Below are 57,671 nucleotides of genomic sequence, written 5' to 3' on the forward strand. Positions count from 1 at the left end.
ATCAGGAACGGGTGTTCGTGGAACTGGGCGCAGGCCAGAGCCTGGGTTCGTTCGTCAAGCAGCATTCGTCCTCGGGTCGCGATGCGGCAGTCGCGGCGACGATCCGTTCGCCGTTCCAGACGCAGCGCGACGACGCGTTCCTGCTGGGCGCGGTGGGCCAACTGTGGCGCTCGGGCATTGAGCCGGACTGGGCGGCGTTCTACCGTGAGGAACGCCGGCTGAAGGTCTCGCTGCCGACCTACGTCTTCGACCGGCAACGCTATTGGGTCGAGGCTGCGAAACAGGGCGCGGCTGCCGAGGGCGCCCACGACGGCAAGATTGCAGATATCGGGCGCTGGTTCTATGCGGAAAAATGGCGTGAAACCACGCTCGGCCAAGTCCGGGAGACGACGAATGCGACCTGGCTTGTGCTGTTCGATGAAAGCCCTGCGGGGCAGGCATTGACCGAGAAGCTGCGAGCAACAGCGAAGCGAGTCGTGACGGTCGCGATACATCCGGCTCGAACCTTTGCCCAGCCACATGCCGACCATTATCTGATCGATCCTGCCGATCCCGCGCACTTGAAACGGGTGATCCAGGAGATGCAGCAAGCCGGCATCATCCCGAATCGGATCGTGCATCTTGGACACCTAACGGAGGAGGATGATTTCGATGCTCTGCAGGCCATGGGATACCTCAGTCTGCTGACGTTGATGCAAGGCCTCGGGGCAAATCGGATTCTGACGCCGATTCAACTCGATATCGTCTCGAACGGTCTGTATGCCGCGCGATCGAACGATGTAGTCAGCGCAAACAAGAGCACACTGATTGGCGCAATTCGCACCATCCCGCAGGAGTACCAGAATGTCACCGTGCGTAGCATCGACATGGATGCTGTCGATGCGGGCACCACGGTCGAGTGTTTACTGAGGGAAATCACGACTTCTACGGAGGACGTGGCAGTGGCCTATCGTGCTGGCGCACGGTTGGTTCAGCGTTATGAGTCCGAACTGCTGGACGAAGTCGCCGAGGAACGGGACATATTGCGGCAGGGCGGTGTCTATGTGATCACGGGTGGACTCGGCAACGTGGGCCTGACGCTGGCCGACATGCTGACCCGTCGTTACGGAGCTCGCGTCGCGCTGATTTCGCGCCGAGCCTTCCCCGAGCGAGGGCAATGGGACACGTGGCTTGCCGAACACGATCCGGAAGACTCGGTCTGTCGGCAAATCGTCAAGATACTCGACATGGAAGCTGCAGGCGGTGAAGTCGCGGTGCACACCGCGAACGTTGCTGACGAAGCGCGGATGAGCGAAGTGTTCGCCTGGTTGGATGAACACTTCGGTCGGGTGCATGGCGTGTTTCATGCCGCGGGACTCATCACCGGCGAGTCGCACAGCATCATCGCAAGCGCGAACAAGGAGCAGGTCGACAAGCACTTCGCGCCGAAGGTATGCGGAACCCGGGTGCTTGCCCGGCTCCTGGACACACGCCAGGCAGACTTCTGCATGGTGTTCTCATCGCTCTCGGCCGTTCTGGGTGGCCTCACGCTGTCGGCCTATGCGGCCGCGAATGCATTCGAGGACAACTTCGCGTTGTCGCGACGCAATGTGGACGGCACGCGCTGGGTCTCGGTGAACTGGGACAGCTGGGCACGCGATCACGGTTCGCAGGATCACAAGGGAACAACCCTGGAAGCGTTCCTCATGTGGCCGGAGGAGGGCGCCGAAGCCGTTCGTCGGGTACTGGGGGCGAGCAGTTCTTCGCGTCTGGTCAACTCGACGGCGGATCTGCATGCTCGACTGGACCAGTGGGTCTATCGCAAGCAATCCCCGCTCGCCGAGACGAATGTCGAGCGCAAGCTTTCCTACTACGCACGCCCCGAGGTGAGCACCGCCTTCGTTGCGGCCAGCAACGACATCGAGAAGCGGGTCGCGCGAGTATTCCAGGATGTGCTCGGAATCGAAGCCGTAGGACTCGAAGACAATTTCTTTGAACTTGGCGGCAATTCACTGATATCTCTGAAAATTCTAGCCGAGCTTCAGCGCGAGTTCGACGTGCAGCTCTCGCCGATTCTGATGTTCGAAGCACCCAGCGTCAGTTCGATCAGCAAGCACTTGCTGCCCCTTTGCGGGAGCGGAGAATCGAAGGCCAAGACTTCGCCGGTTCCGGTGCCGGCCAAGCGCAAGCGACGCGCGAGGCGTAAGGTCGTGTCCTCGGATATCGCGATCATCGGCATGGCCGCTCGCGGTCCGGGAGCATCGGATTTCGCTGCACTGTGGGAGAACGCGCTGAACGGCGTCGAATCGATGACGCAGTTCTCCGATGACGAACTCTTTGCCTCGGGTATCGATCCCGCACTGGTCCGCAACCCGAACTACGTCAAATCGCGCGGCATCGTCACGGATATCGACTTGTTCGATCCGGGCGTGTTCGGCATCAGCCCGCGTGAAGCGGAATTGATGGATCCGCAGCACCGATTGATGCTGGAGACTGCTTGGCAGACTCTGGAACATGGCGGATATGATCCGTATCGCTACGACGGGCAGATCGGCATCTTCGCCGGGGCAAGGCCGAGCGATTATCAGATGATCCTGCACGCTGACCGTGAATTGTGGTCGGAGCTGGAAGCCGCGGATACGCACCTGGCCAATACCCAGGATTCTCTCGCGACGCGCATTTCCTACAAGCTTCATCTGAAGGGACCGAGTCTCTCCGTCGGCACCTACTGCTCGACTTCGGGCGTGGCGATTCATCTCGCAGGCCAGAGTCTGCGGGTCGGCGAGTCCGACATGGCTCTCGCCGGAGCCGTATCCTTCTTCGTTCCGGGACGGCGCGGTTATCTCTACGAGCCGGGCGATCAGGCGTCGCCAGACGGCCATACGCGAACTTTCGATGCCCGAGCACAGGGAACGGTGTTCTCCGACGGCGTCGGCATGGTTCTGCTCAAGCGGCTGGAAGATGCGATCGAAGACGGCGATACGATTCACGCCGTCATCCGCGGCACCGCGATCAACAATGACGGCTCCTTGAAGGCCGGCTACACCGCGCCGAGCGTCGAGCAGCAAGCTGAAGTGGTATCCCTGGCGCTCGAAAACGCCGGACTGAGCGCCGAGGACATCCACTACGTCGAAGCACACGGTACGGCCACGGAACTGGGTGATCCGATCGAAGTCACCGCACTGACCAAGGCCTATCGCGAGAGCACCGACCGGGTGGGGTACTGCGCCCTGGGTTCAATCAAGCCCAATATCGGGCACACCGACCGCGCCGCTGGCGTGATCGGTGTGATCAAGGCAACACATGTGCTGAAGTCGGGTCAGGTTCCGCCGACGCTGCACTTCGAGCGCCCGAATCCCAAGATCGATCTGGCCAACAGTCCTTTCATCGTAAGCAATCAGCGTCAGCAACTCCCAGTCACGAATACGCCGTGGCGGGCAGGTGTGACAGTGCTCGGCCTGGGTGGCACGAATGCTCACATCATCCTTGAGCAGAGTCCTTCACCAGCTCCGACATCCGACGGCAAGACCTGGAACTTCCTGACCTTGTCGGCGAAGACATCCGGATCACTCGACGTCATGCGCGAGAATCTGGCAGACGCTCTGGAAGCCAATGAGGATATCCATCTCTCGGATGCGGCTTTCACACTGCAGTGCGGACGCCGGGAATTCGGCGAGCGACTGGCTGTCGTCGGTCGCGACCGGAGCGAGATGATCCGAGCGCTTCGCGGTCAGAATGCGGATCGTTGCTTCCGCAACGCGAAGAACTCGGGCAAGCGACCTGTCGCATTCCTTTTCCCTGGCGTGGGCGAACAATATGTCTCCATGGCCGCGGGCCTGTATGCGGAAGAAGCCGTCTTCCGTCAGGAAATGGACGTCTGTTTCGAACTCCTGGAGGCAGAATTCGATATCGATCTGCGTGCGATTCTGTTTGCGGACGGTATCGATGCTTCCGAAAGGGCGAAACAATTCCTGCGCGGCACCGCTCCGCAGGATGACGCATCGAAACGTCTGAGCCAGACGCAGTACGCGCAACCTTGCATGTTCGTAATCGAATACTGCTTGGCCCGCTTGCTGATGAGCTGGGGACTCGTCCCTGAAGCGCTGTTGGGCTACAGCGTCGGTGAATTCGCCGCGGCGGCACTCGCCGGCATCCTGTCGCTTCCCGACGCGCTGCGACTGGTCGCGGGCCGTGCCCGCGTCATCGCCGAACTCCCGGACGGAGCCATGCTGGCGGTTCCCTTGCCGGCGAGCGAGATTGAGCCGCTACTGGGCCAAGAACTCGCGATCGGCATCAACAATGGACCGAATCTCACGATCGTGTCCGGACCAACGGCTGCGATTGAGACACTGGAAGCGGAACTGAATTCGCGCGATGTAGTAAGTCGCCGGTTGCAGACAAACCATGCGTTCCACTCCCCCATGATGAAGGGGGCGGCGGAAGCACTGCGGGATTTGTTGTCGAAGATCGATTTGCACGCACCGCAATTCCCCTGCCTGTCTAACGTCACCGGTGAATGGATCACCGATGAGGATGCTACCGATCGCGAGTATTGGGTCAGGCACATGTGCGGAACGGCTCATTTCTCTCAGTGCCTGGATACACTCTGGACCCGCAACGATTGGGCCATGGTCGAAGTCGGGCCGGGGCAGAGCCTCACCTCACTGGTCAAGCAGCAGGCTTTGGAACGGGGTCATACGACGCCAGCGGTTGCCGTGTCGACTATGCGTACAGCGTACGTGCAGGATGACGATCAGGCGTTACTCACAGCAGCGTTGGCAAAGCTCTGGGTTTCCGGCGTGGCGCCCGACTGGGAGGCCTACTATGCCGACGAGCAACGACGCCGCATTCCGCTGCCGACCTATGCCTTTGACCGCCAGCGCTACTGGATCGACACCGAAATGGAAGAGGTGTCCCTGGCGAGTCGCCTGATGACACAGGCTGAGAAGTCCCCGCTGTCGGACTCGTTTTACCTGCCGTCTTGGAAACCTGCCGGCACAGTCGACGGAGCGTTGGAAGCGGCCGCTCCCGCGGAGGGGGCGTGCTGGCTGATCTTCGCCGACGCGAACGGTATCGGCGACGCGCTCGCCGCAGCGGTGAAACCGCTCGGCATCAAGTCGGTGCTGGTTTACCAAGGCGATATGTTCTCGGTTTCCGAAGATGGATCCCTGACCGTCCGCGCTTCGGAGCGAGACGATTACATCGCGGTGCTGAAGGAACTCAAGCAGCGAAAACTCACGCCTGATCGCATCGTGCACCTGTGGGCGACGGAGCAATGGGAAATCGATCTGGACGATGCGCTGCAAGAGCAACTGGACAAGGGTTTCTACAGTCTGTTCCATCTGGCTCAAGCCATCGGCGAACGTCTGGGCGACACGCCGGTCGAGCTGTGCATGGTCGCCAGCGACCTGGAACCGGTACTGGGTACGGAGACGATCCATCCGGCCAAGGCCACACTGAAGGGGCCGTGCAAGGTGATCCGTCAGGAATTCGCGACGGTCACCTGCCGCAGCATCGACCTGTTCTCGTCCGAAGAAGTGGACCTGGGCGCGGAGCATTTTGGATCACGCCTAGCCGCGGAAATCCTGTCCGGCGGCGAGGATCAGTTCGCCGCGTTCCGTGAAGGCGAACGCTGGATTCCGTTCGCCGAACCGGTGCGAATCGACGCGCCGAAGGATGTCGTACCGCGCCTGAAAGAGGACGGGGTCTATCTCATCACGGGCGGCCTTGGCGGCATCGGCTTCGCCTTCGCCGAGTACCTGTACCGAACGCAGTCGGCCAAACTAGTACTGCTGGGCCGTTCTGGACTGCCGCCGCGCGAAGAGTGGGACGAGATCCTGGCCGCGAATGCGGAAGACCGGATCGCCGAGCGGGTACGTAAGGTTCATGACCTCACCGAGGCCGGCGCCGAAATACTGCTGATCACGGCGGATGTGGCCAATGCAGAGCAGATGGAAGCGGCTGTGAGCGAGGCTGTGGAGCGCTTCGGCACGATCGACGGCGTGTTCCACGCGGCAGGTCTGCCCGGTCAGGGACTGACGCAGCTCAAGACCGTCGAGGCGGTGGCGCAAGTCATGGCGCCGAAGATCCAGGGCACGCTGGCGCTCGATCGTGCCTTGAACAAGGCGGGCGTGGAACTGGACTTCCTGATTCTGGTGTCGTCGATCGCGGCGATCACCGGCGGTGGCCCCGGCCAGATCGACTACTGCGCGGCGAACGCATTCCTGGATGCGTTTGCGCAGCGCCATCGTCACAGACATGGCCTGACGGTAGCGATCAACTTCGGCGAATGGCAGTGGGATGCGTGGAGCGATGGTCTAAAGGGCTATCAGCCGGAAGTACAGGAAGCACTGCAGCAGCACCGCCGGCAGTTCGGCATCACCTTCGAAGAAGGTATGGAAGGCATTCGCCGCATTCTTGCGCTGGATGTACCGCAGATGATCCTGCTTCCCGAGGATGCGGTGGCGATGATCGAGGGCAGTAACAGTTGCGCAGTCAGCACGATTTCGAGCGCTGTGCAAACGTCCCGAGGACGCCGTATGGCGGCCTATCCGCGCCCGGCGCTATCGACCCCGTTCGTGACGGCGAGCAGTGAAATGGAGCAAAGAATCGCCTCGGTCTGGCAGGAAGTTCTCGGCATCGAGGAAATCGGTATCGACGACAACTTCTTCGACCTCGGCGGCAATTCATTGGTTGGACTCCAGTTGATCGGTCGGATCAATCGAGACCTGGACATGAGCATCCAGTTGAGCTGCATCTACGAATACTCAACAGCCAGGGACCAAGCCGAAATGATCGAGGAAATCCTGATGATCCAAGAGGTGGGTTTGGAACAGGAACAGGCCGATACGAGCCTGAGCGGCGACTACATCGAGGATGTTGTGTAATGTCTACGGCACAGTTTCTAGGGATGCTGAAAAAGCTGAACGTCAAGCTCTGGCTCGAGGACGGTACATTACGAGTCAGGGCATTGCCCGATGTACTGACCGCCGAACTGAAATCAGAACTGAGCGAACGCAAACCGGAAATCATCCGGCTTCTCCAGAACCTGTCCCACGGTTCTGGCGAGAAGCGAATCGAGGCTCGCTCCGGGAATGAAGAGTCGATTCCGCTCTCCTATGCCCAAAAAAGGCTGTGGTTCCTCGAGCAACTGCAGCCCGGGGTGCCGGCATACAACACGTTCGGTCTTGGCGAAGTCCGGCAGAAGATCGACTTAGCGGTACTCGAGCGCACCGTTGACGAGCTGGTTCGACGACATGAAATTCTGCGAACCAGTTTCCCCTCGGTCGATGGCGTGCCGGTTCAATGCATTGCACCCACGGCAGAGGTTCTTCAGCCCATGGTCGACCTTTCGACATGGACGGAAGAGGAACAGGCTGTCGAAATTCGTCGCCGGATTCTCGAGGAATCCAAGACGCCCTTTGATCTTGCCTGCGGTCCTCTGTTGCGCATTGGCTTGCTCAAGTTGGCAGAGGATAGCTATCTCTGGCTGCAGAGCATCCATCACATCATCAGTGACGACTGGTCGCTAAAGGTGATGGAGCAGGAACTGAACGCGCTTTACGCCGCATTTTCAGCAGACCTTCCTTCGCCATTGCCGGAACTGCCGATCCAGTGGGCGGATTTTTCGATCTGGCAGCACGAGTGGTTGAAAGGGAAGGTTATTCAATCGCACATCGATTACTGGACTAAGCACCTGGAAGGGGAACTGCCGGTCCTCAACCTGGCCAGGAACCGATCAAGGCAGTTGGAAACACGTGGCTGCTGCGGAAATTTCTTCTTTCCGCCCTCGCTATCCACCTCATTGCTGAAATTTTGCGAGACCGAGCGCGTCACCTTGTTCATGATGCTGGTCGCCGGGTACTCCGCGCTCCTGTCTCGATACACCCTCCAAGACGACGTCATCATCGGCTCGGCAGTTTCCGACCGCGGCCGTGTGGAAACTGAGAGCCTGATCGGCTGCTTCTTGAATACGCTGCCGTTGCGGGTACGCGTCAACGAAAAGGTTAGTTTCCGAGAACTTCTTCATGAAGTCCGGGACACTTGTCGGGCTGCATTCAATCACAGCGCGGTTCCCTACGAGGAACTGATGCCGAAGCTGAAGGTAACGCGTGACATCAGCGGTTCGCCATTGTTTCAAACGATGCTGGTCCTGTTGAATTCACCCAATGCTGAGCGCGATACCGACTCGTTCCTGATTCCGCTGGAATACGAGGACGAATCGGCAGAAATCAAGGATGTCGAGGACGCCTACGGGAGCTATACCCCTTACATCGGCAACGACACGACTAAATTCGATCTCTCTGTCACGCTGGAAGAGACCCCATCAGGACTCCGCGGCAGGACGGAATTCAATGGCGATCTTTTCGATCAGCAGGAAATCGGAAAGCTCATCGAACGACTCCAGGTGTTTCTGGGAAGCGTTATCACAAACCCGGATCGCCCCATCGAAGACGTCGCACTGCTGACCACAGCCGAACGCGAAACGATTCTGTCGGATTGGGCTAGGGGGCCGACGCAAGAAACGGACGTTGCGCAACTGCATGAATTCGTGGAACGCCAGGCTGCGCTCCGTCCATCGGCCATCGCCATTGGGGAAGGGGACTCAACACTGAGCTATGCCGAGTTGAACGCCCGCGCCAATCAATTGGCGCGGGCTCTGGAAAATCGCGGTTTCGCTCCCGAATCTCGCGCAGGTATTCTTTTCGAACGTTCCAGCCAGATGCTGATTGCGCTGTTGGCGGTTCTTAAAGCCGGCGGTGCGTGCGTTCCCCTTGATCCGGCCACACCGGTGCAGCGCCTCGAATTCATCGTCAAAGACGCAATCATCGACATGCTTCTGACGATGTCGGACAGTGACGTGGGGCTGGACACTGCAACCAAGGCCGTTTTCCATCTTGATCGCGAGCATGCGGAGATTCTGAAGGAGGACTCGTCAAACCTGCCGTCGATAGGCGATTCACAGTCGCTCGCCTGCGTACTCTACACATCAGGTTCAACGGGACGCCCCAAAGGAGTAATGCTCTCGCATGGCGCTCTGGTCAACTATGCCGTGGGGGCCAGCAGGGATTACGGCATCGAACCTTCCGATCGCGTGCTGCAATTTGCTTCGATCGCATTCGATGCGAGTTTCGAGGAGATCTTCTCCACCTTTGCCAACGGTGCGGCACTGATTCTGCGTACTGAGGACATGCTGGATTCCAGCGAGCATTTCATGGGCCGTTGTGAGCATATGGGGATCACAGTCCTCATGCTCCCGACGGCCTACTGGCATGAAGTGGCGAACGATCTCGATCGCGTCGTCTTACCAGCCATGCTGCGCTGCGTAGTGATCGGCGGTGAACGCGCTTCGCCGGAAGCCTTGGTGCAATGGCAAGCAAAAACAGCGGGGCGGATCGACCTGTTCAACACCTATGGTCCGACCGAGACTGCCATTGCTGTAACGCGGCATCTATGTCCAGCTCGACCGGATTCGGGTGGCCAGCTGAAGGAAGTCTCATTGGGCCGCCCCGTGGCCAATGTCGCGGTGTACATACTGGATCGGGCCATGCGACCGGTTCCCCCTTATATGGAGGGGGAAATCTACGTCGGCGGCGCCGGTGTCTCCTTGGGGTATCTGAACCGTCCAGATCTGACGTCAGAACGCTTTATCGACGACCCCTTCGGGTCGCCAGGAAGTCGACTCTACCGAACGGGTGATCTGGGTCGCTATAACGCCGACGGCGAAATCGAGTACCTGGGGCGAAATGATTTTCAGGTGAAGATCCGGGGATTCCGGATCGAATTGGGGGAGATCGAGGCCAAACTGGCATCGTGCGCCAGTGTCGCCGCGAGCGTGGTTGTCGCTCGAGAGGACCGGCCAGGAGACAAGCGTCTGGTCGCCTATGTTCGAGCACAACCCGGAAGCACGCTTTCGGCTTCGGAGCTGCGCGCAGCGCTCGCGGAACAGTTGCCTGACTACATGGTGCCCAGTGCATTTGTAGTGCTGGAAGACTTTCCTTTGACCGTCAACGGCAAGCTGGACCGCAAGGCACTTCCAACTCCTGAGGCTGGGGCGTTCGCCATACAGGAATACGAAGCGCCGATCGGGGCTGTCGAGAGAACCATCGCTGAAATCTGGCAGGACTTGCTGGGTGTCGAGCGCGTAGGCCGACATGACAACTTCTTCGAGTTGGGTGGGCATTCACTGCTGGGCGTACGGCTATTGGCCCGAATGCGGCAGGCAAACCTGTTGGCCGATGTACGCACGCTATTCGCAACCCCGACCTTGTCCGCATTGGCGGCAACAATCGGTGGTGACGAAACCGCCGTTGTCGTGCCAGAGAATCTCATTCCGGCGGATGCGACCGAAATCACGCCGGATATGCTGTCGCTCGTCGAATTGACGTCTGCAGAGCTTCAAAGCGTCATAGATAGCGTGCCGGGTGGGGCCGCGAACGTCCAGGACATCTATCCTCTGACGCCGCTGCAAGAGGGCATGCTGTTCCACTACATGATGGCGACGGACAGCGATCCCTATCAAGTCAGGGGGCAGGCCACCTTCGAGAGTCGTACTCATCTCGATGATTATCTGGCCGCATTGCAATTCGCGATCGACCGCCACGACATGCTGCGAACCGGAATTGTATGGGAGGGCGTGTCCGAGCCGGTTCAGGTCGTTTGGAGAAAGGCCGAATTGGCGGTGGAGGAACTCGCTCTATCCGCAAGCGATGGAGACGTCGCAGAACAGCTTTGGGCGCGTTTCGATTCGCGGCAATATCGCCTCAATCTACGGCAGGCTCCCTTGTTTCGAATGTTTGTGGTGTACGACGAAGGGAATGATCGATGGATTGCCCTTCAGGTTTTGCATCACCTGTGCATGGACAACATGGCGCAGGACCATCTGAAGACAGAGATCGCGGCGTACCTCGAGGGACGCCAGGCCGAGCTTCCGGCCGCGCAGCCGTTCCGCAACTTCGTGGCGCAAGCCCGTCTGGGCGTAAGTGCTTCGGAGCACGAGACGTTTTTCCGGGAAATGCTCAGTGACGTCGAGGAACCGACCATGCCATTCGGTCTTGCCGATGTGCGCGGCGACGGAAGCGGAATCGGCGAGGCCCGGCAAACAGTTGACACGGGACTGGCGCGACGACTTCGAACGCGGGCCAGAACGCTCGGCGTGAGCGCTGCGAGCCTGTGCTATCTGGCCTGGGCTCTGGTGCTCGCACGCGTGTCGGACCGAGACGATGTCGTGTTCGGCACCGTGCTTTTCGGTCGCACGCAGGGCGAGAATGCCCTGGGTCTGGGCATCAACACGCTGCCGATTCGGATACGCATCGATGAAAACAGCGTGGATGCGAGCGTGCGGACAGTGCATGGCTTGATCAGCCGGTTGCTGCGGCACGAGCATGCATCGCTGGCCCTGGCGCAAAACTGCAGCGGTGTGCAAATGCCTGCACCATTGTTCAGTGCCCTCCTGAATTATCGACACGGGAAAAACGAACAGGAGCGCGAGATATCGGCACAGCAGAGTGGTGCAACGAACCTGCGTGCGGAAGAGAGAACCAACTATCCACTGACACTGGCCGTCAGCGATCTCGGCGAAGGGTTTGAACTATTGGCGCAGGTGCATGCCTCGATCAGTCCCACAGGGGTATGCGCGATGATGCACCGTGCATTGGAGCAACTGGTCGACGCGCTGGAGCGTGCACCATCAAGCCCTTTGTGTCAGCTGGATGTGCTGGATCTGGAAGAGCGGAACCAGGTCATTGAAGCCTTCAATGACACGCACGCGGACTATCCGCAGAGCCACTGTCTGCATGAAATGTTCGAAGAGCAGGCCAGCAAGACTCCGACTGCAATAGCCCTGATATTCGAGGGGCGTGCGCTGACATACAGAGAGTTGAATACTCGCGCAAATCAGGTTGCGCATCACTTGCTCGAACAGGGCGTCCGGCCCGACGATCGCGTGGCGCTCTGCGCCGAGCGCAGTCCGGAAATGGTCATCGGCCTGATTGGCATCTTGAAGGCGGGCGGATGCTATGTACCTCTGGACCCGGATTATCCGAGCGACCGCATCGCATACATGTTGACGGACAGCGCACCCAAGGCCGTGCTGACACAGGCCACATTGCGTGATCGACTGCCTCTCGTCTCGGTGCCGGTGACCGTTCTGGATGAGGTGGGAGGCGATATCGATCGCCAGAGGGAGGACGATCCGGCGGTTCAGGAACTGTCCGACTCTCATCTGGCTTATGTCATCTATACGTCTGGTTCCACTGGCAAACCGAAGGGCGTGATGGTCGAACATCGCGGCATTGTGAACCGTCTTCAGTGGATGCAGGATGCCTACCAAATCGATGAAACGGATCGCGTCCTGCAAAAGACGCCGTTCAGTTTCGACGTCTCGGTCTGGGAATTCTTCTGGCCGCTTTCAAACGGAGCGAGGATCGTTCTCGCAGAACCGGGAGGGCACAAGGATCCCGGCTATCTGCGGGATCTGATCGTGAGTGAAAAGGTAACGGTGACTCACTTCGTGCCGTCCATGCTGAGACCGTTCCTGAGTGTCGAAGGCATCGACAGGTGCGTTAGCCTCCGATACGTGTTCTGCAGCGGCGAAGAATTGTCTTCGGATATCGCGCGAGACTTCCTTTCGTCATCGACGGCGGATCTCCACAACCTCTATGGGCCGACGGAAGCGTCCATCGATGTCACCTTCCATCATTGCGAAAAGCAAGCTATAGACTCAGCGATACCGATCGGGCGTCCGATAGCCAACACGAAGATTTATATTTTGGATGATCGGATGCGACCGGTTCCCATCGGAGTCGCAGGAGAGATCTACATTGCTGGAGTTGGCATCGCGCGAGGATATCTGAACCGTCCGAACCTGACAGCGGAGCGGTTCATTCATGACCCCTTCGGGCCACAGGGAGGTCGGCTCTACCGCACCGGCGACCTCGGCCGCTACAACACAGCGGGCGAGATCGAGTATCTGGGTCGTAACGATTTCCAGGTAAAAGTGCGGGGGTTCCGGATCGAGCTGGGGGAAATCGAGGCTCAGCTGGCCTCATGCGAGGGGGTTGCTGCAAGTGTAGTCATCGCTCGCGAAGATCGTCCCGGAGACAAACAGCTGGTTGGCTATTTCCGCACAGAGAGCGGAAGCGAAGTTTCCGCAGCGGATCTACGTGCAGCGCTTTCGGAGAAATTGCCCGACTACATGGTGCCGAGCGCATTCGTGGCGATGGAGGAGTTCCCGCTTACCGTCAGCGGAAAACTGGATCGCAAAGCGTTTCCGGCACCGGAAACAGATGCCTTTGCAACCCAGGAATACGAAGCACCGGTTGGCGAAGTCGAAAGTGCGATAGCGGGGATCTGGAAGGACCTTCTTGGTATAGATCGAGTCGGTCGGCATGACAATTTCTTCGAATTGGGCGGACACTCCCTGCTGGCCGTGCGACTCATAGCCCGAATGCGTCAGGAAGGTCTGCAAACGGACGTTCGTACGCTCTTTGCGGCACCGTCCGTCATGCAACTTGCTGAACAAGCCCTCGTTATAGCCGGTTCGAATTCGAACACGCCGAAAGAAGATGAATACCAGGAAGGATTCATCTGATATTGGAATTGAAGACTACTACGAGATTTCGTAGGAATGGAGTAAAGAAATGACCACCATCTCGGAAAAGTTCGTATTTGATTTGGCCGACAAGGACGAGTGCAACAGCACGGATTATATGGTGGCCATGGATGCAGCGAACGTCAAAGCGGATAAAATAGCCGGAATCCTTTCGGAAGATAGAGTCGCACTAATTCATGGCGTATCACAAATTGACGCAGACAAATTGATGGCCGGCATAGCATCGGAATTCGGCTTGAGTGAAGACCTTGAGATTCAAGCTGGATTTGCGGCTATTCACGGGCATCGAAAAAATGTAGGCAACTATTTCATGTCAGTAAATGAGCGCGGCGAGTACAGTTTCATCCCGCCGCACTCGGAAGGAAATAGCCGTATGAGCATGCAGCTATCATCCTTTTACTGCATGGAAAATACGACTGATGGAGGGGAGACCGTGCTCTGGGGTACTGGGCGCGATGAAGAAAAGTGGCGCGGCGCAAAGGAATTTAAGTACAAAATAAAAACAAGCCGCAGAACCCTTTCCAAGACAGAAATAGCAGAATTGAGGATGATGCACGGAATCGACTGGGAAAAGGATGTGGTCGAAGAAGATGATGAGGTTCTATGCCTGCATGACGCCCCCATCGAAGGCGTTCACAGATACAGCGTTCTGGAGCCCGCAAAAAAATCATTTTCAAAAATACTTGGCACCGATCGTTACGTATGTTGGGACACGATTGGAAGCGTTGATTGGGATATCGCTGAAGGTTTCGCGAAGGCGTTACAAAAGGCAGGTCTTTTCAAGACCCCTGCAAAATTCGATGATTGGAGGGAGTTGGATTCCAGCAGCCACCGCAAGGTTTGGTCATCTGGCATAAATTTACCTTCGATATTCACCCGCGCAATAGTCAGGAAGCTTCGAAAAGGAGAGCTCATCGTCATGAACAACATGTCTTGGGCCCACTCTGCATGCGGATGGACACCCGGGTCGGGCACAAGAGATCTCGTGGCGGCCTTTGCCTGAAGTATTAAAGAATCTTGTCTGTATATAGGGATGCATGTGGCATGGAGGTATCACGGTGAATCTTTCGGACTTGCTGCTTGCACTGGAATACCAGGGCATCGAACTATCCGTACACGAAGGCGCTTTGGGCTATAGAGCCCCGAAAGGGACGTTCACCGAGGCCTTGCGTGATGAGGTGAAACACCACAAGGAAGACCTGATCGCGCTCATCGGCAAGAGCGCCGCGCATATCCTGCATCAGCCATCTGTTGATGAGGCAGTGGATGAATTGCCGTTGACTCCTTGGCATGGATGGTACCTGGAGACTTTCGACCCCCGGCTGCATAAATGGGCGGTAACACACCATGTACATATTGGTGCAGATGTAGACTTTGACTTAATAAATGAAGCGGTTCGTTTGGTTATGCTCCGCTACGATACATTTCGACAGAGGATGTACAAAAACAAGAGTGGAAGGTGGGCGTTACGAATGCTGCCTGATCCCACCCCGCCAAAAATCAACCTTTACCATATCCAAGAGGGGATAAAAAACTTAGTAGAGCACCTTGATAAGGACATCCAGAACAGCCTTAATATTACCGATGGCCCGGTCCTTTATGTTGCGTTATGTAAAAATAACACCATGCGCGACGACTTGGTCATAAGCTTTCATCACAATATCGTAGACGCGCACTCCTCAAAAATACTCGTCAAAGAAATGCTCAATGCATATGAAAGACTGTTGACAAAACAAGACATCGAAAGCCGGCCGAACGACAAGAGCAGTTATGCCAGTTACATCAACAGGCTTCATAAATACATGAACCGGCCGATGTTTTTTGCAAAATCCATATCCTATTGGGGAGACTTTATCTCCACACCGACCCCTCGCATACCGATGGATTTCGTTGGCGGGCAGCACACCACCGACAACTCTAGAACTGTCAGCATATATATCGCTGCAAGTGACTTTCCTTCCAGCAATACTCACCTAATGAATGACTCGCTTGTCATCGCAGCCTGTGCAGCGGTTGCGGGCTGGTCGGGGGAGGATCATGTTGCCATTGATGTTGAACATCATGGCCGCGGCGGACATATACCCGGCGTCGATTTCTTAGACACCATTGGACCGACAACCTTTAAGTTTCCGGTCTGGCTCGATTTCGACCAAGACTATCTTTCATCCACTGAGTCATTCGAACTTCTTCGAGAGCGGATTAGGGATGTCACCCAATATGGCTTGGGTTACGGATTCCTACGCCATCTTCATCCAGACCACAGGATCAGATCCGAATTCAAAAAAATAGATCGTCCTCAGGTTTTTTTCAATAATCGAACAATTTTTCCGAAAGGCGGACAGAAGGAAAAAGAATGGGTTCCGTCACAGAGAAAAAGTGGCGAGCTTAACTTCGCCTCAAATAGCGATCCCAGGTCCAACGATCCTTATTCCCACGAAATCGTGATCGAATGCGACAGAGTTCCGGATGGCATTGAAATAGCGGTCAAGTACAGTGCAAAAATACACAAAGACAGCACCGCAGCGGATCTCGTGAACATGCTTTTCACGAAGCTAAAAAGAATTTCTGAAATATGTGACTAAGCACTCTGCATCCCTGCACGATTGCGCCTAACGAGTGTCTAACCACACCCCTTGCCTTGCATCCCTGCACACTCCAACTGACGTTGTGAAAGGGGGGCAGGGCCTTATCCACCCACGCGTGTACACTCAGGCATTCGCTCATGATCGGGCTACTTTGATATGTTCCGCTTTGGCCACAGGAGGGGGCTTTCGTCCATGGCCTGAGTCGCGATCTTGGCGGTCATTGCTGCAATATTCGTGACGGCGAGCGCTATATTCTCGGTTTCGTGCGACCACGCGTGCGACTTCTTTCTTTGGCGGCCAAGCCTCAGCAGGCTCTTCGACGTCAACGTTAGGCTGGCCGTGCTGTTCGTGATCGCGTCTTTGTGTCGACGTACATCCATATCAAAGCTTCTGTTCGACTGACGTCGGCCATAGCCAGAAGCGGCTGAGTGTCCGGTGGGTTCGGTCTCGTCCCGCCAGGTTTGAGTAGACCCCAAAGACCCTAAAAGCATTCTTTACCGAGAGCGTGTCTACACCACACGTCAGTTCGGCAACTATGCCGACTTGCCGCAAGCCGTGTCGCTTCCCAGCTAAATTTGAACACGCCCGTGCCGGCGCTGTGCCGCGAGCACGGCTGCCCAGCTCAGCGCCGATCTGCTCAAGGAAGCACTGACAAAAAAAGTTGAGGCCATCTCAACGTCGAGAGATGGCCAGAGATGCGGTCGCACATGGGCGCACGAGTATCCGCCATGTCTGTCAGACCTTTGCGGTGAGCGAGACCTGCTATCGCTACCAGGCCAAGCGGAGCGAGGAAAACGCAGTGATTGCCGACTGGCTGGTACGCCTGACGAGGGCCTACCGTGATTGGGGCTTCGGGCTGTGCTTTCTGTATCTGCGCAACCCCAAAGGCTTCGGTTGGAGCCACAAGCGGGTGTATCGGATTTACCGCGAGTTGGAGCTGAACCTGAGCATCAAGCCGAGGAAGAGCGGATTGTGTGCGCGCACGCCCGGAGCCGCTGGCCGTGCCCGAGGCAATCAACCAGGTCTGGTCGATGGATCATGCACGATCAGCTGCTCGGTGATGGGCGCAGTTTCCGGTTGCTGAACGTGCTCATAGCCACGTCCTGGCTATGGACTGACAACCACGAGCGCCCGAACATCGCGCTCGGCGGCATCACGCCAATGCAGAAACTGGCGATAGCCGCATAGCTCCACTTCTGGAGTTGTCGCTCCCCAGCTAATCGGGCCATCGCACGATGAATGAGAAATTTCATTGAAAATCATAAGTCTATGAATTTTTCTTGCCATGGGTAATCTTGGCCTCCTCCAAAAGGTGACCCGATTAGGCGGAAGTTGCTGAAAAAGTGACCTGATTAAGCGGGAGCGTGATGCCCCGTCTGAGACCACGACCGGCAGTCCGGAAGTCTCGACGCTGCGCCCGGCACCTGCGAGGATGCGCAAGAACCTCATCGCACAATGGAATCTGGCCCCGGATGGCCGAGCTGACTTCACTGTTCTCGATCCTCCCTGCAGACCTGTTCGGACCGTTGGCGTCCATGAACAGAGAGCGTTACTGGACGCTTCTCGGGCGTCTCTACGAGGACTTCTTTGGCCCGGAAGCCCCTATGCCTCCGAGCGATGGCTTCTTGCGTCGTGACATAACGGCAAGCATTGAACGTTATCTGCTGACGGACGACCCCTGGGAAGAGGAAGACGGAACCGCCCCTCACGCCCCGCTGAACGTGCGCGCCAACACCGTTTACGAGCGCTTTCGTGCGGCAGGGTGGTTGCGTCAGGAGCGGGTCGGGGCGCGCGAAATGGTGACCATGACTCCGGTGGTCTCCCAGTTCCTATCCACCCTGATCGAGTTCGTCGAGCAGGGGCCGACATTCGTATCGGCCAAGGTGCGTTCGATCGAGCTCCAGCTGGAGCAGGTGGTCGAGGGCAGGGCGTTCGGCGAGGCGCTGGATGAGGCCGCTGACCAGGCGCGGCGATTGCTGGTTTCGCTCTCGTCGATGAGCCTGCAGGTCCGCGATCTGATGCCGGAACTGAGCAAGTCGGAGACGACGGCGCAGTTCGTCCGCCAGTGGTTCGAGCGTTACGTCGGCCAATTCTTCATCGGCGACTATGCCCATCTGCATCGTGCCGACCATCCGCTGGCACGGCGCAGCTCGATCCTCACCATGGCGCAGCAGATCGAGACCGGACCGCTGCGCGAAACGCTATTGAACTGGTACGGCGAACACCTGGCCGGAGGTGATCCCGAACGTGCTGCCACGAGGCTGCAGCGCAGCGTTTCCCGGCTGCGCGAACTGGAACGCATCGACGAGTATCTGAAGCGTCTCGACGACGACGTCCGTCGAGCCAATCGCCGGGCTCTGGCGTTCCTGGACTATCGGCTGCGCGCACCGGACAAGCTGGACGTGCTGCTCAAGCGCGCCTGCCGCGGCGCCCTGTGCGCTACCGAGGACGACCTGCGTGCGCCGATGGCCCCCGCTGCGCTCATGGACGAGACGCGACTGCGGCCGCCGCGTCGCAAGCCTCTACCGATCCCGCGCAGCGCCAACATCGTGCAGCAGCCTACCCCGGAGCAACTCGCGCGGCTGAACCTGCTGCGGCTGATGAAACGCGCGCGCCTGGTGACCGCCGAGGACATGGCCCGGTACGTCGCCCGCCATTTACCGCCACAGGGGCGGATCGAATCGTCGCAGCTGACTATCGAGAGCATTCGCGATCTGCGCGCTTATCAGACCTTGGTCACCCTGGCGTTGCGAAGCCGTCGTGCCGGCGGATTGCGGCGGGATGACCCGCTGCGCCGGCTGATGCCGGGCTTACGCGTAGATCTACTGACCTCCCAGGCGGCCCCGGATGACAACCATTACCTGCGCGGACCACGTTTCGTGATCCAGTGCATCAGGAAGAGCGCATGAAATACAACTGGAAGAGCCTCAGCGAGCGATCCAATGGCGTTTATGAGGTACAGGATTTCGAGCGGGCCGCCTATCGCCTGGTCACCGAGCAGGTTCTCTACGCTCATGATCGTGCGTCGCGCATGGCCTACCGCATCGTCGAAGATCACTTCGAGGACTATGTGACCGTGCTTGCGCCGCTCGGTGTTCGCCTGGAACGTAACGCCCACCACCGCTATGTCGTGGCGCTGCCGGTGCACGGTGAAGGCACGCCGGTAACGCTGGCCGAAACCTTGCTGCTGCTGGTCTTGCGGCAACGCTACGACGTGGCGATGCGCGAAGGGCTGATCGAAGACCACGGCGAAGTGATCGTGGAGCTGCCGGAACTGCAGGAGGCCTATCAGGCTCTCGTCGGGCGGCCGATGCCCGAGGTTGGGGTACTTCGCGCCTTGGCGCGCACGCTGCGTCGCTGGGGCGTGTGCCAAGTCGTCGACACCGAGCCCGGGGATCCTCAACCGTTCCATTTCAGGGTGCGTCCGGCGCTCGTCGACATCGTCGGCGAGCAGTGGCTACAGCGCCTAGACCAGCACAATCGCAACGACGACATGGACAATTCCGAAGCCGACGTCACGGAGGACGACGATGCAGCTGCTTGAGCGCGTGCACTTGGTACAGTTCTTTCTGTTCGAGGCGCAGACGCTGTCGCTGGACACCACGAGCGCGATCATCGCACCGAACGGGGCCGGCAAGAGCGCGCTCCTGGACGCGCTACAGATCGTCCTGCTGGGGGCCGACCGCAACAGCATCCGGTTCAACGCGCAGGCTGGCGGCAGCACGCGTGCCCGCAGCATCCGCGACTATTGCCTCGGCGTTTTCCGCAGCGGCGATGACGGCCGCAAGCGGCGCACCGCCACCACTTACATCAGCCTAGTATTTCGCGACCAGACAACCGGTCGCCCGTTAACTGTCGGCATCGCGCTTGGCGCATCGGCCGATGAGCCGGATCACCGTGTCTACGGCATGTATCTGCTCTCCGAGGTAGCGCTGGAACTGGACGACCATCTCGAGCGCATCGACGGCAAAGAGCTTCCTCTGGAATGGGCAGGGTTTGCCGCCTTGGCCAAACAGCGCTGCACGGAGGCCGGAGGGGCGCTGGAGCTTCCGCCGACCAGTGAGCGTTTCGTCAAGGATCTGCTGTTTCGGTTGCGCGCTGCGCCCTCGGCGCACCCCGACGTACACGCGTACCGCAAGGCATTCCGGAACGCACTCAACCTGCAGAAGCAGGACGATATCGATCTTTGGGTGCGCACCCTGGTGGCCGAGAACCGGCCCACTGATATCGATCGCTTCCGTTCGCTGCTGGAGACGTTCCGCCAGATCAAGGAAAAAATTGAGAACGTCGCACAACGCATCGAAACGGCCGAGGCCGTGGAGCAGCAATACACGAAGATCGAAGCGCACGTGATCCGAGGTGCCTCGTACCGCGCACTGGCAGCCGAATACCGGCGGGATTTGCTGAGCGAGCAGGTCGAGCGCGCTGAACAAGCCTTCGAGACCGCTGAAGATGGATTGGCAGCCAAACGGCGTGAGTTCAGCAAGGCAAAACTGGAGAGCGAGGCCGCCGAGGAGGCTCATGCGCAAGCGGACAAGCGCCTCCAAAGTAGCGAAGGCTACGGCGATCAGGCACAGATCGATGCCTTAGCGGAGCGCGATCGCGAGCGACTGGCGGCTACGCAGAAGACGCTGTTGCGGCAGATCAGTTTCGTGCGCGAGAGTCTAGACGAGGTTGCGAAGCTCACGCTGCCGGGCCTCGATGAGACACTGGTGGCAAAGGCGCGTGCGCCATGGGATGCCTGGTATACCGCTCTGGCAAGCCTTACCGCCAAGGCCGCGCTACCTTGGAATGCCGAAGCGATACACGAGCAGTCGCGTCAGGCTTTGCTCATGGCGCAGCCGATCTTCGAAGCCGTGGCGGGCTACGCACGCGACTGGCATGCAGCGCTCGATGGCGCACAGGAACGACTCAAGCGGGCACAGCAGAACGTGCAACGGCTGGGCGCAGGTCAGGCCGAGCTCAGTGACGCCGCGGGCCGTTTGATGAACTACCTGCATGACGAAGGTATCGAGGCGCAACCGGTATGCGATCTGGTGAGGGTGAGCGATCCCGCCTGGCAAGGTGCCATCGAAGCCTATCTGCGCAGTAACGTCGAAGCGTTGCTCATCCCGCTTCAGGACGAAGAACGCGCCGTCAGGGTCTACCGCTCGCTGCGCGGCGCCCGCTCAGTATATGGCGTCAAGCTGGCGCTCAGCAGTCAGGCACGCCGACATGCTGCACGCAGCGAGAGGCTGTCGGTGAATAGCGCGGCGGCCCTGCTGGAGAGCGACAACAGCGACGCCCTGGCGTTCCTGCAACGCCAGTTAGGTGACCTGGTATGCGTCGAAACCGAAGCCGCGCTCATCAAGAGTCGACGTGGCCTGACCCGCGACGGCCTATTGGCCAAGGGCGGCGGGATCGAACGCCTGCGTTTACCAGCATCGGACGAAACCAAGCTTGGTGCCAAGGACAATCGTGCGCGACTTCGTGTCGTGCATCAGGACCTTGATGCAGCCGATCGCGATGTGCGCGAACTGACGCCAGTGGTACGGAAGATCGAACGTCTCCAGAACGCAGTGGCCCGACTCACCAATCCCGATGAAGTCGCGTATGTGCTGCATGAGCACGTTCTCGAGCACGACAATGTCGAGCGGCGTCTGAGTCAGACGTTAGAGAACCACGAAACGGCCATGGATCCGGACCTTCTGCGTCTGAGCGAGCGCGTCCGCGAGCTTCGTGAACACATGCAGGCTTCGCGCCACTTGATCGAACGACTGATCAAGGAGGAGGCGCTCGCCGAAAAGTCTGTCGAAGACAAACACAAGTTGCTCGAAGCCCTTCGCAGCGAAGAAGCGAAGGCGGCGCAGCGCGCCGTGGACGCGTTCGCGGATGTCGATGTCGACCCCCAGCGTGTGGAACATCAGCGCGATGAGCTCAATGCCAAGTTCGATATGCTGGAAGAGCGGGCTGACCGTTGCGAGGAACGCGCCCGCGATAACGATCAGCAGCGCTCGCGGTTGCTGCCAGAAGCCTGGAGCGCACTGGCGCAATACGCCAAGGACCACGGCGTCAAACTCGATTTTTCCAGCAACGAATGGCGCCCAGCCAAGGCGCTTATGCGCAGACAATTGGTCTGGTTGCGTGATACCGAACTGGCCAGCTATCAGGATCAGGCTCAGGAAGCCTATGCCACGGCCGTCGAGACCTTTCGCGCCAACGTCGCCTCCGCGCTGTACGACAACTTCACTAAGCTGAGGTATCAAATCAACACGCTCAACCGAACGCTTCGCAGCAGTCCAGCGTTTTCCAACAACGAGCGCTATCAGTTTCACTACGAGATCGTCCCTGATTATCGCGACTTGTATCGATTCATCCAAAATGTCGCAGAGCAGGGTGGGGAAGATGACCTATTGAGCAGCGCCGGCGAGGTTCCTGCTGCTTTCCGCGAACTGATCGAAGAGAGCACTGCCGCTCGCAGTACGATCGCATCGCCATTGGACGACTATCGTCGCTTCTTCCGATTCGAAGTGCAGATCAAGCAGGAGGACCGTATTGTCGGGACTCTAAGCGAACGCATGCGTTCGGGCTCCGGCGGTGAGCATCGCGCGCCCTTATACGTGATCGCCGGCGCGGCACTCGCCGCCGCCTACGGCAAGAGTGACGCCCACCGCGGAGGGCTGGGACTCATCCTACTCGATGAGTTCGGCGACAAGATCGACGCCCAAAACGCCAGGGCCACCGTCGACTACCTTCGCTCGCTAGGCCTACAGTTGCTGCTGGCCGCGCCCGATACGGCCCAGGGCACGCTGAGCGGCGTGCTTGAAAGCTACATCGAGTTGTTCCGCGATGGTGAGTTCCTTCAGGCCGAGCGCATCGATGTCAAGGAGGCGGCGCGGACGTTGCTGCTCAGCGACCAGTTTGACCTGCATCCGGAATTGCTCGAGGAAGAAACCGAGCGTATATCCAGGGAGCAGACCTCTGCATGAGCGCGGCAAGTCAGGTGCTGGAACGTCTGTTGCGCCGCGCCGAGAAAGCGCGACAACGCGGCGCAAGCGAACATGTGTCGCTGCGCATGACCAGCCCTTCCGCGGCCAGGGAATATGTCGGGCTCGACACGCTGCGTGAGCGGGATATCTTTCACGCGGAAATGTCCCACGCTGAACGCGATGGAGCCATCTCCATCGAGCGTGATCGTCGCGGTGGCGATGCAGCGCGCCTGGTAAGGATCACCGTTGCCGACGTGGCAAAGCTGGCCCATTATCTGGGCATCCCACTAGTCGCGGACAGCGTGGCGAATGCGTCCAAGCATCTTGAGCACTGGACATCACGTTTTCCTGTGATCGAGCAGGTTTTGGCACGTTGGCGCGAAGGCAAGAAGGTACGCAGCCACGGCCCTGAGGGCGCACAGGATTTGCGCGATGCCGCGTACGCAGTGGCGAGTCGACTCGACGACGAACAACAACGCGAGCGCATATTGCGTCGGGAGAGCGTGCGCCTGTTTGGCGACAGCAAGCGGGTCGAGGTGTTGACCCTGTGGTTGGAGATCCTCGTGACCAGCGAGATAGCCTCGTCGGGACTGGCCCGCGAGGATATATGGGCACAAATCGGTCTACGCCGAGAACCGCTGCCTTTTCTGGTAAGCGGTCGCGGGGATGTCCTGTTGCCGACGGTGCAATTGCCTCTGGTGCAGCCCTATCTGGGCCTTCCAGCCGAGACTGTGATATCAGTCGCGACTGAAGCGCACTCAGTGCTCACAATCGAAAACTTGGCTACCTTTCACGACGCAGCGCCGTTGGCCTCGGCCACTTCTTCGGTACTTCTTTTGTATACCGGCGGCATGCCGTCTCCAGTCTGGCGTGCCGCCTATGAGCGCTTGTTGCGGGGTCTTGCTGACGAAGTGGCTATCTACCACTGGGGAGACATTGACGAGGGCGGCTTTCGTATCGCCGAAGTGCTGGGCAGAGTAGTTGCCAACACCGGGCGCAAGCTCAGACCATGGAAGATGTCCCCGGCGGACATTGATCCATCGATTCGACACGGTCTGACCGTGCCGTCAGCCGCGAAACTAGCAAGCATGCAGCGAAGCGCGATGCGTCTGGGTTGGAGCGAGATCGTAAACGATCTAGGCAGAATGCCTATTACGCTCGAGCAAGAATATCTGGATCCTCAGTTTCCGAGCTGATACCTCGGGCGCCTACAGCCTATTCATTCAATGTCACCGCCTCAGGTGTCATCTCGCCGCCCCTGGTCGGACAAATATCGCTTTTTCTTACGGCTTGTCGAGCATGCGTGTTCGTATTGTATACACGACACGAAATGCTTTTAGATCAGATGGTTACGCAAACATCCTGGTTGATGCCTACAAAGCATTGTGCGACGCTTGACAGGTCTGCATCCATGCGATGAGTACAGCGGCTGCGCAGGCGATCACGGTCACCCTGATTGGCTGCGACCGTGCGGAAAGAGACCGCTGTCGCCATTTATCAACGGCTACCGGGAGGATGGAACGATGACTTAAGCCTGTACGTTGTTCGCGGGCTTTGAAAAAAGAAAAGCCTCGCAGGCCAATGCGAGGCTTTCGGATAGCAGCGGTTTGAACCTTCCGCAGCGCTATCTTCGGAGCTCCCCTTACCCATGTCAATGCCTCACGCGCGAATTTTCGTGCGTGACGGGCGGATGTGTCCAACGGTCGGCCCTACATAGGCTCGCTCGAAGGCCAGTTTGCCCAACTTCATGAGGAGATAGCCATGAACAAGCAATTGATTGCCGGCAGCCGTTGGCTGGACGGTGACCGCATCGTCGAAATTGATGGCCCCTTGGGAGCCAAAAAAGTCCAAGTGCGAGACGTACAAACCGGGCGCCTGCTACCGGCGGTCATCGAAACCCTGCGCCCCATATCGGACAAGTCAAAACTTAGCGACCCCCAACTGGTGAGTCAGGACGAATGGGATCGCGCACTCGCGCTGGCGAATGCATTCGCTGCATACGTGACAGGAAATTTTCCGCACCAGGTTGCAGATGAACTTGCCAAGCGCTTTGGTATCGGCAAGAGGCAACTCATGCGTCAGCTGGAAAAGTACCGACCGATGCGGCGTACGAGTGCCTTGGTACGTCAGCGTGCCGGCCGCCCGCTAGGTTTGCGACTTCTGGCCCCCGAGATTGAGCGGATCATCCAACACGTGATCCGTAAGTACTATGCAGTTCGTGAGCCGGTTTCGAAAGCAGAGGTGTGCGAACGATCGCGTTTGATATGCCGGAAATTGGGGCTACCGCAGCCCGATCCAAAGACTATCAATACAAGAATCAAGGATCATGACGCGGCGGATTTGGCGTACAAGCAGTCGGGATCAAAGGCGGCACGGCAACGCTTCCAAGCACGACCAGGGAAGTTTGTGGCCGATAGCGTTCTTGGCGTGGTGCAAATTGATCACACATTGGCAGACATCCTCCTTGTAGCCGATGACGATCCAACCTGTGTGATCGGGAGGCCATGGCTTACGCTCGCAATTGATGTGGCCACAAGAGCTGTCGTGGGTTACTACCTCAGCATGCACGCACCGTCGGCAGTTTCTGTAGCGATGTGCGTAGCGCATCTCATACTTCCAAAAAGTGAAAACGACTTAGAACCTGATCTTTGGCCAATGCACGGCCTCCCTACATGCATATTGGTCGACAACGGCAAAGATCTCAGAAGCACGGCATTTCAGCGCGGTTGCGAACAGTACGGCATCGAGCTGAAGTGGCGCCCTGTGCGTACCCCGCACTATGGCGCGCATATTGAGCGGCTGATGGGGACATTCATGCGGCGCGTGCATACGTTGCCTGGCACGACCTTCAGCAACGCGAAGCAGAGGGGCGATTATCCAAGCGAAAGCAAAGCCTGCCTAACGCTATCGGACTTTAGAGCCTGGCTCGTCGAGCAGATCTGCCACGGATATCACGTACGCCGCCATCGAGGTATCGGCATGCCGCCATTGGTGGCATGGGAACGTGCCTTCACTAGTGAGGATGGAAATTCGATACAGCCACCGGCACCTATCGATAACAAGGCGTTGCGGCGCGACTTCTATCCGTTCGTATATCGCCGGATGCAACGCACCGGCGTGCATTTCAAACGGTCTCGATACTGGCATCCCGACCTTGCCCTGCTTGTTCATCCTGAGTGCCAGGTCCAGGTGCACTACCACCCAGAAGATTCATCACGTGTTTGGGTGAGGGCCGATGACGATCTTCTGATTGAAACGCCAGCAGTGGCTGGTGTCGCACTTGGCGAGGGGAAGCGTGTTGTGCTCGATGAAGCTGACAAGGCACGCATAGATGATCTCAAACAAAAAGGTTACGACCGCATGGACACCATCCGTGATGGTGCTTTGCATCGAAAACGAAAACATCAGCACGCAATAAAAAGGGAATCTAAACAGGAAAAGTCGCAGAGCCGGAAAGTACAACAGTCGGGGGCTACTTCGAGGCCGCCAGTTCCTTTGAATAGAGGCGCGATCGTGGCGGAGGTACTGGACTCATGAGCGCCGCATATCCACACCTCCCGGAAGCTACAGCGAAACTGGTCGACCTTCCTGTTATTGAACGTGTTGGCTATGTGCTCACGGATCGGTATGTGTACCACGAACAGGCTGCCGACCTGATAAGACACGTCGACTTCATGGTGAACAAGCCTCGCGGAGTTCGCCCGACCGGCATGGTGCTGGCGAGTCCATCCAACAGTGGAAAAACTGCCTTCGCAGAGGCGCTGGTACGACGCTATACATCGCGAGTTGCTACGGATCAGCATCCGGCCAGCAGGCCAACCGTGATGATTTCGATGAGCGGCGCACATCAGGTGCGGATTCCCGCAATGGTTGACCATCGTTCCGGCAACTCTTGACCAGTGCGCTGGTCCTGACCGTCAGGCTTTCCGAGCTAGGACATTGCCCGCGAGATGCAGCCGGTGAAGATCACGTGGAAGTTGATCGGCTGTTCGCGGGTTCCCTTTATAGAGGTGCGCTGATGAAATGGGACTTGAAAGAGCTTCGGGCATACGTGCAACAGCTGTTTGGAGAAGAGCAGCTGCATACCGTCAACCAATGCTTGCGGACCATCGGCGACCGTCGCGAATTCAGTCGCTATCATTTCAGGGAAGCCAAGGGCCTGATGGAAGGTGTCCTCCAAGGCCGCAAAGACTACGAGCTGATCGCAGCGCAATTGGGGGCGTTCGACACCGACGAGCGACAGTTCTCCACTGCGCGGTTTCAGGCGTATGCGCACACGGTTGCTTGCGTCCAGAGCATGCACGCGGTGGTCGATAACATGGTCTACTTCGCTTACTACGTCCTGGGCTTCAACCAAAACCCGGATACCTGCATCGAGAATGAGCGCGGCATCACCTGGTGCAATGTGCGCAAGAAACTCTCTGCGGGACCCATCAAGGATGGGCTGAGCACCTTACTGCACGATCCGGGCTTCACCTACCTGGCGGCACTGAGCAACCACTCCAAGCATCGTTCCATCATCGATGTGTCCTATTTGGCGAGCTTCGAATCCGAAGCGATCGAACACGGCTTGCGATTCAAACCTTTCACTTACGACAGCAAGAGCTATCCAACCAAGTGGGTTCTTCCGACTCTAACTAACGAATATCAGCGTCAGGAAGGTTTAATCTTGGCCATCGGCAACGCGGTGAACAATTCTCTCCGGAGTCGGTCCTGAACCCTTGCAGCCAGCGGTGGAGTAGAGCTGTCCAACTGCGTGTGGTTGGGTCGGAAGCGGCTCTTCCAAACAGCAACCTTAGGCACATGACGAGGCCAGGCGGGTTGCACTCGGTCAGCACCAGCAGGGTGTTCGGCTCTTGCAGGATTTGATGTTCAGGCTGACCAGAATACTCAGCTTGTGCACGATCCGTCGGACAAGGTTTGCGCTGCTAGGTCCCCTCCTTCTCCAGATAGCTTCTCAGCGCTACGGCGTTATTGTGCAGTTCGTCCTTTGCCGCATACAGCAACGTCGCTCGTCCCGAGCCCATGATCTGACGCAGTTCGGCGAGAGCCTCCGGAGCGGTGTCCAGCTCACGGAAGTAACGTTCGCGGAACGAGGGCCAGCGTTCGGGATCATGTCCGAACCATTTTCGTAGCGCGTCGGAAGGTGCGATCTCGCGTATCCAGTGGTCGACATGGGCCTTCTCCTTGGACAGGCCGCGAGGCCACAGGCGGTCGACCAGGATGCGCTTGCCGTCGGAAGACTGGGCAGATTCATACACACGCTTGACGTGAATGTGCATCACGAACCTCCTCCTCGAATCGTGCTCGATGGATGGGGCGATCCATTGGCGCTGAACAGATCATTCTCGTCCAGTGCCGAACAGATGCCGCCGGGGCACCCGCGCTTCGTACAGTCGGCGTGAATGTGCCTTCAACAGATCAATGCGACTGATGACGCCAACGATCCGCCTCGGATCGCCCGCTTCGACCACCACAAGGAGGCTGGCATCGCAGTCCACCATGTGGTCCGCGGCTTCGCGCAGCGAGTGGTTTTTGTTCACGACGGCCGGCGGCCGGCAAATCAGTCGGGCAAGCCGCTGTTCTGGATCGTGCTTGGGGGCAAGCAGGTCACGGCGAGTAAGTACACCGACAAGATGATCCTGCGCATCGACGACGGGGAACCCTTCGTGGTGGGCGCGTGTATCGCCGGACACGAACCACTGCAGGACGTCAGCCAACCGCTGGTCGACGCGAAGGGTCACGACTTCGCGTGTGCATACCTCACCGGTCGTGAAGCGATCGAGGTAGTCATCGCTGTATTCGGAAGGTACCCGTACGCCGCGCCGCTCGATTTTTTCGGTCATGATGGTCCGCTTCATCAACAGGCCGGATACCAGATAGGCGGCGGCACAGCCGGCGAGCAAGGGCAGGAAGCCGTGGACCTGCTGTGTGGTTTCGAACGCGAACACGACCGAAGTCATCAGCGCACGTGAGGAACCGGCGAACATGGCGGCCATGCCAACCAGTGCGGCCAGCCTGGGATCCACGCCCAGTACGGGCCACCAGGAAGCTACGGCGATGCCGAGCACGCCACCGAGTGCGCCGCCGATGGTGAACAGCGGGGCGAGCGTGCCTCCGGAGGTACCGCTGCCCAGCGCGACCACCCAGGATGTGAATTTGGCCACGCATAGCAGCGCCAGCGCTCCCAGTCCGAGATGTCCGCTGATGATGGCGGTGATGTTGTCGTAACCCACGCCCAGGGTGGACGGCATGAGATAACCGATCACACCGACGGCCACGCCCCCGATGGCCGGCCACCACATCCAGTGCACCGGCAGCTTTTCGAACGTGTCTTCCACGGCATAGGTGGCGTGCGTCACGCCGATGCTTACCAGTCCCACCAGGATGCCGAAGACCGTATACATGCCTAGCGCCGGCAGCGTGGCCAGTGCCACGTCGGGCATGGGGAAAACCGGTGCGGTGCCCATCAGCATGTAGCGCATGCCCGTGGCGGTGACCGTGGCCAGTGCCACCGGGATGAGGGAGCGGGCACGTCGTTCGAAAAGAAGCAGTTCGACGGCAAGCAGGACCGCCGAAACCGGCGCGGAGAAGATGGCGGCCATGCCGGCTGCAGCGCCAGCCGCCAGGAGCGTCTTGCGCTCGTCGGCGGTGACATGGAGCAACTGGCCCAGCAGCGATCCCAGTGCGCCACCGGTTGCGATGATCGGACCTTCCGCGCCGAAGGGGCCACCCGTGCCGATGGCGATGGCGGACGAAACGGGTTTGAGCCAGGTCACGCGAGGTGGAACCCGACTTTCGTTCAGCAGGATCTGCTCCATGGCCTCGGGGATGCCGTGACCACGGATGGCCGTCGATCCCCAGCGCGCCATCACGCCGACGATCAGGCCGCCGACGATAGGTACGGCGATCACCCACGCACCGAGATGCAGCGTGGTCGGATTGACGAAGGTCGTGCTCCAGCGACCATAGAACGCCAGATTGGTGATCAGCCCGATCAGCGCCACCAGGACCTTGGCAATGACGCTCGCGGCGACGCCCAGCACGATCGCCAGCAAGACGATCCTGAGCACGCGTGCATTCAGCATCCGCGTGCGGCGCGGCATGTGCACCGCAGCCATGGAGTCTTCCAGGGCGGGAGAAACTGGCAGGGCCTCGCGTCGATGGTGTTCGGGGGCTTCGGTCATCGGATCGACTCAGTTGAGAGAGCAATCCGCCATTCTAGGTTTGTGCCATTCAGAATGCTTGCTGGAAGATGAATGCCCCGGGCCTAACCCTCCATCGGGCGTCAATGGTTTTCCCGATCATTCACGGCGGCATTTCGATGACTATTACATCGCCTCCTTGATGCCGGCGCGAATCAGTAGCCAGTTCACGGGGTAGGTGCATACGAAACCGCACAGCATGGCCACCTGCATCATCCACCAGAACAGCCAGCGGTCCGGGGTCATCGCGGATTCGCCGAACAACGCGAAGATGCTGATCGCCATCCAGCCGTACATGCCGATCTGCCAGAACGACAGCGACAGCACATCGGACTTGAACGACTGCCAGGCCACGACCAGCCTGGGCTGATCGGACATGGCTATCTGGGCGCCGTACTGAAACACGATGCCGATGGTCAACGCGGCGATGTAGTCGACGATCCAGTTGCCGAATACCTTGTGTCCGAGGACCACGAAGCCGAGACCGAGCACGAACATGCCGCCCTCGACCAGCAGATCGGCCAACGAACAGCCCGCCCCGCAGTGCGTCGCGCCCAGCGCCACGCTCTGCCACATCGGTCGTCGGCCGTGTCGTTTAGCCGATGAACCGGCAATCGGAGCACGCCCGAACCACAGGTACATCAGCAAGGCGAAAAGCCCGCCCCAGAGAAACGTCAGCGGCCAGACCCATTTCATCACCGTCATCGGTGGCGGACGCCGCTGCAGGTCGCGTATCGACCACAGCATCAGCGCGACGGAAATCGCTATGTTGGTGATGGCGAGCGTTTTCAGCATTGTTGCACTCCCGGAATATCGATGACGACCGCATGCCGGACTCGGCATGCGGTCACAGGGTGGAACCATGTTCTGCCCACGACCTCCGGCGCATGGCCATCGGCCATTTTGGGCATGGGCAGCTGCGGTACGATGTTGCCTCGCCGTCTGCCGGGGCAACATCGCATCGTCTCGACACGCCTAGCTGCTTTGCGCGGTTGCTGGGCTTGCCGTGTCCGTCGGAGCGTGCGTGGTGTCGGTCGGGGCATCGGCGCCGGGCGCGTGGTTCGGCTGCGAGGGTGCCTCGTGGGGGTGTTGATGGACGTGGTCGTGATCCATGTCCATGTCCTCGTCCGGCGGAGCCTTGGCAACGATGGCCTTGTATTGCGCCGGCGTCATCCCGGGCAGTTTCTCCACGAAGGCCACCATGCTCCAGATCGTGGGATCGTCATGGCCGGCCATGCTCCAGGCCGGCATGGCACTCATCTTGATGCCATGCTTGATGACCCAGAATGCATGTTTCGGATCGACATGAACCTTGGACAAGTCGGGCGGCTTGGGATACATCCCGACCCGCAACTCGGAGTCGTTCACACCGGGCGAGAGGTGGCATCCCGTGCACATGGCCGCATATTGACCGGCGCCCTTGAGAATCAACTTCGGATCGTCGAGATCGGGAACAACGACACCTTCCGAACGCAGGTCGATCGAGCGATCGCGCAAGACCTGCAACATGGCATACACAGGCTTGGTGTGATGATCGTCTGCACCGATGTTGTAGATTCCTGAATAGACGAAAACGCCGGTTCCCGCGGTCAGCAGGACCAACACGACCAGAAAAGCAATGCCGTAGTGCTTAACGTGTTTTTTCATTTCGATCGCTCCGCTCTATTTCAGAACCAGATCCGGAGTCCGGCCAGTAACTGATGGTCGGTAACGGGACTGCCCTCAAGTCGCGCCATGCGCGCCGTCCCTCCCCACTTGCGCGTCCAGGCGAAGCCCACATAGGGTGCGAACTTGCGGCTGAACTCGTATCTCAAACGCAGGCTCAGCGCCGTGTCAGCAAGGCCGGCCGCGTACATGCGCCGAGGGTCGCCCCTGCCATAGGCATTGAGCTCCAGTTCCGGTTCCAGGATCAAGCGCTGCGTAAACAGCCATTCCTGCGAAGTACGTACGCGCAGCGCGCTGCGCCCGCTCGGACCCAGGTACACGGTTCCCTCGAAATCGAACTGATAGGGCGCAAGCCCCTGAATGCCTAGTGCGGCCCAGTTGCGCGTGGGTCCCACACCGAGATCGTGCCTGGCACCGAGCATCACATCCCAGAACGGACTGACTGCGTGCCCCCAGAGCAGCTCGGCATCTCCTTCCTCGAGGCGCCCGCCGCTGCGCGCGCCTTCGGTGCGCACCCACAGTCGATTCGTATTGTGACCGGCCCACGCCTTGACTTCCCAGGCTTGGGACGAACCGCTGTCGCCTCGGACATATTCCAGGCTGTTCAGCATGAATTTCGACAGCAATGGATCGCTGGGCATGTGCAGGGTGACGCCATAAGCCGAATACGGCTCCGGCGCAGCGCCGTCGCTCTTGGGCAGGCTGCCGATGGTGGGCGAGCGTGCCGGATTGTCCTCGGCATGCTGCATGTGCATGGCATGGGAGGACATGTCCATCTTGGGCTTGGGACATGCTTCCATGGAGGATTCGTCGTCCGCATGCGGATGCATCGACTTGCCGCATGGATGATGATCTGCCTTCTCCTGGCTTGATGTCATGGCTCCGACCGCGGGCGCGGTCGAGGGAGCCGGCGAGTGGTCTTGCGAGACTTGCTGCTTTGCCACCACCGACGCGCTGAGCATCAGCACAACCAAGCCCGTCGCACGAATGACCCGGTTACGGAAAGCGACGTCCATTCGGTTTGTACACGCGTTCATCGTCATCTCCTTCACTTGACCACGATGGCGCGGAACATGCCGCTGTCCATGTGATAGAGCATGTGGCAGTGATACGCCCACCGTCCAAGTGCATCGGCCGTGACCCGATAGCTGATGCGCTGTGCGGGTCGTACATTGACGGTGTGCTTGCGCACGCGGAATTCGCCATCGGGCGTTTCCACCTCGCTCCACATGCCATGCATGTGAATGGGATGATTCATCATGGTGTCGTTGATCAGCACGATGCGAAGACGCTCGCCATGGTGGAACAGGATCGGTCGCGCTTTGTCATACGGCACGCCGTTGAACGACCACATGTAGCGGCCCATGTTGCCGGTCAGATGCAATTCGATCTCGCGCCCCGGCGCTCGATCGTCGATAGGACCGCCGATCGTGTGCATGTCGGCATAGGTAAGGACGCGACGACCGTTGTTCCGCAGCCCGGCACCGGGATCGTCCAGTGCCGTGGAGGCCACGTCGATGCACTTGGTGTTCTGCGGGCCGTACTCGGTAGGGTAATGATGGTGGATGGGCACCGTTTGCGCGGACATGGACATGCCGGCCATGCCCTGCATCGCGCTCATGTCATGGCCCTTGGCCATGTGCTGCCCACTGCCCATCGCCATGTCTTTCATGCCGGCCATACCCTTCATGCCGGCCATGTTCATGCCCATGTCGGCCATGGTCAGGCTCGGGATCGGATCCATAGCGGGCACCTCGGCCCGCATGCCCTCGCGCGGGGCCAGTGTAGCCAAGGCAAAACCGCTGCGATCGATGGCCTGAGCAAAAACGGTCCAGGCGCGGTCGGCCGCCGGCTCGACAATCACGTCCAGCGTTTCGGCCACCCCGATGCGGAACTCCTCGACCGACACCGGATCGATGTCCTGGCCATCGGTGGCGACGACGGTCATCTTCAGACCCGGAATCCGCACATCGAAGTAGGTCATCGCGGAGGCGTTGATGAAGCGAAGGCGAACTTTCTCGCCATGCTTGAACAGCCCCGTCCAGTTGCCTGCCGGCGGCACGCCGTTGATCAGGTAGGTGTAGGTGTAGCCGGTCACGTCGGACAGGTCGCGCGGACTCATGCGCATCTTGTCCCAGGCCAGGCGCTGTTTCAGCGCCGTGGAGATGCCGTGGGCGCGGGCATCGCGCATCAGTTCCGGGATGGTCGGTTCCGTGCGGCTGTAGTAGTCGCCCATCTTCTTGAGGTTGGCGTAGATGGTTTCCGGGTCGGAGTCGCTCCAGTCCGAGAGCACCATTACGTAGTCGCGCTGGGCGGGGAAGCGCTCGCCGTCACGCGGTTCGACCACGATCGCACCGTACAGGCCGGTCTGCTCCTGGAATCGCGTGTGGCTGTGGTACCAGTAGGTGCCCGATTGCTTGACCCGGAAATGGTAGCGGTACATGCCGCCCGGCGCGATGCCGGGGTAACTCAGGCCGGGCACGCCGTCCATGCGGAACGGCAGCAGGATTCCGTGCCAGTGGATGGAGCTGGATACCGGCAGCCGATTGCGCACGTCGAGGGTGATCAAGTCACCTTCGCGCCAGTGCAACACCGGTGCCGGAAGTTGTCCGTTGATGGCCGTGGCCAGCACCTTGCGGCCGGTGATGTTGACCGGCGTCTCGGCAATGTCCAGCTTGAAGTGGGTGCCGCGCAACACCGCCGGATGGCGAGATGCTGCGGAAGCGGAAAGCGCGTCGGCAGCCCACCCCGTACCGGGTTTCAGCAGAGCCAAACCCGCGGCGGCACCGCCCAGGCCCAGCACGAAGCGTCGTCGCGACAACAGGGCCGCTGACGGATGATCGTGTTCGAATGACATGAGTCACTACTCCTCGGACGACGCGGCGCATGGCGCGTCGCCGAAATTGCACAGGAAACCCGTGTCGCAAAGGACGCGGGACTGACGCCTAACTCGGCGCAATTTGCAGGAGGGTGATCAGGCCGACGGTGGATGCAACAGCGGAGGGTGCAGTCGGACGGGGACGGAGGGCGCGAGCGGCGCGTATTCGTTGCCGTGCATGGAGGCATGCGCCAGCGCGCGGCTGTCGGGCACGGTTCCGCCGTAACACAGGCCACCGCAGTGGCAGCCGAATTGCGCTCCGCAGGTGTGCGAAGCATGCGTGTGTCCCGTCGTCGTGGACAGGGTCGATGCCTGCAAAGAGAGGGTATCGTGCGTCGGCACAGGCATCGCCTGTGCCATGCCCATCAGAACTAGTCCCAGCCACGCCAGAAGCGCCAGGGCACTTGCGCGGCGGAACCAGTGTTTCTCGTGGGCGCGGACGAACATAAGCGTAGTGTACCCCAATCGGACATCATTCATGGCATGACGTCGTCGCGTTGTATCCGCCCAGCCGGGTGCCGCCTTACAGTCTCCTTTCCAAGTCATACGTGACGTTCAGGGGCTCTTATCTTGAATGATGTAGCGCCGCAATTAACGGGCAGGAGACTTCCCCGTGCTGCGCGTTGCACTTGCTTATCAGTGTGGACAGCGCCCCCTCCATCCGTTTGAGGTTCGACAGGCGGGCGCGTACATCGGCCAAGCGCTGCCTAGCCAATTCGGCGGCTTCGCTGCAATGGGCCCCATCCTCCAGTTTCAGGAGCTGGCCGATTTCGTCCAAATTGAAGCCCAGCCTCTGGGCCGATTTCACGAACCTCACCCGTTCCACATCCCCCTGCCCATAACGGCGAATCCTGCCCTGGGGACGCTCGGGTGTCGGTAGAAGCCCTCTTTTTTGATAGAAACGGATGGTTTCCACATTGACCCCTGCCGTCGCTGCAAAGGCACCGATCGTCAGGCTCCCTCGGGCATGGTTCATGGCGCTTGACTCCGTACTTGACTACGGAAATAAGCTTACGCCATCCGGTCGATGCTCGGAAGGAGCGTGGCATGTCTGAACTGAAACAGGGGCGAAGTGCTCTGGCCGCTGGCGGTCTCGCCGCCATCCTGGCCTCCACCTGCTGCCTCGGTCCCCTGGTACTTGTCGCCCTGGGTTTCTCGGGTGCCTGGATTGGCAACCTCACGGTGCTGGAACCGTATCGTCCGCTGTTCATCGGTGCCGCCCTGCTTGCCCTGTTCTTCGCCTGGCGCCGGATCTACCGACCGGTCACTGTGTGCACGCCCGGTGAGGTATGTGCCAGGCCGCAGGTTCGCACCACGTACAAGCTGATCTTTTGGCTTGTCGCAGCTCTGGTGCTGGTCGCGCTTGTGTATCCCTATGTGCTTCCGCTGTTCTACTGAAGGGAGAGATTCCACATGAAAAAACTCGTCATCCTCGCCGTACTCTCCGCAGTGCTTGCCGCACCCGCCTGGGCCGCCGATCAGACGGTCACCCTGTCCGTACCTGGGATGACCTGCGCGGCCTGCCCGATCACGGTCAAGACGGCCCTGTTCCGAGTCCCCGGTGTGAAGAAGGTGGTGGTGCATTTTCGTCAGCGCGATGCCGTGGTGACCTTCGACGACACCAAGACCCGGGCTGCGGCGCTCACCAAGGCCACCGCCAATGCCGGCTATCCGTCTACCGTCAAGCAGGGCGAGTAAGGCCATGAGGCCCAACCTTCGCGTCATCGCCGATAAATTCGGTGTGGTCGGCACACTGCTGTCGACCATGTCCTGCGCCATGTGCTTCCCGGCGGCGGCCAGCCTCGGGGCAGCCATCGGACTGGGTTTCCTGTCCCGGTGGGAATCTCTGTTCCTGAAGATCCTGCCGATCTTTGCCGTGCTGGTCCTGCTGGTCAATGCGCTGGGCTGGCTCAGTCATCGCCAATGGCAGCGCAGCGCGCTGGGCATGATCGGTCCGGTGCTGGTGTTGATTGGGCGTTACGCGTTCACGGGCGGCCTGCTGAGCCATGCGGTGTCCAGAGGCGTGTTGTACACGGGTTTGGTGGTCATGGTCGTGTTTGCGATCTGGGACATGGTGGCGCCGAGCCACCGCCGTTGCGCGACCGGTGAGGGTGCACACGGGGTACCGTATAAGGGCGACGTCGAAAGCAACGACAGGGTCAATCCATGATGCAGTTGAAGATTTCCGGCATGACCTGCGTATCTTGCGCCCAACAGGTCGAGACGGCCTTGCAGCAGGTGCCGGGCGTGCAGAGCGCGGAAGTTTCCCATGCCGAAGGGCGGGCGACCATCGAAGCGGACGCTGGAACGAACGTCGATGCCTTGGTGGCTGCTGTGGCCGAGGCCGGTTACACGGCGCAATCGGTCGATGACGCTCGCGACAGGTCCGGTTCCGCCGATGTGCGCGCCCGCCAGGTGGCTTCAGGCGGTGAAGGCACTCCGCTGCACATTGCCGTGATCGGCAGTGGTGGGGCTGCGATGGCCGCTGCGTTGAAGGCGGCGGACCGGGGCGCGACGGTGACGCTCATCGAGCGCGGCGCTATCGGCGGCACCTGCGTCAACGTCGGCTGTGTGCCGTCGAAGATCATGATCCGCGCCGCCCACATCGCCCACATGCGCCGCGAAAGCCCGTTTGACGAAGGCCTTCCCCCCACGCCCCCCTCGATCCGGCGCGGACCATTGCTGGCGCAGCAGCAGGCGCGGGTCGAGGAGCTACGTCACGCCAAATACGAAAGCATCCTGGACGGTCAGTCGGCGATTACCGTCCTGCACGGAGAAGCCCGCTTCGACGACGGCCGCAACCTCACCGTGGCGCTGAATGATGGGGGGCGGCAGCAGGTTGCGTTCGATCGCTGCCTGATCGCCACTGGGGCGCGTCCTGCCCTACCGCCCATCCCCGGCCTCACCGACACCCCGTACTGGACATCGACCGAGGCGCTGGCCAGCGATAGCGTTCCGGAGCACCTGGCCATCATCGGCTCGTCGGTCGTGGCGGTGGAACTGGCCCAGGCATTTGCCCGGCTCGGCAGTCGGGTCACCATTCTGGCGCGCAGCACGTTGTTCTTCCGCGAGGATCCGGCCATTGGCGAGGCCCTGACGGCCGCCTTCCGTGACGAGAAGATTGAGGTGCGGGAACATACCCAGGCAAGCCGGGTTGCTTATACGAATGATGTGTTCGTGCTGAGTCTTCCCGAAGGTGAGCTATTCGCTGATCAACTCTTGATCGCCACCGGTCGGATGCCGAACACGGATCGCCTCAACTTGGAGGCGGCAGGCGTGACGATGAACCGGAGCGGTGCCATCATCGTGGATGCAGGCCTCCGTACCCATGCCCCGACCATCTACGCCGCCGGCGACTGTACCGACCAGCCGCAATTTGTCTATGTGGCGGCGGCCGCCGGTACCCGCGCGGCGATCAACATGACCGGTGGTGAAGCCCACCTCGACCTGCGGGCGATGCCCGTCGTGGTCTTCACCGACCCGCAAGTCGCCACAGTAGGCCTGAGCGAGCAGGAGGCTCACATTGCCGGTATCGAGACCGACAGCCGCACGCTCACGCTCGACAACGTTCCCCGAGCGCTTGCCAACTTCGATACCCGGGGCCTCATCAAGCTGGTGATCGAAGAAGGGTCACGACGACTGATCGGAGTGCAGGTGGTTGCTGCCGAGGCCGGGGAGCTGATCCAGACGGCGGTGCTGGCCGTCCACCATCGCATGACGGTGGAAGCACTCGCTGATCAGTTGTTTCCGTACCTGACAATGGTTGAAGGGCTCAAGCTCGCGGCACAGACCTTCAGCAAGGACGTTAGGCAACTGTCGTGCTGCGCCGGGTAACTGACACGTACGCCTTATACGTGTACTTCCTTACGGCGACCTCGAAGTGTTGGAAGATGATTCCAGCCATACAGAGCTGCTGTAATCCAGCAACCTAGGGACAGATCGGGGCCTGCAGCGATGACCCCAGACAGTCGGGCTTCTTTCATGACCGGCTATCTGAATTTTGCTGACGTGGTGTCGATGAATCCGGCCAGTGTCCTTCGTCATCAGCCAAAAAAGTGATGATGTCCTCCGTGAAGGACCGTGGGGTCCTATGCGAGTCGTAAAGGTAGTCCCAGGCCTTGAAACGGGCAAATTGCTCGCGTTCGAAGATGACATGCCGTCCATCATCGTCTCTCAGTTCGTCAGTCGCCTCCGTGGGCATTCGCAGTGCATAGAAAAACTCCAAACCCTTGGTCCCTCGGATCAGTAGCAATCTTTCACGTACCCAACTGCGCCAATCAGGCTTGAGCTTGCCCTCATCTTCCAGGTAAAGACAGTACGAGCGAAGCAGGTCTTCGTGAATGTGAATATGGACGTGGGCCTTGGCGATCGCCACTTGTTCACCTCGATAAATGACATGGTCAAGTAATGCATCGCCAGCTAACTCGGTGATCTCAGAAAGATGCGTGACGAACGGAATCGATGACAGGACCAGCAGAAGTACCCGCCAAAAGCTGTGCGCACAGTCGAAGGCCAATTCGTCATTGCGCGTTTCACGCGCCTCGCGCAACAAGAGTGCCAATGCAGCAAGTGCTTCGAACGTACCGCGGTTTTCGAGTTGGCGCAGGGTGACACGAGTCAACTTTCGACGCCTGAGTGCTAGCTCAGTGGCAGCAGAGCGCGTCTTAAAGACGATATTGCGCACTTCCGATCCCAATGCCCCTAGCCAAGCTGCGCTGTTTGCAGTGACGTCGACGTCGGGATCGATGATCGTCCAATAAGGGTGTTCCAATAGAGGACGGCTGCCTGGAAAGACTTGTTCTGCACGTTCCACGAGGTCATCGCGGGGTACGTGCTTCCCTTGGGCATAACGTGCCATGCGATTGCGGTGTGAAATAGCACCTCCAGTGGCTCGTGTGAAGCCTTCAGGGATCAGCGCTTTTTCCAATGCATAGCTCGACTTCCCACGCGACCGGGAACGCAACCACGCATACCAGAGTTGCACGCGTTGCTGGTCGATTCGGCGCCGGATCGGGCTCCGCTGACGCCGTCTTGTTGCCCCTGAAATTTCGCGCATGGGTCTGCAAGAATACCCTTGGAGTATTAAATACAGCGGGTTAGCTAGGCATATAGAGTAAAACAATCCTACTTATTTGCCGGCTACCAGAACAGCCGGTAGGGTCGTAGCATCAGTTGTGACCTTCCGTGACCGAGTCGCCCGTGCTCGAAATACCGTCTACATTGGCTGAATTGCTTGAACGTGACTTATTGACGCGCTATGGATCACCACTGTTGGGCGGTGACGATTTGCGTTCAGCACTTGGATATCCCTCGATCGAGGCGTTGCGCCAAGCCATTGCACGAGGCACCGTACCGGTGCCGGTCTTCTCGGTCGCTCACCGACGCGGAAAGTTTGCTTTGGTGAAGGATGTCGCGATATGGCTCGCGGCTTTGCGCCAGACCGCCTCCGATCGAAATGAGGAGGTGCCGATGGACTGAATTCGCTCAGCACAACATCAATTCACGGCAAGCCATGACGCGAAAGCCCGGGAGGTTGCGACTCCCGGGCTCTCAAGGTGCGATGGTTTTCGACCCCATCAACCCTACTGTCCTACTCCCACGCTGCCAGGTCAAGCCCTGTTCACCGTAATGCGTGAACGGGACAGGTTGCGTCATGCCCGCCAACTATTGGCGCCCGCCATGCCCTGCATGGCTGGACTCTACGGAGGAATTTGCATGACGTCTCTCAAAGAACTGCTACGCCTCGTCCTGACCACAACGCTGTCCAATCGCCAGATCGGGCTCTCGTTGGGGCTGTCGCACAATACCGTCAACCGGTATCGCCACTTGGCGCGTTCCCAGCCACTTAGCTGGGAGAAACTGGCATCAAGCTCGGAAGATGATCTCGACCGCCTGTTCAACCGAGTCACTGGGCGACGCATGGAGAAACAGCATCCGGATTGGGCCTGGGTCCATGAACAGATGCAGATCCCTGGCATGACACGAACCGTGCTGTGGGAGGAGTATCGGCGCTCGTGCCCCGAGCGGGCCTTAGCGTACTCTCAGTTCTCGCATTATTACCGCCGATATCTGCGTACGCTGAATCCGACAATGCGACAACACCACGCCCCAGGGGATCGGGCTTTCGTCGACTTCTCGGGTAAACGCCCCAGCTACATCGACCCCTGTAATGGCAAGCATGTGCCCGTCGAACTCTTCGTCGGCGTGCTCGGACACTCAAACCGTGTGTTTGCCATGGCCTGTCCGAACCAGCGAGTAGCGCACTGGATTCATGCTCACGTTTGCATGTTCGAAGCATTCGGCGGGGCACCACGCTTAGTGGTGCCCGACAACTTACGCAGCGCTGTTACCAAATCAGGCCGGGATCCGGTCATCCAGAGAACTTACCAGGACATGGCTGCCCACTATGGCACCGCGATACTTCCGGCCCGATCGCGTCGACCGCGAGACAAGGCAAAGGCTGAAGGCGGGGTCCTGATCGTTCAGCGCTGGGTATTGCTCTGCCTTCGGCATCGAACCTTTTTTTCGTTGGCGGAACTCAATCAAGCCATTCAAGAGCAGGTGGACGCAATCAACCGGCGTCCGTTCAAGAAGATGACAGGCAACCGGATGGAGCGTTTCGAGGCAGAGGAGCGGGCGGCACTACTGCCGCTCCCCACGACACCCTATGTACTTGGGGAATGGACAGCCTCGCAGGTTGTTCCCACCGATTATCACGTGCATCTGGACAAGCACTGGTATTCCGTGCCGTTCAGTTACATTGGTCGTGCCGTGGAAGGACGCCTTGCGACGCACTACGTTGAGATTTACTGCGCCGGAGTTCGCATAGCGACCCATCCAAGAGGGAAGACAGACGAGACCACGACGGATCCAGGGCACATGCCCAAGGCGCACCGTACCTATGCGGAGCGGACGCCTGAGAAGTTCCTTGAATGGGCGGAACAGGTGGGGCCAGCTACATCGGCATTCGTGAAGCACCAGTTCGACCGGCAGCACCCTCCGCTCGGACTACCGTGCTGCGATCGCGTGAAGGGGCTGGCCCGGAAGTACGGTGTTGCCGAACTCGAAGCTGCTGCGCAACGTGCTGTCGATATCTGCTCGCTATCCGAAAAAACGTTGAGAGCATTCTTGCGCCATCCACGCCGCCCGGTGGATCAAGCCGAAGCGGAGGATTCCGTTGAGTTGCCAAAGCACGACAACATTCGCGGTGGCGACTATTACGCTCCTGCCAAGGGGGCCTAAGTCATGAGTCAGCAGCACACCCTGAATACCCTTCGCGACTTGAAACTCCATGGCATGGCAGAGGCGCTGGAGCGTCAGTTTCAGACCCCAAAGCTGCTTGAGGCCGGATTCGAAGAACGGCTGGCCATGTTGCTCGATGCCGAGCACTTTGCCCGTGAGAACCGGCGTCTGCAACGCCTGCTTAAGCAAGCGCGACTGAAGGTCAACGCCTGCATCGAAGACATCGACTACCGGCCCGGCCGCGGACTGGATCGCCAGCAGATCAACGGTTTGTTGAGTTGCGATTGGATCGAACGACACCAGAATCTGATCATCACGGGTCCAACGGGTGCCGGAAAAACCTGGTTGGCTTGTGCACTTGCGCACCAAGCAGCGCGTTGCGGCCTAAGTGCCTCCTACCGTCGCTTGCCACGCCTTCTTGAGGACATGGCAATCGCTCGAGAAGCCGGGAACCTTCCCAACGTGAGAACACAACTGGCGAAAATAAAATTGCTGGTCTTGGATGACTGGGGACTTGCAACGTTGAATAGGCGCGGCCGTCAGGACCTGCTCGAAATTATCGATGATCGAGTAAATAGCAGTTCGACAATCATCACTGCACAGCTTCCGGTTGCCGAATGGCATGCTTATCTTGGCGAGCCAACCATCGCGGACGCCATTCTGGATCGGATCGTGCATAGCGCCCACCGCATTCAGCTTCAGGGCGAGTCCATGCGCAAGCTCAAAGCATCGAAGGCAAAGAGCAGCAAATAGGGAGGAACATGCCAATACCAAGCTCATGGACGAGCTTGGTAAAAGTGGTCAGCACCAGCAGGGTGTTCAAGACCAGCGATGTGGTCAGATATTGCCGGATACGGTGGTCAGTTGATCCGGAATACTCATCAGGCTAATGAAATCTACTCACGTTTTCTCAGCGCGTTAGGAACTCCCCAAGTATCGTCCATGACTGGACGTCATCGAAGACATCTTGCGCTTGAACTCGGGAAGGCTTCGGACTTGCGCTTGTTGATTGTTGACGAGATCCAAGACGTGCTTCTATCGACGCCTCGGCAACAAGAGCTGGCGTTATTGGCAACCAAAGACCTCATGAATTCATTGAAAGTTCCTGTGCTTGCACTTGGAACTGAGGATGCTCGTCATTCCCTGGAAGCCGATCAACACCTCAAACGCCGCTTCCAGTTTCGCGAGCTTCCTGCATGGCGTGCCGACGAGTATCTGTGCCATTTCTTGGAGGCCTACGAATCGACGTTGCCTTTGAAAAAACGCTCAGGCTTGGGCTCGCACAGCATCATGAAGGTGTTGGTCAAGGAAACCGAAGGGCTGATGGGCGAAATTGTCGAACGACTGAGAAATGCGGCTGCCATTGCTATCGCGTCTGGGATAGAGCGGATTACCGTTGATCTCATAAAGCGTGCCCGGTATGAGGTGCCTCTCACGGGCATATCAGAAAACCGCACTGAGTGGAGAGCCGGAACGGAGGAGGTCGCATGAATCAGCATAAAGGGACTTCACATGCACCCTCAGATATACATTCTCCTACCACTCAGGATGAGCAAAAATGCGAGAAATTTTCATATCGTTGGTGGCTAACTGCGCCGGGAAGTGATGAGACGTTGCGATCACTCACCGAGCGCGCCGATCGTTTGTACGGTGTTCCCGGTGACGATGGCTATGTCTGGCAAGCGTCAGAGAACAGGGGGAAGGATGTTGATGCGCCGTCGAGCATTGAACTTCTTCGCCTGTCACGCATGCTAGGCATGCCAGTGCAACAGCTTGTTGCTCATCGGTTACACGATCATCCTGCGCTCCTGCATCCAGGTGAGCGGCGCGCCTACTGCCCCCGATGTATTCGAGATGACCAAGTGAGTGGTCGTCCACGGGCATTTAGAAGAGCCTGGGCGCGTTTTTTTCTCTTGTCTTGCCAGAAACATGATGTTCCGCTGCAGTGGGCTGAGCCCCGATTGGCGTCCATTGCTGATCCAAACTTGAACCAGGATCTGAAACCTCCGGAGGCGGGAGTGCTAGAGGTTCTGGACCTTGTTCATACATTTGCGCAGACCTTGGAAGCGTGTCTGTGGCGAAAGCATGCGTGGCCCTCAAATTGGCGGGGTACTGCGCACTTGGCGCGGGCCTTTCTGATCCGCTGTCTTGTGAATGTGACGGGCGAATATGCTGCTCCTGCAGCTGCTCAACTTTGGCTGTCGCCGGCATTGCGTCCGTGGATCACGTTTCCCTTAAAACCGATCCCCTCCATGGGGCGTAACCCGTGGGATTGCGTGCGACGAGTGGGGCGGCCGGCTTGGAGACGCGCCGCCTTGTGGTTAACTGCTTGGCAAGTAGTTCCGAAGCTTCCAAAGCGCCTGCGTCCCCCCACAATTCCGGAGGACTATCTGGATGCGGGTGATAGTTGGTGGGAGCAAACGCCCCGCACCCTACAGCCACATCAGCTGACGTTGCTTTATACCGCTTTAAAGACTTCTTGCCAGGTGTTATCCAATGAGACATTGCCAGATCGGTCGCGGCTCATTGCGAGCAGCAGAACTAGAAGCTCAAGTCCAAGTGTCGACATTGATCAGCTGACGTCGTCAAACGGCTGACATATGCAAGCAAGAGATCGGGTAATCTACTTGACCTCTACTTGGCACCGCATGAAAAAAGTTTGCGACCTAACGATTAGGGATCGTTATCAGGGGTAGGGTGGGCACCTACTTTCGCCCGCGACCTCAGCTGGCTATTGCAACCGTACTAGATCGCCTATGAGGCGTGCAAGAGGTTCCGCTTGAGTCATTGAGTGACATAATGCCGATAGCATCGCTAATACTATAGGAGCGCCATTGGAGCATTTAATCGAAGTCGATTCTCCTGAGCTCGCTTGTTTTCATGAAGGCGGTCACGCTGACCTAGCCCTTGGCCTCGGTGTTCAGGTTATCGAGTCGGAGCTTCACCGTGGAACGCCACGCTCAGGTGGGCGAATGAGGGCGTTTGGCACTCCCGAAGACCGAAATCGTGTTGGTCTTGGTGGCTATGCAGCAGAGTTTTATTTGCACAAGATGGGTCGGCTGGTTAAGCCTGGGGGAGGGCGCCTGACGGATAAGGAATTTATGGACTCCGCAATGAACAATGCAGCGGATGATAAGGTCAGCTACTTCGGCTGTGACTTTGTCCAGCAGAGTGGATTGTGGCCTGGCGGTCTAGACAGGGAATTCATGAGCCATGGAGCCACAATTTCTAATAGCTTTATGAGGTTTCAAGTCGTTGAAAGTATTGCAGATGCGCTGCTCATCAAAGATCGCCTAAACGCGCAAGAGATCCTGGCCTCAACTGGTCTCGGGACGCCGCTTCAATACTGTAAGAAATCCCTCCTTGTCAGAGTAATACCCTTGGGCACAACAATACCCCCGTTTTATGGTTTGCGGTGTGTCGGTCAAGCAACCCCTGAGTGAGATAACGAAGTGCAATGCCCAGCGCTGCTGGACACATGTCATTAGCAATTTTCAAGCGGAAAGAAATTATGGCGCAGACAGGCAGTAGAACTACCACAGATGAATATCTTCTGAAGCATCCGCATTTGCAGTTTTCTGAATCAGATAGGGCCCGCCTTGAGGAATGTTCAATTCGACTATTCTATCTTGGAAGTGAGCTCCTCGATCGCGCCCGTACTCAGCTACCTGCTTCACTTAAGGACTGCCTAATACTGCAGTTCACTAACTACGATACACCACAAGCAAAGGCGGGCGGATTTGCCCCTCACCTGAATATCATAAGCATTTCAATGGGCTTGATTCATCGCATTTGGATCGTGTCTCAAGCGCTTAGGATCGAAGAGCATACTCGACTCAATATCGAGCGATCCATGCTGATATTAGTTCTAGGTCACGAACTGACCCATGTGATGTTTGGGCATAACGAAATCGTGGATGAGGGGCCTATGGAGGAGTCCGCCATGGAAGCTCACTCGGACTACTTTGCAGGCTTGTATCTAGCTCGATTGATCCAATCTAGAGAAGCTGATGCAACATTGGAGGCGACTTCGGCGGTGGTGGTAATCCTAGCTACTGCTCTGTTGTTTGCGGAGCTAGGAGGGGAGCGAACGGCAACGCATCACAGCGCGCCAGTTAGATTTCTTGTAGTACTGGCAGGGTATTTGCGTTGGGCCATGGACTATTGCCCCATTGCGGCGATGCAGATGCAATTCACTCTGGATACTAATAATTTGAAGACGCTCATCAGTGACATTGTGCGAGACGAAGTCCTAACTGACAAAGTGTACACATGCATTGAGCATGCAATGTCAGCGCACGAAGATTCTTCTGAGACCATAAAGGCCGTAGAAACCTTTCGAAGGAAATGGCACCAACATTCGAGTCTGCTAGCACCGATCCGAGATCAGCTTGATTAGGGCAGGTTATCGAGGGTAGGGCAACTCGATGAGGGGGCGCCGCCCGAGTAGTGATGTTGGAATCAATCCGCGCGAACTGATGCTAGAGGTTTGGCTTCAAGCGAGGCCAGTCGCTGCAAGCGGGGGAGGCGAGCAATCCAGATCGGGTTACCCCTACAACGCGAGGGCGTCTCAAATGCGAAGCTGCTTCCTGGACCACGCCGACCAAGCTGTCAGGCGTAAGCAAGCCGGCACGGAACGTTAGGTGGAACCGGTGCACGGGGCGCTTAAGCCCGCAGCCCGATCGGAACAGGCTGTCGCGAGATATGAGACAGCTGGTCAGCACAATCCCGGCGAAACTGCAGGGAGAAGGCTTCGATGTTGTATGTCTCGCGAATGTACGCTCGGCTATTGGTGCCAAGCGTGGTGCCTTTACTGGCCTCGCTGCTCGTTGCTGTAATGGCCAAAACGTTATTTGACCTTCCGGTCTCCATGGGGGGGGGGGGGCGCACCCGCGTAGCCCGAACTTCCGGCCAACCTTGTAGCGTTGGGGGTAGGTACCAGCGCTATGTATTTCCTCGTTCAATCCGCACGGCTTCTGCATTGTCAGCGGGGCCACGCGGACTCATGCTATCTCTGCGGTTGCCTGTTAGGCCGTGAACGTCAGGGGCGCTGGGGTGCGTATCGGCGCTGCCTGGGATGTAGCAAAAACCACTCAATCTAAGGAGTGATGTATGGCGATCAAGCTACCGCGTGGACTGGACGGGCGGACCCGTGACAAGAACCCGCCGAAGGCCGGCGAGATCCGTCAGAAGCGAGGCGATACATTGATATCCACCTTGCGCCGAGAGTACGGCGTTAGCTTTGCTGCTGGCTTTCGGTCCGACGCCAAACTCGAAACTGTGCGCGAGCGCACTGGCAAAAGCCTGCATCAGTTGGTGCGGGACATGCCGAAGAAGAAGTGAATTTTCGGAGCCTGGATCACTGCCAGCGATCAGTCGCGCTAGCTATGGCACCTAATCTTCACCCAGCCAGCCGCAACAACCTAGGAGATGTGGTGCCCCCAGGTTTGCCAACATTGGCAACTACCGCGCATCATATTTTCAACTGGTTATCTTTCATATCGCAAATTTCTAACCCATGGTGCGCGGTAGCCTCACCAACATGAGCGAATCAGAATCCAAGCTGGACGAGTTGGCCTGGCTGTCCTTGACAAAGCCGGACACGGCGAGCATTGAGGCTTTAGGGTTGGCCACTGACGATGTCGGCGAAATCTGTGACCTGTCAGACGGTCGGGTGTCTTTTCGCGATCCGGAATACGCTAAGGAGAGAGCAGTTCGACATATCCAACTTGCCGTGATTGCTCCCGCAGCCAAGACGCCGATCGCGATGTTCAAGGCATTGCAGCGGTGCTGGCTTGCCTCCGGGCCGGCGCGTGGGGACAACCTCTGTGGGCTCGCGTTGGCACAGCTCCATAACTCTGGCGAAATGGATGCCCTGCAAGCTGCGATCGAGGCGGTTCAGGAGGGAGGAGACGCGTTCACTGTTTCCAGAGGGCTATCAGTGAGCCTACCGTTCTTCGATGAAATCGACGTGCCCAACTTGCTGATCCTGGCTGGACTGGTGGGCCCGGAAGCGCTCCTTCACCACGCAGCAGGGGAATGGATGAAGGACCATCCCTCGTACCTCGACGAAATCATTGCCGGCTGCCTGGCCATTCGAAGCGAGGGATTGGCGCCGCTGCTGCGGACAGCGCTGATCCGGGGGACTTGCGTCAACAAGGGTTCATGGCTGGCGCGCATCCATGCGCTGGTGGCAGACAGCAATGAACTAGTTTCGCTGACGGCAGTCGAGGCCTTAGGCCTACTAGATTGGAGCGACGTCGAAATCGAGGAAACTGAGAAGGCTGTGGAAGTGATCCGCGCAGGTCTGCAGTCGAGCGTAGAACGTCGGCTTGCGACCGCAGTAGAAGCCGGCCTCAATCTAGTCAGCACCGCCCCCGGCCAACACGGATTGATCGACGAAATCGCCGCATTGGATCGGCCCTATGTGGTTCAGCAGATCGGGGATCATCTGGCTTACCGGGGCAAACATCTGGAAGTGCACCCGTGGTACCAGCAGAAGATCGAGCTGCTGGCCACCAAGTCCGGACAGGGCGAGGGCGCCTATCACGGGCTTGATCACATCCTGGCTGCCCGCTGCAAGTCATCGGACAAGTCCGCAAGCCTGCGGTGGCTGGACATGTGGGCAGCCGCGAACGCGAACGATACGCCGTCGCTTCCCCAGCGCTTTCCTGAGCTGTTCGAAGCTCTGGCACAGGACAATGAGGCGCTTGGGGCGTTGCTCGCCCGATGGCTCAAGCACGACGACATCGGCATCGTGAAGATGGCGAGAAGCGTACTCGACAATCTCGGTCTGCGCGAAAGAGGTAGTCTGGCATTCCCGGTATCCGTCCTCGACGGAATGTCTCAACCAAACCTGTTGCACCTGGTTCGTCGCACCCTGGCAAATGTTCTTCGCGAAGAACAGAGGATTTCCCTTGTCTGGTCGTTGACTCGCACGGATTCTGCGGAGTCTCGCACCTATCCGCTGGTGCGCGACGCGATGGTGAACTTTGTCGGCTATGACTATCCGACAGCAACCAGGGAATATCTGGAGGCTGTCGTGGCCAAGGAGGGACAAGCGCCAGCGGGGCAATTGGCGAAACAGATCCTCGAAGCAATGAAGAAATACTACGACGCGCTGGATGCGTTACCTTTGATCGAGGAACTGCGGCCGCTTTCCGAGGATCGCCATCGATTCGCAAAAGAGCATCACCGTCTGACGAACAAGGCGTTCGAGGAGGCCAGCAAGAATTCCATCATCCGCCAGATCGCCACCACGGTTCACCTCAAGGCAGGGCGCTCATCGTTCTCCATGCGGGACGGTGAAGTGGGTGAAAAGATGCATATGTCGTCCATGTCCCATTTCATGTCCCTGCCGCGCAGTGAGTCGATAGACAAGGTAGGCAGCGACCTGCAGCGCCTGCATTTCAACCTAGACAAGGATGGCGACGAGCAATGAAGCTGATTGTCAAGGAGTTCCTCAGTCAACTGAGGGAGTCCGGGGAGCTGGATCGCCTGCTTCCCGACTTGCTGTCGCGGATGAAGATCGTTCCTATTAGTCGTCCCCAGATCGGGGTGAGGCAGAACGGCGTGGACGTTGCGGCTGTTGGCAGGGACAAGGACGGCGTGAAGGCGCTCTTCCTGTTCGTGCTGAAAGTCGGCGACCTTGGGCGCCGGGACTGGGATGGCGGACTCAATGCCGTGCGGGCGACGTTGAATCAGGTGAAGGATTCCTACCTGCACAGCTTCGTTCGTCCGGAGCACCGGAGTTTACCTGTCAGGATCGTGGTTTGTTCCACCGGTGAGCTGAAGCAAGATGTGACGCAGGATTACAACGGTTATGTGGTCGACAACCAGACCGAACGTGTGAGCTACGAGTTCTGGTCAGGTGATGATCTTGCGGCTCTTATTGAGAAGCACCTTCTTGACGAATACGCGATCGACCCATCGGAGCGCGCGGATCTTCGCCGGGGCATCGCGCTGATCGGTTCCAGAGATTACGACCTACGACATGTATACAAGCTGCTGGATGCACTTCTGCTGGGAAGCCACGACGGCAGCGTGCGTACCACTACAGCACATCGAAAGAAGTTCATCCGCAAGCTTAGGACCGCGGCGCTGGTGTTAGAGATCATCTTCCGCTGGGCGAATGAGGAAGGAAATCTGCTAAACGCCTTCAAACTGGGAGAGCGATGCTGTCTATGGGCTTGGGAATTCATCCGGGTGCGCGAGCTGTTTAAATATCGGCCGGCAATGGCTTCGTTTTGGGACATCTACCAGATCCACGATCGCATCTGCAGGACCTACTATGACAAGGTAGGGCCGTACTTCATGGCTCGCGATGGAATTTCCGTCTACGCGGGCGAGAACGCGTTGGTAACGTGCAAAGTGTTCGAGCAGATCGGCGTGCTGGCCGAAATTGGGCTCGTGCAGCTTCAAAATTCTAGTGGAGGGGGCGGTGAAGTCGCCGCCGCAAACGCCGATGCAATCGCAAAGGTCCTGGTTTCGCTGGTCAAGAACAATCCCTCGTCCGGATCGCCACGTTATGACGAGAACGCGATCGATCTGTCGATGGCGTTCATGCTGCTTTTTGGGACGGGCAACAGCGAGGCTGCGAAGGCATGGCTGGATGAGCTTGCAAACCGTGTGTCCTACTGTCTCAGGACATCGAAATGTTTCCCGGTTTCCACGGATTCCTTCGATGACCTGGTTGCGTTGGAGATTGGGGAGCTAACGGAAGAGGAAGTCGGAAAATTGAAGGATCTGAGTACACTGGTGCCGACACTTATGTACTGGAGTGTCGTGTTTGAACATGACGCACTCTATCGCAAGTTGCAGAACATCCAAGGGAGTGCCTTTGATGGTATTTGCCTACAACTTTGGTATGCGGACGAAGCGACCGAGTCGTTCGTGTATCGTGAGTCTGCGCAGTACGAAAGCGGAACCACGGAAGCGCCCATTGTCTTTCCAGCGGATGTGGACGAGCTGATTGAGGGAGAAAAGAAGAAGCTGGATTCGAAAGCTATTGTCGGCCTGGACACATTTTCAGCCGTTCGCTACGGCATGTTTGTGATGGTGATGATGGCGTGCCGGCATTACAGAACGCCATTTCCTCCGCAATTCTGGATGTCGTTTATTGTTGCCCGCTTAGGAGTGCCTGCTTCCGATCAGAACGATACGACTTCATAGGATTACGATGGGCTTGGTATACCACCGTAAGCTTAAGGGTAAGGGCGACGTCTCCGGTAAGTCGCAATCACGCGCCACTGATCTCTGACGTGTTCAGCTGAGACGGGCGTGGCACCCATGAACCAGGCGTGGGCAATGAAAACCCTGTGCGTCTTGGATCCGAGACGATGCAGACGACTCAATTTCCGCCAGGGCCGCGTAATCAGACGGCCCGTTACCAGTGGGAAGGTGACGTGGTGATGACCGCAAAATTGTCGTCGAGTTCGATGGAAGTAATGCCTCGTGATTGAACCAAATAAGGCAGGGAAGGGCGATTAGCCGCTGTTATCGGTGGTAGGGGTCGGCCCGCATCCGTATCTAATAGCGGGTGCTCAGAGAGCGCCCGCTAATGATCAAGATCACAATAAATCGAGTGAGCTCGTGGCCTTCCGAATAGGCTGTTCCACGTGTGTGTAGATCATTGTTGTCTTCAAGCTCCTGTGACCTAGAAGCAACTGAATGGTGCGGATATCTACACCTGGCTACGGTATCCAACTTGGCCGGCGTGCAGAGCGGCAGATGATTTAAACCCGTTAGAGTAGACGCGGAGCTTGAGCGCAATGGCCGTGACAGGGAGACCAAACGGAAATCATGGTGAACCACACGAGTGACCAAAGCTATTTCTTTAACAAAGTCCTGATGGACGCGCAGGAAGCAGTAGGATCCGGATCCCTCGCAATACTCATCAAGGTTTTTGCCGATGGAGCTCGAAGTCGCCATGCCGACCCTGAGGGAAGTTTGGGATGGCAGTTCGCTCAGTTCATTGTAGGGGCGACCGGTGCCTCTGCAGCCCTGTCCCGGTATGAGCTGAACGAGACGGGTGATTGGCTTGCTTGGTCACTGACTGAGTCCATAGAGCAAGGATCTGAGCAGCAACTTCATGTCGGGCGGCTAGAAGCCTTTCTGGATCCTATGATTTATAGGTGGGCGCCGTTTGCCGACATCTATATGAGTTGGCTCTGCACCTTCTACTACTACGCCCGAAGCCGAGCTGCGATGCTGGAGATCGCCAAGGACATTCTTCCGGTAGCTCTTGGCGCCGTCCAAGTAATGTGGCGAGGCCATGTCAGTGAGATCTCGGCGCGTGCAGCTTGCAACATGCTTTCCTGGAGCGCGCAAGAGTTTCCCGAAGCAGCTTGGCGCATAGCCCCCCTCATCGAGACGGCTGCCCGCGACTCGCGAACGAATGGGCGTGCTCGGCTGCTTCTAGTCATGACACTCGCTGGGAAGTCTGGCGAGGTGGTCGGGATGGATTCCAAATTCTGGCGATCAATCGCTCTGAATGATCTATCCGCTTGGCATCGAGACCACGAGCGTCTTCAACTCCTAGTCGAAGAACTGAGTTCGCGTAACGATCAATCATTATTCGATGAAATTGCCCAAGAGATCGATAATTACCAAAGCTGGGTCAGCAGGCACGAGCCACACGAACTAGATGTGTATCGGGGATTGGATGCCCTCGCGCCCCTCGTAAAGGTGGCGTTGCACGCGTGCCTGTCCCGGCACCAAGGGCATAGAGTAGTAGAGCTCCTGGCGCACTGGTACCAAGTACCTATGGCTGAGATCTTCGAAGCCCAGGAGCTGTTGATCCAATGCCCCTTTTTCGATCGCGGATACCTATCTTTGGTTGGTTCAGAGTCGTTTCACGTACAAGGAGACCCGCAGGATCTCCTGGTGTCGCTTACGAAAGCGAGCAATCAATTCCTAGGTACATACACCAGCGTTACCGGAGCGGCCGCCGACGCACCTCACATCCCAGACCGCCCCGGAGTCGTCGATGAATCCGCTGGAGAACGTTTTGAGACACTGCTTGCGAAGACTTACGTGCCGGCGCACATTGCTTCGCAGGCTTGGTCGTTTTCCGGTCAGATTGTCGTCCCCAGCAAGGGACATCCCGTCCAAGCCATCCAACTCCGCCTCGGCGCCCCGTCAGCACCAATACTTTCCTCGCTGCGTAAGCCATACCCTGACCGCGAGGTTCGCCGTGTTGCGCTTTGGTCAGGCGCGGGGTCGATGACAGAAGAGATCGAGCGTGATGTGGTGGCGGGCGCCTTTCGGCGAGGTGGTGTCGAAGTTGAGGTGATTGCACCTGATGAAGCAAGTATCGAGGGCTTTCTTAACCTATACGAAGCCGATGACTTCGATGTCGTCTGGCTCATGTCACACGGTAACTTCGACCACTATTCACCAAAACGCGCAAGCTTGATAGTCGATGAGAGGGGCGGTGAGATCGGAATCCCGGAGCTACTGAAGCGTGCGCCGGTTGGAACGCAGCGACGGCTTTGCGTTCTCAACGTTTGTGACGGGGGCAGGTTCGAGGAGCTTGGTGTTTTGCCCCGTGTGGGCGTGGCACCGTCTGCCGCCTCAGCATCCCAAGCGACAATATCGCATCTGTGGCCGGTACATGGCATATCGGCCGCCGCATTCGGGGGTGTCCTCGCGGGACACCTTGTTTCGCGCGTGTCCTACTTTGAGGCATTCAAGCAGACGCTGAAGGACCTGGATGCGACCACGGCAGAGTTAGAACAGTCGCTACGTGACGCTGCTGGAGAAAATGCAGAGGAGCTCATTTGCCGGATTGAGCGCACTAATATCGATTTCACGAACATCGCCCACTGGGGCTCTGCCGTCTTCTACGGTTAAGCGGCCCCGATATGTTAGACGAGCCCAAGGCGCTCTCGTTGCAGAGGGTCTTGGCATGTGCCAAAAGGTGGGATTCAGATTGCTGGCGAGTGTCCGCTTCTGGCCTTGGTTTCAACCGATCAATGCAACAGTTTGTTGATATCGCTCTGCTAGCGTCTCGTAGCCTAACGTTTTCCTGGGCAGTTCGTTCAACTGTCGGGCTACGGCATCCAGCTTGGCCTGCAGCGTTTCCTGGTCAGACATCGCCACCCGGCAGTGCGTGCTTCCTCATGCAAAACCGGTAGGGCTCTAAGATTGTCAAGAAGGGAGAGGTGTTACGTACATCAGTCACACCAATGAATGCGTCCATGCTTTAACCAAAAATGCGATCGACAGCCACGTTGTAACCATATGGAGGGGTGCAGCGAGGGACGACCTGCCTCATCTACACGTAGATCCCACCGCGGCCTGACCTCGTGAATCAACATCAATTCAATGATCTGCCCGCAGCCACACGGGCAGCGCATACCCACACACCAATCGCCCTCTTTGTCGCGGGCGAGGATGACGTCACGGCGAGGCAAGATGGGCGGTAACGAGTCGCCCGTAACGATTTTGAGTCGGCGTGCAGGGAGTACGCGGTCGGTCAGCCACTGCCAACCTCGGAGCCATCTCATGCGACACCCGCTGACGTCGTTTGGGACAGAAAAGGAAGCCCCAGCAATGGTTCCTGGGAGCCCGTGCCGAGCAGATGCGCGTAGGCATGGGCGCCGAAGGTGTCTTCGGAAAAGTACTCCTCCTCGCAAGCGGCCAAGCTGAACAGAGTTCGCGCATAATGCTCGTTGGGTTCGTGGCGGAATGGGTACGCTCGCGCGATGAATTCATTCACGCAAGCCGAGGCCGCGCGCATATTCAAGCTGATGACTGCCGGCGCTTCTTCGATCGCACCTCGGATGTAGCCAGCATCAAGTTCCTGCTGGTGGGATTCCGGGGCGTGCTGTCGCAGGTACTCGGCGCGCAGGCTTTCCGGCGTGTAGACACCGCGGTCTCTGAGCGAGGAGCGTCCAGGCTGGACGTAGTCGATTCGGCCGCACACGTCCGCGATGGCGTTAGCCGTTCCAGTCAGGCGGGTGGGAATCACTACGCCCATATCGAACAGAGGCAGGAGATACACGGCGGCGATCATGTCAAGGATCTGTCGGGCTTCCAGGGAGTCCACGCAGCAGAACAGCACATCGCATTGACTGGCCGCGAGGATGGCTTCTCGGGTGAGAATCGAGAACGGAAGCGCCTCGGCGACACCAGGCCCGCGATAGCCTTCTACAGCTTCGACAAACATATCGGCCTTGGGCCGGCTTGTGGCTGCGTCGCTCGTACGAGAGTTGAGGATGCGGTTGAGATTCTTGAACTCGACAACATCGAAGTCGCAATGCTTTACTCGCCCAAAGCCAAGGCGATTAATTTGTTCGCTGGCTACCGAGCCCGTGCCCGATATCCCGATCACTATCGCCGTGAGGTGTCCCATCTCCGTCGTCATACCTTGGGTGAAGGCCATCGGGCGTTGGCTGGGTGCGCCATGGATCGCATCCTGCTCCCACCAGTACGCGATGTTGTGACCGGTCATCGTCACCAAGTCGATCGGTTGCGGCGACAGGTCCGGTCCGTACCAGCGAGCACGGACGGCACCGCTCTGAATCATGAGGGCGCTGCCATGGAATGCGCCATGGTTGGCAAGTGCACTGGCCATGAGCTGGCGATCGCTGCCATCGTCCACCGTTGAAAACGCAAACTGGCCGCCGGGATGCGAGTGAATGAAGACGAGCGTCAAGTCGTCGACTTCGGCACGCGCCAGCGCCTCTTCAACGTAAGCGCCGGGCCACGCGACGAAGTCGGGGCGACGCTCGCGGCACGCGTCGTAGGGGACCAGGAGCATGTCACGAACGAGCAAGCGGACACGCGGTCCGGCCGAACGGCTGCAGAGCAGGATCGCCGCCGCTTCGAGACCATCGCCCGGAAAGAGGTGGGTACGTAGTTGCTCGTGCTGGACACCGGCAAAGGCGAGAACTTGGGGACTGCTCATCCCTGGACCTCCTTAAGCAGGGAAGACTCCACCAAAGCAAGGTGGGTCGCTACGTTATCGGTTAGTGGATCCCATGCAGATCCCGGGCCACGATGGCGAGACCAACCGTTGAAGGTGTTGCCACGGATAAGGGCGGACACCTGAGTGCGCGGAATCGGCTGCCCAGTCCGCAGAGCCAACGCCGGATACGTGTAGAACATGTCGATCTGTGCACCGGGATAGGTGAGTGGGATTTCCAGGGCGAGTAATGTGCGTTCCGCTGTGAACCCGTGAGGCACAGGGTAGTCGTGGATTAGGAGCCAGCGACGGTCCCGATTGGCCGGAGCTCTCTCGACGTGCGTTTCCCAACGCAGTCCTAGGCCGTCAAGAAAGCGGACGTCAACCGGGAGCAGCGCGAACATGCGGAGAGGAGCTGTAGTCCCCTCTCCATTGTTCACTTCACGCGGGGTCAGGCGCAGCTTTTCGATGCCAGGAGTCCGCAGATCGATCACATCGTCCAGGCCGACCTCGCGCTTCGTTTGACCGTGGACACGCAACACGATGATCCAGAGCTTGGTGGCGTCAAAGCCCGCGTCCGTAATCGCCTGACGGACGGTGATGGTGGGGTGCGAGACGGTCAGCAGCACGCCTTGCACGTTGAGCTTCCAATGATGAATTCGCGTCATGAATTGCTCAATGCCCGGACAGTCGAGGTCGACCAGATCATGTGATCCAAGAAGGCGCTCCACGCCGTCAGGCAAGGTCTGATAGAGCACCTTGTCCTCCGGCACCTGGCCAAGCTTGCGCAGTTGTCGTCCCGAGATAATTCGGGCCGGCCATTCGTAGACCACGCCATTGACGTCGAACTTGTAGAGGCGGTCGCTCAGCACGATCACGAAGCGGTGCGAGGTCGTGGCCAAGTTCACAATTTCCGTCGGGCGCACGTCTTCCAGCTCTCCGTCCGCCAGGACTGCTAGGACGGTGGCCTCCTGGTCCGGCGTAAAGCCCGCTGCCTGGGCGAGTTGCGCCCCAGTGGGCGTGGTGGTGAACACCTGGACGTCGCGAAAGGCCAAGGTGAGATCGGCGACCTGGACGACCTGGTGGTCGGCGTTGGTGGTGCTGTTAGCTTCGGTGTTCATGTTGGGGTGGGCTCCGTACCGGCCCCATGCCGGGGCGCTTATTATATGACGCGTGCTAAGTTTGTAAAGCGCATAATGAGCATGCTTTGCGGATTTAGACTTCTCTGTTACCCTTCGAGGGTCCGAAGAGCCGTGCTACCGCGCGGCGGGTGGTTCGCATGACAGAGAAGAGAGATGCACGCGCGGCGTCGAATACGACGGCCGCTAATCCGCTTGGGGCCTATCTGCGCAAGGCGCGCCAGGACGTATCGATGACGCTGCGGGACGTGGAGGAAGCGACGAACAAGGAAGTGTCCAACGGCTATCTCAGTCAGCTTGAAAGCGGCAAGATCAGTAAGCCGTCGCCACATGTGCTGCACACGCTGTCCACTGTCCTCAACGTCGATTACGAGACGCTGATGCAGCGTGCCGGCTACATCCTGCCCGGTGCTGCACCACGCGCGGAAGGCGCTAAACATGGCCGCGCCGCGACGTTCGCGATCGACAACCTGACCTCAGACGAAGAAA

General features: G+C 58.5%; 39 protein-coding genes and 1 pseudogene (1 of these 40 running past the window's edge). 28 read left to right on the forward strand and 12 right to left on the reverse strand.

Features of this window, described 5'->3' with window-relative positions; translation table 11 throughout:
- The first annotated feature begins 17 nt into the window (after positions 1-17).
- The 12 genes and pseudogenes from HF690_RS00005 to HF690_RS00060 all read left to right on the forward strand — a co-directional run bounded on the left by HF690_RS00005 (position 18) and on the right by HF690_RS00060 (position 27,861).
- Complete coding sequence (locus tag HF690_RS00005; protein ID WP_168608021.1) at positions 18-6,866, forward strand: type I polyketide synthase; 6,849 nt, start codon at positions 18-20, stop codon at positions 6,864-6,866.
- Positions 6,866-13,570 (forward strand): non-ribosomal peptide synthetase, encoded by a 6,705-nt coding sequence (locus HF690_RS00010; RefSeq protein WP_168608022.1) that lies wholly within the window; start codon positions 6,866-6,868, stop codon positions 13,568-13,570. Before HF690_RS00005 ends, HF690_RS00010 begins: the two co-directional genes overlap by 1 nt.
- 49 nt (positions 13,571-13,619) lie before the next feature.
- Positions 13,620-14,594, forward strand: coding sequence for a hypothetical protein (locus tag HF690_RS00015; protein ID WP_168608023.1), 975 nt, complete (start codon positions 13,620-13,622; stop codon positions 14,592-14,594).
- Positions 14,595-14,649: 55 nt separating this feature from the next.
- Positions 14,650-16,173, forward strand: a complete 1,524-nt coding sequence (locus HF690_RS00020) for a condensation domain-containing protein (protein ID WP_168608024.1) — start codon at positions 14,650-14,652, stop codon at positions 16,171-16,173.
- A 618-nt stretch (positions 16,174-16,791) separates the two neighbouring features.
- Positions 16,792-17,364: pseudogene (locus HF690_RS00025) on the forward strand (transposase family protein); the annotation flags it as partial.
- Positions 17,365-17,648: 284 nt separating this feature from the next.
- Entirely contained in the window at positions 17,649-19,085 is a 1,437-nt protein-coding gene (locus HF690_RS00030) for a Wadjet anti-phage system protein JetA family protein (protein ID WP_168608025.1), read from the forward strand.
- Positions 19,082-19,720 (forward strand): DUF4194 domain-containing protein, encoded by a 639-nt coding sequence (locus HF690_RS00035; protein WP_168608026.1) that lies wholly within the window; start codon positions 19,082-19,084, stop codon positions 19,718-19,720. The genes HF690_RS00030 and HF690_RS00035 overlap by 4 nt, the downstream gene beginning before the upstream one ends.
- A complete protein-coding gene (locus HF690_RS00040) occupies positions 19,707-23,144 on the forward strand; it encodes an SbcC/MukB-like Walker B domain-containing protein (protein ID WP_168608027.1) in 3,438 nt (1,145 codons plus the stop codon). Before HF690_RS00035 ends, HF690_RS00040 begins: the two co-directional genes overlap by 14 nt.
- The gene (locus HF690_RS00045) at positions 23,141-24,340 is read left to right on the forward strand and encodes a Wadjet anti-phage system protein JetD domain-containing protein (protein WP_168608028.1); all 1,200 of its coding nucleotides are present in this window, start codon (positions 23,141-23,143) and stop codon (positions 24,338-24,340) included. Before HF690_RS00040 ends, HF690_RS00045 begins: the two co-directional genes overlap by 4 nt.
- A gap of 565 nt (positions 24,341-24,905) precedes the next feature.
- Positions 24,906-26,681, forward strand: coding sequence for a Mu transposase C-terminal domain-containing protein (locus HF690_RS00050; RefSeq protein WP_168608029.1), 1,776 nt, complete (start codon positions 24,906-24,908; stop codon positions 26,679-26,681).
- A complete protein-coding gene (locus HF690_RS00055) occupies positions 26,678-27,040 on the forward strand; it encodes a TniB family NTP-binding protein (protein ID WP_168608030.1) in 363 nt (120 codons plus the stop codon). Before HF690_RS00050 ends, HF690_RS00055 begins: the two co-directional genes overlap by 4 nt.
- Positions 27,037-27,861, forward strand: a complete 825-nt coding sequence (locus HF690_RS00060) for a hypothetical protein (RefSeq protein ID WP_168608031.1) — start codon at positions 27,037-27,039, stop codon at positions 27,859-27,861. The genes HF690_RS00055 and HF690_RS00060 overlap by 4 nt, the downstream gene beginning before the upstream one ends.
- A gap of 211 nt (positions 27,862-28,072) precedes the next feature.
- Here the strand turns inward: HF690_RS00060 and HF690_RS00065 are convergent, their stop codons facing one another.
- The 7 genes from HF690_RS00065 to merR form a co-directional block, all read right to left on the reverse strand.
- Complete coding sequence (locus HF690_RS00065) at positions 28,073-28,426, reverse strand: DUF488 domain-containing protein (protein WP_168608496.1); 354 nt, start codon at positions 28,424-28,426, stop codon at positions 28,073-28,075.
- A 60-nt stretch (positions 28,427-28,486) separates the two neighbouring features.
- Positions 28,487-30,331 (reverse strand): chloride channel protein, encoded by a 1,845-nt coding sequence (locus tag HF690_RS00070; RefSeq protein WP_240151508.1) that lies wholly within the window; start codon positions 30,329-30,331, stop codon positions 28,487-28,489.
- A 144-nt stretch (positions 30,332-30,475) separates the two neighbouring features.
- Entirely contained in the window at positions 30,476-31,144 is a 669-nt protein-coding gene (locus HF690_RS00075; protein WP_168608032.1) for a DUF4396 domain-containing protein, read from the reverse strand.
- A gap of 180 nt (positions 31,145-31,324) precedes the next feature.
- Positions 31,325-31,996 carry a c-type cytochrome gene (locus tag HF690_RS00080; protein WP_113066229.1) on the reverse strand — a complete coding sequence of 224 codons (672 nt, stop codon included), beginning with the start codon at positions 31,994-31,996 and terminating at the stop codon, positions 31,325-31,327.
- Positions 31,997-32,016: 20 nt separating this feature from the next.
- Positions 32,017-33,051: a copper resistance protein B gene (locus tag HF690_RS00085; RefSeq protein WP_240151509.1), complete on the reverse strand. Its 1,035-nt coding sequence runs from the start codon at positions 33,049-33,051 to the stop codon at positions 32,017-32,019.
- Positions 33,052-33,062: 11 nt separating this feature from the next.
- A complete protein-coding gene (locus tag HF690_RS00090) occupies positions 33,063-34,871 on the reverse strand; it encodes a copper resistance system multicopper oxidase (protein WP_113066228.1) in 1,809 nt (602 codons plus the stop codon).
- Positions 34,872-35,457: 586 nt separating this feature from the next.
- A complete protein-coding gene (gene merR, locus HF690_RS00095; protein WP_113066226.1) occupies positions 35,458-35,868 on the reverse strand; it encodes a mercury resistance transcriptional regulator MerR in 411 nt (136 codons plus the stop codon).
- A 71-nt stretch (positions 35,869-35,939) separates the two neighbouring features.
- On the opposite strand from merR, the gene merT reads away from it, so the two are divergent.
- The 4 genes from merT to merA are packed head-to-tail and all read left to right on the forward strand — an operon-like array spanning position 35,940 to position 38,726.
- Positions 35,940-36,290, forward strand: coding sequence for a mercuric ion transporter MerT (merT, locus tag HF690_RS00100; RefSeq protein ID WP_113066225.1), 351 nt, complete (start codon positions 35,940-35,942; stop codon positions 36,288-36,290).
- Positions 36,291-36,305: 15 nt separating this feature from the next.
- Positions 36,306-36,590: a mercury resistance system periplasmic binding protein MerP gene (gene merP / locus HF690_RS00105; RefSeq protein ID WP_113066224.1), complete on the forward strand. Its 285-nt coding sequence runs from the start codon at positions 36,306-36,308 to the stop codon at positions 36,588-36,590.
- A gap of 4 nt (positions 36,591-36,594) precedes the next feature.
- Positions 36,595-37,062 carry an organomercurial transporter MerC gene (gene merC / locus HF690_RS00110; protein WP_168608033.1) on the forward strand — a complete coding sequence of 156 codons (468 nt, stop codon included), beginning with the start codon at positions 36,595-36,597 and terminating at the stop codon, positions 37,060-37,062.
- Positions 37,059-38,726: a mercury(II) reductase gene (gene merA / locus HF690_RS00115; protein WP_168608034.1), complete on the forward strand. Its 1,668-nt coding sequence runs from the start codon at positions 37,059-37,061 to the stop codon at positions 38,724-38,726. Before merC ends, merA begins: the two co-directional genes overlap by 4 nt.
- 145 nt (positions 38,727-38,871) lie before the next feature.
- On the opposite strand, the gene HF690_RS00120 is transcribed toward merA, so the two are convergent.
- A complete protein-coding gene (locus HF690_RS00120; RefSeq protein ID WP_168608035.1) occupies positions 38,872-39,819 on the reverse strand; it encodes a hypothetical protein in 948 nt (315 codons plus the stop codon).
- Between the two features lie 272 nt (positions 39,820-40,091).
- On the opposite strand from HF690_RS00120, the gene HF690_RS00125 reads away from it, so the two are divergent.
- From HF690_RS00125 to HF690_RS00170, 10 genes are all read left to right on the forward strand, one after another.
- The gene (locus tag HF690_RS00125; RefSeq protein WP_168608036.1) at positions 40,092-40,370 is read left to right on the forward strand and encodes a hypothetical protein; all 279 of its coding nucleotides are present in this window, start codon (positions 40,092-40,094) and stop codon (positions 40,368-40,370) included.
- Between the two features lie 237 nt (positions 40,371-40,607).
- Complete coding sequence (gene istA / locus HF690_RS00130; RefSeq protein WP_168608037.1) at positions 40,608-42,134, forward strand: IS21 family transposase; 1,527 nt, start codon at positions 40,608-40,610, stop codon at positions 42,132-42,134.
- Between the two features lie 3 nt (positions 42,135-42,137).
- Positions 42,138-42,887, forward strand: coding sequence for an IS21-like element helper ATPase IstB (gene istB / locus HF690_RS00135; protein ID WP_168608038.1), 750 nt, complete (start codon positions 42,138-42,140; stop codon positions 42,885-42,887).
- Positions 42,888-42,965: 78 nt separating this feature from the next.
- Positions 42,966-43,625, forward strand: coding sequence for a TniB family NTP-binding protein (locus HF690_RS00140; protein WP_168608039.1), 660 nt, complete (start codon positions 42,966-42,968; stop codon positions 43,623-43,625).
- On the forward strand, positions 43,622-44,731 hold the full coding sequence (locus tag HF690_RS15235; RefSeq protein ID WP_168608040.1) for a TniQ family protein: 1,110 nt from the start codon (positions 43,622-43,624) through the stop codon (positions 44,729-44,731). Before HF690_RS00140 ends, HF690_RS15235 begins: the two co-directional genes overlap by 4 nt.
- A 237-nt stretch (positions 44,732-44,968) precedes the next feature.
- Entirely contained in the window at positions 44,969-45,577 is a 609-nt protein-coding gene (locus tag HF690_RS00150; RefSeq protein WP_168608041.1) for a hypothetical protein, read from the forward strand.
- A gap of 14 nt (positions 45,578-45,591) precedes the next feature.
- Positions 45,592-46,533: a hypothetical protein gene (locus HF690_RS00155; protein ID WP_168608042.1), complete on the forward strand. Its 942-nt coding sequence runs from the start codon at positions 45,592-45,594 to the stop codon at positions 46,531-46,533.
- Positions 46,534-47,246: 713 nt separating this feature from the next.
- A complete protein-coding gene (locus tag HF690_RS00160) occupies positions 47,247-47,477 on the forward strand; it encodes a hypothetical protein (protein ID WP_168608043.1) in 231 nt (76 codons plus the stop codon).
- 199 nt (positions 47,478-47,676) lie between these two features.
- A complete protein-coding gene (locus HF690_RS00165) occupies positions 47,677-49,575 on the forward strand; it encodes a hypothetical protein (RefSeq protein ID WP_168608044.1) in 1,899 nt (632 codons plus the stop codon).
- A complete protein-coding gene (locus HF690_RS00170; RefSeq protein ID WP_168608045.1) occupies positions 49,572-51,305 on the forward strand; it encodes a hypothetical protein in 1,734 nt (577 codons plus the stop codon). The genes HF690_RS00165 and HF690_RS00170 overlap by 4 nt, the downstream gene beginning before the upstream one ends.
- Before the next feature lie 398 nt (positions 51,306-51,703).
- Here the strand turns inward: HF690_RS00170 and HF690_RS15240 are convergent, their stop codons facing one another.
- Positions 51,704-51,814 (reverse strand): hypothetical protein, encoded by a 111-nt coding sequence (locus tag HF690_RS15240; protein WP_425495895.1) that lies wholly within the window; start codon positions 51,812-51,814, stop codon positions 51,704-51,706.
- A gap of 121 nt (positions 51,815-51,935) precedes the next feature.
- Between HF690_RS15240 and HF690_RS00180 the strand changes: the two genes are divergently transcribed.
- Positions 51,936-53,987: a hypothetical protein gene (locus HF690_RS00180; RefSeq protein WP_168608046.1), complete on the forward strand. Its 2,052-nt coding sequence runs from the start codon at positions 51,936-51,938 to the stop codon at positions 53,985-53,987.
- A 323-nt stretch (positions 53,988-54,310) separates the two neighbouring features.
- On the opposite strand, the gene HF690_RS15245 is transcribed toward HF690_RS00180, so the two are convergent.
- Genes HF690_RS15245 through HF690_RS00190 form a run of 3 tightly spaced genes read right to left on the reverse strand, consistent with a single transcriptional unit; the run spans position 54,311 to position 57,164 of the window.
- Positions 54,311-54,643 (reverse strand): ubiquitination-like system serine protease family protein, encoded by a 333-nt coding sequence (locus HF690_RS15245; RefSeq protein WP_425495890.1) that lies wholly within the window; start codon positions 54,641-54,643, stop codon positions 54,311-54,313.
- Positions 54,640-56,046 (reverse strand): ThiF family adenylyltransferase, encoded by a 1,407-nt coding sequence (locus tag HF690_RS00185; RefSeq protein ID WP_168608047.1) that lies wholly within the window; start codon positions 56,044-56,046, stop codon positions 54,640-54,642. The genes HF690_RS15245 and HF690_RS00185 overlap by 4 nt, the downstream gene beginning before the upstream one ends.
- Positions 56,043-57,164, reverse strand: coding sequence for a multiubiquitin domain-containing protein (locus tag HF690_RS00190; protein WP_168608048.1), 1,122 nt, complete (start codon positions 57,162-57,164; stop codon positions 56,043-56,045). Before HF690_RS00190 ends, HF690_RS00185 begins: the two co-directional genes overlap by 4 nt.
- Positions 57,165-57,322: 158 nt before the next feature.
- Here HF690_RS00190 and HF690_RS00195 point away from each other — a divergent pair, with 158 nt between their 5' ends.
- A protein-coding gene (locus HF690_RS00195) for a helix-turn-helix domain-containing protein (protein ID WP_168608049.1) crosses the window boundary here: on the forward strand, positions 57,323-57,671 show its 5' portion. It continues 47 nt past the right edge of the window; the window shows 349 of its 396 coding nt (coding positions 1-349); it begins with the start codon at positions 57,323-57,325; the stop codon falls past the right edge of the window.

This window comes from Oleiagrimonas citrea (assembly GCF_012395255.1).
GTDB lineage: Bacteria > Pseudomonadota > Gammaproteobacteria > Xanthomonadales > Rhodanobacteraceae > Oleiagrimonas > Oleiagrimonas citrea.

Coding starts and splice junctions, on each gene's coding strand:
- HF690_RS00070 (WP_240151508.1), bottom strand. CDS start 30,331: ATGACCGAAGCCCCCGAACACCATCGACGCGAGGCCCTGCCAGTTTCT.
- HF690_RS00015 (WP_168608023.1), top strand. CDS start 13,620: ATGACCACCATCTCGGAAAAGTTCGTATTTGATTTGGCCGACAAGGAC.
- HF690_RS00030 (WP_168608025.1), top strand. CDS start 17,649: ATGGCCGAGCTGACTTCACTGTTCTCGATCCTCCCTGCAGACCTGTTC.
- HF690_RS15245 (WP_425495890.1), bottom strand. CDS start 54,643: ATGAGATGGCTCCGAGGTTGGCAGTGGCTGACCGACCGCGTACTCCCT.
- HF690_RS00075 (WP_168608032.1), bottom strand. CDS start 31,144: ATGCTGAAAACGCTCGCCATCACCAACATAGCGATTTCCGTCGCGCTG.
- HF690_RS00065 (WP_168608496.1), bottom strand. CDS start 28,426: ATGCACATTCACGTCAAGCGTGTGTATGAATCTGCCCAGTCTTCCGAC.
- HF690_RS00185 (WP_168608047.1), bottom strand. CDS start 56,046: ATGAGCAGTCCCCAAGTTCTCGCCTTTGCCGGTGTCCAGCACGAGCAA.
- HF690_RS00055 (WP_168608030.1), top strand. CDS start 26,678: ATGAGCGCCGCATATCCACACCTCCCGGAAGCTACAGCGAAACTGGTC.
- merT (WP_113066225.1), top strand. CDS start 35,940: ATGTCTGAACTGAAACAGGGGCGAAGTGCTCTGGCCGCTGGCGGTCTC.
- HF690_RS00035 (WP_168608026.1), top strand. CDS start 19,082: ATGAAATACAACTGGAAGAGCCTCAGCGAGCGATCCAATGGCGTTTAT.
- merC (WP_168608033.1), top strand. CDS start 36,595: ATGAGGCCCAACCTTCGCGTCATCGCCGATAAATTCGGTGTGGTCGGC.
- HF690_RS00080 (WP_113066229.1), bottom strand. CDS start 31,996: ATGAAAAAACACGTTAAGCACTACGGCATTGCTTTTCTGGTCGTGTTG.
- HF690_RS00045 (WP_168608028.1), top strand. CDS start 23,141: ATGAGCGCGGCAAGTCAGGTGCTGGAACGTCTGTTGCGCCGCGCCGAG.
- istB (WP_168608038.1), top strand. CDS start 42,138: ATGAGTCAGCAGCACACCCTGAATACCCTTCGCGACTTGAAACTCCAT.
- istA (WP_168608037.1), top strand. CDS start 40,608: ATGACGTCTCTCAAAGAACTGCTACGCCTCGTCCTGACCACAACGCTG.
- HF690_RS00090 (WP_113066228.1), bottom strand. CDS start 34,871: ATGTCATTCGAACACGATCATCCGTCAGCGGCCCTGTTGTCGCGACGA.
- merR (WP_113066226.1), bottom strand. CDS start 35,868: ATGAACCATGCCCGAGGGAGCCTGACGATCGGTGCCTTTGCAGCGACG.
- HF690_RS15235 (WP_168608040.1), top strand. CDS start 43,622: ATGAATCAGCATAAAGGGACTTCACATGCACCCTCAGATATACATTCT.
- HF690_RS00085 (WP_240151509.1), bottom strand. CDS start 33,051: ATGAACGCGTGTACAAACCGAATGGACGTCGCTTTCCGTAACCGGGTC.
- HF690_RS00155 (WP_168608042.1), top strand. CDS start 45,592: ATGCCCAGCGCTGCTGGACACATGTCATTAGCAATTTTCAAGCGGAAA.
- merA (WP_168608034.1), top strand. CDS start 37,059: ATGATGCAGTTGAAGATTTCCGGCATGACCTGCGTATCTTGCGCCCAA.
- HF690_RS00190 (WP_168608048.1), bottom strand. CDS start 57,164: ATGAACACCGAAGCTAACAGCACCACCAACGCCGACCACCAGGTCGTC.
- merP (WP_113066224.1), top strand. CDS start 36,306: ATGAAAAAACTCGTCATCCTCGCCGTACTCTCCGCAGTGCTTGCCGCA.
- HF690_RS00010 (WP_168608022.1), top strand. CDS start 6,866: ATGTCTACGGCACAGTTTCTAGGGATGCTGAAAAAGCTGAACGTCAAG.
- HF690_RS00170 (WP_168608045.1), top strand. CDS start 49,572: ATGAAGCTGATTGTCAAGGAGTTCCTCAGTCAACTGAGGGAGTCCGGG.
- HF690_RS00180 (WP_168608046.1), top strand. CDS start 51,936: ATGGTGAACCACACGAGTGACCAAAGCTATTTCTTTAACAAAGTCCTG.
- HF690_RS00040 (WP_168608027.1), top strand. CDS start 19,707: ATGCAGCTGCTTGAGCGCGTGCACTTGGTACAGTTCTTTCTGTTCGAG.
- HF690_RS00050 (WP_168608029.1), top strand. CDS start 24,906: ATGAACAAGCAATTGATTGCCGGCAGCCGTTGGCTGGACGGTGACCGC.
- HF690_RS00160 (WP_168608043.1), top strand. CDS start 47,247: ATGGCGATCAAGCTACCGCGTGGACTGGACGGGCGGACCCGTGACAAG.
- HF690_RS00140 (WP_168608039.1), top strand. CDS start 42,966: ATGTGGTCAGATATTGCCGGATACGGTGGTCAGTTGATCCGGAATACT.
- HF690_RS00165 (WP_168608044.1), top strand. CDS start 47,677: ATGAGCGAATCAGAATCCAAGCTGGACGAGTTGGCCTGGCTGTCCTTG.